Below are 54,778 nucleotides of genomic sequence, written 5' to 3'. Positions count from 1 at the left end.
TAGGCTGGCAGCCGTCGGTGACGTTCGAGGGACTGGTAAAATTAATGGTAGATGCGGATTTAGCGGCTTTGGGGATTAATCTTAATAACGGTGGTGATAGCGGACAGTTATTAAAAGATTTGGCTTATCTTCGCAATCGTTCCTTAATTGCCGTCGATTAACAAAGTCGGGTGGGTTAGGGAAGGGCAACCCACCCCCGTCTTGATCCATGGCCATTTTTACCTGACTTTTAGGAGTAAATCGGGTCTTTTTCCAGCAAACCTAGCAATTTTTGCATTTTAATCCAAGCCCTTCTCATTTGCCAGAATTTACTTTTTTCCATGGCGGCTATTTTACTCTCAGCTTTTTGTAATTCCTCGTCTCTTTCTCGATAATCTAATTGGGTTTTTTGCAAGTCTTGTTGCAATTCTTGTTCATGAATTTCTAATTGTTTAATTCGTTCTCTAGCCTGTTCCAACTGAGCGAATATATCAACTTTTAAGGTGACTAAAGCAGCAAAAATGGCTTGGATATTTTGGGAGTAAAGTTGGGGATGATTATAAAAAAGTTGGGTGTAGGAATAGATATAGTGTTCTGCGGTCATTGAGCGACTCATAGAATCAGCTTTTTGTCGATAGAAAAATAACACTTCTGGGATACGATAGACTTCTCGACCTAATTCGATCAGCGATAGCCAGAAATCGTGATCTTCCCAACCATAAATTAAATTGCTATTATATCCCCCCACAGTTTCCCAATCGGATTTCCGAAACAAACCGGAGCAAAATATCATATTATCTACTAATATATCGGGAAATTTATACTCAGGCAGCGGCCAAGTTCCTTGTCTATCCCCAAAATACTCCGCTTCGCAATAAACTATACCTAATTGCTGATTACTTTCTAGCAAAGTAACCGCTTTTTCTAGATAGGAATCGGCAATTTTATCATCGGCATCGAGAGGAAGAATATAAGTTCCTTGCGCTTGGGCAATTCCTAGATTTCTGGCTGCGGCAACCCCTTGATTTTCTGTGCGGATGATCCTAGTTTTTGGCTGTTGATAATTTTGTAAAACCTCGATGGTTTCTGGTTCTGTGGATCCATCATCAATGACAAGGATTTCAAGATTTTGGTATGTTTGCACTAAAACAGATGCGATCACATGATCAAGATAGCGACCTTGATTATAGCAAGGAATAATCACGGAAACTTGAGGAGCATGACTCATTGGGGGCAATTCTCTCCTACTCGAGCAAAAACTAGGTTATCAATAGCTTATCCCAAAAGTTCCCCTTTATCGTTTTTCTAAGTAAATAAAGTGTTGATATCCCCACTAGCAATTTCGGGATAGTAGGACATATTATGGATAAATTCTTAAATTATTGTGATTGCTGGACAAAATCACCCAATTGGGTGATCCCCGTGAGGGAAGCATCTCTTTTTAATAGAGGATAAGTTATTCAATAATCAGATTGTCATTATAAATGATCTTTAATCATGGAAGCTCATCAACAAAAACAACTCCGCACTTTCCTCTTGGAAAAATTAGCAATTTCCCCCCGTTCCCTCGATATGGCTGTGCGTCTCTGTGAAGCATCGGTGGGTTCTTTGCCGATGGTTTTATGGCAGTACGGTTTAATTGATTTGTCGCAATTGAATCAAGTTTTTGACTGGATGGAAACGGTATAATCGAGATCGATCTGGTCTAAAATACTAATTTATCGACTCGATCGCCTTTTTGCTTGTCATGATAGTAAGATAGGAAGGGACTTAATTAATCTGGCATAGGTTCTTGAGTTAGACATCGACTATATGTAACTCTTTGAGGGCTGGATAAAAGTTGAGATTTTCGTGACTGGGACGACTGAGTTTAATCAGGGCAAAACGTTGGAATGGTTGCAATTTTTGCCATTGTTCTAAACTAATTTCAATCTGGAATTCTCTAGCTTTTTCTCGGACTGTATCAGGAATCTGGCTATCATCTAGCCAAGGAGGATGGGGATCTATTGCTAGTTCTCCTGCGGGATTGCCAGTTTTTTCCGTGATTAATTTTTGTAGAAAATCTCGATAAATTGCAGCTTCTGCTGCCGTCGTACAAGCCATATTAACTAACACCATTCTTTCTGGTTGACTCAACTGCATCCAATGGGATAATTTTAATTTAACTCCACAGGTATCTAGTTTCATTCTCACGGCCATCGGTATGCAACGTAAGGATTCAACAAATTCGGCTTCAAAGTCAAAAAAGGTGTTCATATTATTTCATTGATTTACTGAGGATAAATCTATAATACAGTGCTGGGGTATAATTGTTAGAAAAAATGTTATTTTGATTGAAGAAAATTGGCTCGATATTGATGACTCGATATGAGAATTTCTTCTAGTTCCTGCCATTTTTCTCCTGCAATATAGTCAATAATTTGATCAAGATTTTGACGATAATTTTTCAAGGATATCAATAAAGCTTGACGATTGTATTTAGCCATCATTAAACCTAATTCGGGATTGCCAGCACCGACGCGACTGGTATCGCGAAAACCAGAACTAGCTAAATTTTCCGCTAATTGGCGAATATTCGGATCTTGTTCTTTCCCACAAGCTTGGATTAAACTGGTACTAATCATTACTGGCAGATGGGAAATCCATGCCACGGCTCGATCGTGTTCTTCGGGGGAGGAATAATAAATTTTACAGCCTAATTTTCGTACTATTTCGGTTAAGATTTCCACGGCACAGTTAGGAGTAGATTCAAGGGGAGTAATCAGATATGGGGTATTGACAAATAAACCCGATTGTGCAGCATTAATTCCCTGTTCTGTTTTCCCAGCCATGGGATGACTACCGACAAAATTCGGCCATAATTGACTACAATTGTCCACAATTGCCCCTTTAACTGATCCCACATCGGTGACAATCGTTTGGGTTTTTAAATAGGGAGTTAATTTTTCCAAAGTTGGCACAATTAAATGTATAGGAGTACAGATAAAGATTAAATCGGCAGTAGCTAATAATTCTAAACTGGTACTAGATTCATCTACCACTCCTTTTTGTACAGCGATATCACAGGTGGATTGTTGACGAGAAACTCCCAAAACCTTATAACCTTGTGAGCGGAAATCTAAGCTCAAGGAACCACCAATTAAACCCAGTCCAATAATCCCAATATTCATTATTTTTACTCAAAGATAATTTCGTCTTCCAGTCGCCAAGCTGGATCAACAATGCACAGGAAAATTAAGGGTTCCTCTCCACAATTATGAATATATTGTTTAGCTAGAGGAGGTATATAAATGGCAGCACCGACAGTCACTAATTGCACTTCCTCATCGATGTGCATTTCCCCTTGTCCTTGGAGAATATAATAAACTTCCGCAGTTTTTAAAGCGTGGGGAGTAGAAGTTTCCCCCACATCTACCCGCGCGTGGGCTAAACTATAACGTAGATTTAACGGCTGTTTATCGGGATGCAATAACTCACGCAATCGGGTATGATCACCGGCGATGAATTCCTGACATTCGAGCAGTTTTCTGATTAACATAGTAAAATTAAACCTCGAAGATTGTTTTTATTTTATCATTGAGTGAAAAGCTAAAGACTAATAGCCGTTATCATAGAAATATTCAGCATCGCCAGAATTAACGAATGACTTGGTTAGAACATAGTGTACAGGTAGAAGTGGACGCGCCGATCGATCTGGTTTGGGAACTCTGGTCAGATTTAGAACAAATGCCCCACTGGATGAAATGGATCGAATCGGTGAAAATTCTAGAGGAGGAGCCAGAGCTTTCCCGTTGGAAGTTAGCCAGTGGTGGTCTAGAATTTACTTGGTTGTCACGGATAATGAAAATTGTCCCCCACCAGATGATTCAATGGGAATCCGTGGACGGGTTGCCTAACCGCGGGGCGATCCGTTTTTATGACCGTCATGGTAGGAGTATTGTGCGACTGACAGCAGCCTATGCTATACCGGGTTGGTTAGGAAAATTGATGGATAATCTTTTCCTCGGTCGAGTGGTGGAATCAACCCTGCAAGCTGATCTAGAGCGTTTTCGCCTTTATGCGCTCAATATTGTCAATAATACGCCGCCAAGGTGAGCTAATCATCCGCAGTTAGGGAATTTATTTTTTGTCCGATGGCTCTAGTCAGTCACCGACTAGGTACAAGAACTTTAGTCCATTTTAATCGGCTGCATCTCATATTTGTGGCTCTCTCGTACTTGTAGTGATCAGCAGCAGTTATTAAAAGAGGGCGAATGCAATGCGCCCCTACCATAATATTATGGTAGGGGCGCATCGTGGTCATTGAGTTTATTGAGATGCACCCTTTTTAATGGACTTTTCGTCTTGGCTATGAAATTGCTGACAACCGACTCCCTAAAAGGAAAACTTCCTAAGAATATCCCAAGCAAATTCCGCTATCATGGTTGAGGTATTTCTACTCGATTTTATAGAGATAGGCTTCTGGGGTTTCCAGAAGGGAAGTCATCGGGCGATCAAGAGGGGGAGTTTTGACGAGGGTAAAAATTGGAAATAAATCGTTCATTTGCATAGCCATTTTAAATTTCGGCTGTATGTAATAACTACCCGATGGGCAGGCATTGGTGATCATTAGCTCTCTTTTGGTCATAAAGGTATCGATATAATCATACTGACCATGCTCTTTTCTTTTGCCTTTCTTAGCTGGATCGCAAAGGGTTGAACCGACCGGAATCTGATTGATAATTTCCACTGTATCGGCCACGGATAGGAGTCTTTCGGAACCGTATTTACTAGCAAGATAACGTTGATTAAAATACAGATTAGTTGCGATAGAATAGCCGATGATAATTGCTAGAACTAGAGCGAGGATCCTGTGGAAAGTCTTAGTCAAGTTTAGATAGGCCAGGCTGGCGATCGCCAGAAGTATAGAAGCAAACCAGAGTAAGATTTTACGATGGGAATAAAAATGCTCATCAGGATAATTAGAGGAAGCGTAGATAAAAATTATCCAAGTAATCGCAAAAAAGCCGATCATTGTTTTATTGCCTCGATATTTTTTGATGACTATGTATAGAGAAATGCCGAAAAAAAATAGCCGAAACTACGACATTGAAAATCGATATATTGTCATTCAAAAAAACACTTGATTGCCTAGATAAACCATTTGACAAGGGTGATTAAGGGAAAACCGACTTTTTAAGTATTCTTGGCTTTTCTTAATGAAAAAGAGATAAACATGACACCATCTGCTATTGATTTACCGACAAAATCAACGATAATCACCTGGGAAAAACTGCCAGATGATTTTATTCTACCTGACGAACCTGTGGACAACAACTTGCAACCTCTCTTAGCAGCAGCTTTACGCGAATCCCTAGAATTAGCAGGATTAATTCTAGAATCGATGCTAATTGCCTCTAATTTTGGCTTGTGTGCTACCGTTAAAACTCAAACTGTTGTCAAAGCGCCTGATTGGGTTTATATTCCCTCGGTAAAACCGATTCCTAGCGGAACAATTCGGCGCAGTTATACTCCCCACATTGAAGGAGAAATTCCTACCATCGTCCTAGAGTTTATCTCGGAAACCGAAGAGGGTGAATATTCCATCAACCCTCACTATCCCTATGGAAAATGGTATTTTTACGAGCAAATCTTACAAGTACCTGTCTATGGAATTTTTCAGCCAAAAACAGGAGAATTAGATGTTTATTGTTTAGTGGCAGGAAAGTATGAGCAGCAGTTGCCAGATGAGAATAATCGTTACTGGATAAAAGAACTTAATTTGTTTATCGGTATCTGGCAAGGAAGCAAAGCTGAATTTACTACTAATTGGTTGCGCTGGTGGGATAAGTCGGGAAATCTGTTATTATGGGGCAGTGAGTTAGTAGAGCAGGAAAAGCAACGAGCCGAACAAGAAAAGCAACGAGCCGAACAAGCTGAGTTAGAACTTGAGCGAGAACAAATTTCTCGCCAACGTTTGGTGCAAAAGTTAAAAGAGTTGGGAGTTAATCCTGAGAATCTATAGCCCATTTTAGATATTTGAATTAGTAAAATTACTTATGACAGCCATGCAACTACTTCAGTCAAACTCCTTACCAACTATTACTTGGGAAAAACTGCCAGATGATTTTATTCTACCTGACGAACCTGTGGACAACAACTTGCAACCTCTCTTAGCAGCAGCTTTACGCGAATCCCTAGAATTAGCAGGATTAATTCTAGAATCGATGCTAATTGCCTCTAATTTTGGCTTGTGTGCTACCGTTAAAACTCAAACTGTTGTCAAAGCGCCTGATTGGGTTTATATTCCCTCGGTAAAACCGATTCCTAGCGGAACAATTCGGCGCAGTTATACTCCCCACATTGAAGGAGAAATTCCTACCATCGTCCTAGAGTTTATCTCGGAAACCGAAGAGGGTGAATATTCCATCAACCCTCACTATCCCTATGGAAAATGGTATTTTTACGAGCAAATCTTACAAGTACCTGTCTATGGAATTTTTCAGCCAAAAACAGGAGAATTAGATGTTTATTGTTTAGTGGCAGGAAAGTATGAGCAGCAGTTGCCAGATGAGAATAATCGTTACTGGATAGCAGAGATTAACTTATTTTTGGGAGTCTGGCAGGGAAAAAAAGCTGAAGTGACAGCCTATTGGTTACGTTGGTGGGAGCTGTCGGGCAATCTGTTATTATGGGGGAGTGAACGAGTCACACAAACTGAATATCAACTCGAACAGGAGCGAATGTTACGACAAAAATTAGCTGAAAAATTAAGAGAATTAGGCGTTGAACCAGAAACCTTGTAGCATACTTGTCAAATGCTGATAAAATCATAGAATGTATCTTCTGGATCGGGGTATTTCTAGGATTAACGGAGGAGATGTTAGAGTAGGTAAATTTGCATTGTTGGCATTTTTTGGAACATTTTTATTTTTTTGGATGTTTTTTATGATTAGACAATATAATGGACTTGTTTGTTATCTCTTTTTTGAGTTACCCTTTTCTTATCCCATTGGATAAAGTGAATGTAAAAATCTATTGCTTTTGATTTTTGTGTCGATTTGTCTTTTTCTACGAAATGGATTGGCTAAAGATGCAACCTAACCTAACAAATGACTTAAATCACATTCTTGCCCACACTAAAGACCTCTGGGAAGAATTGCGGGGACAGCGGATATTTATTACCGGAGGTACAGGCTTTTTTGGCTGTTGGTTATTAGAAAGTTTTATCTGGGCTAATGATCAGCTAGACTTAAAAGCATCGACAAGGAAATCTATCCTCGATGGGATACTAGATATTATTCGGGATCACAAACCAATATTTTTCTGAGTTAGAAAATTATGAGACATAAAATTGTTGAACAAGATTTGAGGCAAATTATTGCAGCTGATTTACCTTGGCAAACTTTGGCAGGGAAAACAGTTTTTATTTCGGGAGCCAATGGATTTTTACCAGCTTACATCGTGGAAACCTTGCTCTATTTGAATGAACAAAAAAGACATTCTTCTATCAAAGTTATTGGCTTAGTCAGAAATAAGGAGAAAGCATTAAAACGATTGGAGTTTTACCAGAATATAACCGATTTAGAGTTAATTGAGCAGGATGTTTCTAGTCCGATTTGTTTAGACTTGAAAATAGATTTTATCATTCATGCTGCCAGTCAAGCCAGTCCGATCACCATCAGTCCAATAGACCCACCTTCAAGCTATCGCTAACTAACAGAAACCCGAAATTTGAGTTTTTATTAGAAAAAAAGTTAGCGATCACTCGTCAACCAAGGGTTTCAGAATCTGGATTCGGTCAGGGATTTCCGAAAGTTCCAGAAGAGCGATATGATCAAACATCAAGAGAATGGTTATCTGGCCAAACCCTTCGAGGTGGAAGACTTGACACGGGGAATTAATTGGGTATTAGAAGATACAGAAAGGTATAACCAATTGTGCATTCGAGCAAGGCAAAAAGTGGAGCAAGAATTTACTCTTGAGATTCAAGCATCTAAGTATTTAAAGCTGTATAACGAAATATTGTAATATAAGCAACCTCGAAAAATTGCCTCTCTTTTCAATAACAGAAGCCTAAAAGCGCATAAATTCCTCGATCATTCTCAATAACCTTGATTCCTTGAAGTGTCCTAACAGCGCAACGACCAGATTCCAGAACTCAGAACTTAATTCAAAAAATGGAGGTTATTAAACCGTGAAATCAATAGAAACCTTAGAAATTCCTGTAATTATTGCCCATTTTGGTGGTAAGCCAAATTATTTAAAATTTGCCTTGAAATCAGCGGCAAACTTTAATAATAAAGTTGTGCTTATAGGAGATGACACTAATAAAGATTTTTGGCAAAATCATTGGGATACCACTCTAGTAGAGTTTGATAAATATGAAAATTTTCAGAAATGCTACGTTGAGATGTCCGATTACTCGAAAAAATATGAGATTCCCGTTTGGAAACGTATGTTTGTGTTGGGAAAATGGATGAAAGAGAACGATCATAGACGAATATTTCTAGTAGATAGTGATGCCATGACCTTTGCAAATTATCCAGAGGAAGTTTATCCAATCTTACCTAATGATTGTATAGCTGCTTTAATGACATCTACTCCTAAAAATCAAGATAATTTTAGATGGGCATCTTCTCCTCATTTTTCATATTGAACCCTTGAGGCATTGGAGGATTTTACGGATTTTTGTATTGAAGCATACAGCAATAAAAACATACGAGATAAGCTAGAAGCTAAATGGCAATGGCATATTGATAATCATAAGCTAAGAGGAATTATAGACATGACTCTATTATATCTATGGTCTAAAGACAATCCCAAAGTGGCTAATCTTACTACAGTCATAAATAATAATATGACACTAGATCACAATATTAATTCATCAACTAATTACTTAGAGGATGAATACCAAATGCAATTTGGTTTAAAAAAACTTATATTCAAAAATGGAATTCCTTATGGATATAATAAAAATTTAAATAAAGAGATAAAATTTTTGTGCATTCATTGTCAGGGAAGGGCTAAAAGCGTGATGAGATTTCTGTATTAGAAACAATTAAGAGATTTTTATTATATTGGAAACCTTGTTCAAGCAACTAAAGCAAAAATGAAGCTCTTAATCAAAAAGATTATAAGTAATAAATGAAAATAATAAAATTTGGAAGGATGTTGCAAATGGATGGCATTTTCTTTAAACCAGATTAAAAATTTAATCTGGTAAAACATGAGTAAAGTTGTTTGTTGATATCCTTTCTCAAATAGTGCTACCCTATGTACATAATGTGTACACAACGAGAGAGACTATGGATAAGCATGACATTGAGAAAATTGGGGTGCGAGAATTTCGGAGCGAACTCCCTAAATACATATACGGTGAGACTCCCGTTGAGGTACTACGTCACGGTCATACTGTTGGGTTCTATTTCCCCGTTAAACAGAGGAGTAAAAGCGCCGATATCGCTGCCTTACAAGCGGTGGCCGCTCAATTTGAGTACCTGTTAAGTCAAAAAGGAATTTCCGAGGACGATATTGTTCGTGAGTTTCGTCAGATGTGTGAAGCGGACAGAGCGAATCAGAGAAAGGATTTAGGCGGGTGAGACTCAAATTCCTCGTTCTCGACGCTAATATCATCATAAGAAATAGACATCTCCAAAAATCTATGCTCCAGTCCTAGCAATGGTATTCCTACTTGGTAATGCGATTTCTTATCCCTTTAGCTAAACAGCAACATTGCTCCTATGAAATTAGCCCCCATCCCAACAAAACAGTACATCGAGCAACGAGACGAAGAATATTGGCTCGAAGGAACTCGTATCTCCCTTGATTCAGTTGTCTATTCTTTCTTAAACGGAGAATCGCCCGAAAGCATTGCCCAAAATTTCCCAATCCTTTCCCTCGAACAGGTTTATGGTGCGATCGCTTTCTATCTGGCCAATCGAGAGCTTGTCGATGCCTATCTGAAAAAGGGTGAAGCCGAGTTTCAGCGACTACAACAGTCTTGTAGAGAAAAGAGTCCTTTGCTGTACCAAAAATTGAAGGCGGCTCAAGCCAAGAAGTAGAAAGCAGCATGACAAAAATTCGCTTTCAAGCTGATGCCGATCTCAGACAGGCAATTGTGACTGGCGCAATCCGCGGACAACCAAATCTGGATTTTCAGTCAGCCAATGAAGCAGGGCTTGAAGGAATAAAAGATCCAGAAGTTTTAACCATTGCAGCACGGGATGGTAGGGTGCTGGTCACGCACGATCGCAAAACCATGCCGACTGAGTTTGGTCAATTCATCTTGTCGCAAACGAGTTCTGGTGTTCTAATTCTTTCTCAGAATCTTCCAATCGGCGAAGCGATCGATGCAATTATCTTAGTGTGGGAAGCATCTACGGCTGAGGAATGAATCAATCAGATTATGACTTTTCCATTTTAAGTGGCTACGCTATCTGGCCAAACCCTTGTAGGTGGAAGACTTGGCACAGGGAATTAATTGGGTATTAGAAGATACAGAAAGGTATAACCAATTGTGCATTCGGGCAAGGCAAAAAGTGGAGCAAGAATTTACTCTTGAGATTCAAGCATCTAAGTATTTAAAGCTGTATAATGAAACATTGTAATATAAGCAACCTCGAAAAATTGCCTCTCTTTTCAATAACAGAAACCTAAAAGCGCATATAGCGTTTCCTGTTCGCAAGAGGTATATTATCGATGTTAAAAAGCTTAATTAGCAAAGGTTTAACTGTGCCACACAGGTGTGAGAACCGCTATATATCACTACACTACCCCTGGTGGTCTCCTGACTTTTCAAACATCCTCTAAGAAAAACATGGGACAATTAAAATTATTTCTATTCGGGGAAGTTTCTTAACTAAAAAGACTTTTAGTCTTTAGATAATATTACGTCTAGATCTGCTGTTCACCGATTACTGACCTAGGAAATTAACTTTGCACGATTACTTAATTTCTACGGGTTCTAAATTATCAGCAGGAGTAAAACCAAAGAGACGGGAATAAAAATAAAATTCTGCATCTAATGCTCGTTTTATCGATTCAGCTTGACGAAATCCATGTTGTTCTCCAGCAAAGGGAACGTAAGCAACGGGTAAACCTTTCGCTTTTAAAGCTTCTACCATCATTTCCGCTTGATTGGGTGGAACCACTCGGTCTTCTAAACCTTGGAAAAAGATCACCGGACAGGATAACTGACTGGTAAAATGAATAGGCGATCGCTGATAGTAAATTTCCTTTTCTTCAGGATAGCGTCCCACCAATTTATCTAAATATCTCGACTCGAATTTATGGGTATCGGTGGCTAAAACCTCTAAATCACTAACTCCGTAATAACTAGCTCCTGCTTTAAAAGTATCATGAAAAGTTAAGGCCGCTAAAGTTGTATAACCACCGGCGCTGCCTCCAGAAATTGCCAATCTTTCCCCATCGACTAATCCCTGATTAACTAAATATTTTGCCCCGTTGATGCAGTCTTCCACATCGACAATTCCCCAATTTCCCAGCAAACGCTGACGATATTGACGACCATAACCCGTACTACCGCCATAATTAACATCTAGATAGCCAAAACCGCGACTGGTCCAGTATTGCACCCGCAGACTTAAACTAGAGGTCGCCGCGGCCGTCGGTCCACCGTGACTTTTGACTAAAAGGGGCGGTAATTCGCCATTGGGGGCGGTATAATCGGGGTTTTTGGGGGGATAATACCAAGCATAGGCCGTTAGTCCCTGACTGGTGGGAAAAGCGAGCATTTCTGGAATCGAGAAATAATCGCTAGAAATAGTTAAATTACTAGAAGATTTGAGAATTTCTCTCGTTCCTGTGGTTAAATCCATTGAGATAACTGCTGTTACTTCCCTGAAAGAACCGCCAATAAAAACTATTTTGTTCTCGCTAACTTGTAGGGAAGAAATGTTAGTATCATCAGTAATAATTTCTTGAAATTCTCGATTAACAGTATCGATACTTCCTAAATACCAACGACCATCTTTTGTATAGCTACAAATAATCTGTGATTCCCTGGCAAAGCCGTAGTTAGATAAACCAAAAACCCAATGAGGATAGGCAAATTCAGCCTCTATTGGTTCGAGAACTGGTTCGATTTGTTCATCGTGGTTAAAGCAATAAAAGTTCCAGAAATCATTGCGATCGCTGGTAAAATATAACTGTTCATCGGCGGACCAGCGCGGTTCACATACTGACTCATTTTCACCACCAGCAATGACCCGAATATTACTCAAATAAAGATTATTAATATCGGCCACCCAGAGAAAAGAACTATCCCAGGGCATATTAGGATGATTCCAACTAATCCAAGCTAATCGAGAACCGTCGGCACTTAAGCGAGGAGAGGTATAAAAATCGTCGCCTGATACTAAAGTTTTTATTTCTCCTGTATCCACATCGATGCTGACAATACTATTAACTGGTTCTCGATCTTTTTGGCTATGATCTTCACAAACACAGATTAAACGATTGCCAAATTTATCGAGAATTAAATCCGCATAACGACAGGAATTTTCTGGGGTCAGAGGTTGGGGTAAACTATCAGCAGTTTGGCGATAAATTCTTTGGTCAGCAAAATTACAAAAATAGATAATTCCGGCAACAATTAGATAGGAACCTCCCCCGTATTCATGGACACGAGTTCGCACATTAAAAGGCACTGGAGTGATGTCTGTAGTTGTGCCGTCGGGGTTTAATTTAACTAAAACATTTCGCCCCTTTTCCTGTGGTCTGCCTTCTAACCAATAAATATCTTCTCCATCTACAGTTACACCACCAAGACTAATCGATGCTGCCACAATTAGATCGGAGGTAATCGGTGATTTCCAGGAACCGTAAGCTGATATTTGATGAGACATTTTCGACTAAAGCAGTGATTCTAATGGTGAACTAACTTGATCAGAAACGCTGATAAATTAAGAAAATTCCGAGTAAACAGAACAAAGTAGGGATTAGGTGCATCCCTACCTGACTCTCTGTTTTCCTGCAATCGGAGCGGCGGGATTCGAACCCACGACCCCTACTACCCCAAAGTAGTGCGCTACCAAGCTGCGCTACGCCCCGATATTGAACCTTAACCATCATAGCGATAATCGCGGCATTTTGCAAGCTTTTTTTTTCTTCCTTTCTCCCCCATCCCCGGAATTAGCGGCCAGCTATCTAGCTAATTGGGGAATACGTCCTTTTAATCCCGTCATTAATTGCAGGGCAAACAATTTCAACGGGGGGAAACCGCGCATAATTGCCAATCCGAGACGACGGATGAGAACGATGGGCGCCCAATTATTGGAGAACAGGCGATCTAGAAAATCTGTGAAGCCTAAAATCGCTAAATTCTCCGATATACGCCATTTTTCGTAGGATTTTAGGGTAGAAAGCGCTCCTATATCCTCTTGCTTTTCCGCTGCTTCCTTTAATACCTGCGCTAAAGCGGCTGCGTCGCGAATGCCTAAATTTAAACCTTGACCACCGACGGGATGACAACAGTGGGCGGCATCACCAATTAAAGCCAGTCGGGGTTTAACATAGGTATCACTCTGCATTAACTGTACGGGAAAGAGAGCGCGGGGGCTAACTAATGCTATTTTTCCCAGTAATCCCCCCGTATATGCTTCTAATTTGTCGATAAATTCCGCTTCGGGCATTTCTTGCAGTTTTTTCGCTTCTTCATGGGGATTTGTCCAAACGATCTGACAGCGATTACCCTGGAGCGGTAAAATGCCCATCGGACCGGTGGGCCAAAATCTTTCAAAGGCGGTATCGTTGCGATCGAGTTGATGTTTAATGGTGAAAGCGACACAGGATTGCCAATATTTCCAACCTTTGGTTTTAATTTGCGCCCCTTGCCGGATAGCGGATTTGGCTCCATCAGCCCCGATAACTAATTTTGCGGTGATTTTTCGGGTTTGACCAGCTTCTTCCAAGGTGACAGTGGCTGTTTCTGCTCCGTACTCCACTTCTAACACTTTGGCAGGGGATAACCAATCAATGCGATCGCAATCTTGGCTGGCATTGTGCAGGGCGGTTAAAATCACTTGATGTTCGCCCACATAGCCCAAATAATCGGTTTTTAGCTCATCAACCACAAAGGGGACAAAAATCGGAAAATCGGCATCAGAAAGGCGAATATGACGAAATTTACCGATACTGGGCGATATTTTATCCCAGATACCCAAGCCTGTAAAAATCCGGCTGGACATCAAGGAGAGAGCATAAGCTTGACGACGGGAGGCGGCCACCTCTAGGGGACGTTCCTCGATCATAGCGATATTTAATCCTGTATTTTTTAAAGCCACCGCTAGGGTGGTTCCGACTATGCCGCCCCCGACAATGATTAAATCGTAGTTGTCCCGTCCTAACATATAAATATTTTTCTCAAAGATAATCAGTGACTACACTGATCTATTCTGACACGATTTTCGGGGTTGCTGTCGGGTTTGATTCTCTTCACCCCACCTAGCCATTGATCGACTTGAAAGGGTTTTGTCCGTGGTTGAGAGTTTCGGGTTATCGCCCTTCCAGAAGTCCAGGAAGAGCGATAATACTAAATCTGGTTATTAAAGACTGATTATTCGTGGTGATTCGGTAGTAGTGATGGCGGCTTAATCCTTTGCTTTGCTGTGCATTGTAGTCATGGATAAAATACCAAAGGGTTCCCCAACGTGATTCTCCATTTTTTTAGAGAAAGATAGACTATCTCTCACCAACCGAGAAATCCTTTGTCGAAAGGTATTATTTAATCTTTCAATATGATTAGTTTGACCAGTTTCTTTACCTACTGCCCGATAACGTTTACTAGGAATTCCTGTCTTATAGGACTCCCAAAAGTCTGTGTAAGCAACAGCGCATTGTCGGTAAACACCGGGTAAACTAGCCCCAAAGTTTTTTGGCTGATTGACGACTCCTATCTCCGCGCATAGCAACCAATAATTTCCCTTGTATTTCTATCAATTAACCGCCAAATATAAACCTTTATCGTCTGAGAAAAAACAAAAGACCACATCTCATCATATTCTATAACCAATTTACCTTTTAGTTTGTCCAAAACCGTTATTTGACGGGAGACAGCCGCCAGTTTATTGTTGACATAATTTTGTAACCATGACCAACTTACTCCTGTTACTCTAGCAATTCATCGCAAAAAAATTCGTTCGAGCAAGAGTTTATCAATTAATTGTTTGGTTTCGTCAGAGACGGTTTTATTAGTGGGATTGATCACAAACGGTTGACCACACTCTTTACATTGACGTTTGGGTTTTCCATTATGAATAGAACCATTCTTAATCATATAATGAGAACCACAATTAGGACAGGGGAATAGAGGTGAACTAGGGGGAGGATTTTGTTCGGTGCTAGACTGATATTTCAGTAAGCCAGACAGAAGCCAGAAAAAGATATTTATCAGAAAAGTCATGATCAAGCTAGAGGTTTAAAGGCTCTCTTGGATTTGGTGGGTAAAATGTATTCTAAGATACATTCCTCCTAGCGAGGGGTGGAAGGAACCACAAAGACACAGAGGACACAAAGATCGATCACTACTATATAAGTTAAACTGATCACACAAAGAATAAGAGAGCCATGACTGTTTACCAATCACTAAACAAACCCCACACCCCCGAACATTTGTCAAGACTCCTGGGGAAAAATCCGCGTTTGTTCACACAGCTTAATTAAGAGTTGTAACTTTTAATGAACAGGAAGGGAGTCTAGGGCTGAGAGCTTGCTATAGTGAATCCTAGCCGTTTTTTCACGGCTGGTCATTATCATCTCAGAGCCTTTACTCGTCTCAATCATCATCCCAGAGTAAAATCAATAATCCCTATGGTCAGCACGATCCAAAAACCAGAATTCGAGGAAATCCGTCCGGGTATAAAAGTTCCCGCTAAAGAAACGATCCTCACTCCCCGCTTCTACACCACTGATTTTGAAGCGATGGCGGAAATGTCGATCGCCGCTAACGAGGAAGAACTGAAAGCGATTTTAGAGGAATTCCGTACCGATTATAACCGGCATCACTTCGTTCGCAATCAAGAATTCGATCGCTCTTGGGAGCATATTGATGGCGAAACTCGCCGCTTATTCGTGGAATTTCTGGAAAGATCCTGCACGGCCGAATTTTCCGGCTTTCTTCTCTACAAAGAACTCGGCAGACGTTTAAAAAACAGAAATCCCGTCCTCGCGGAATGCTTTAACCTCATGTCCCGGGACGAAGCGCGTCACGCTGGGTTCCTTAATAAGGCTTTATCGGATTTTAACCTCTCCCTTGACTTGGGATTTTTAACCAAAAGCCGTAACTACACCTTCTTTAAACCGAAATTTATCTTCTACGCCACCTATCTTTCCGAAAAAATCGGTTATTGGCGCTATATCACCATTTATCGTCATCTCGAACAACATCCCGAAGATCGGGTTTATCCGATTTTTAACTTCTTCGAGAATTGGTGTCAAGACGAAAACCGTCACGGGGACTTCTTCGATGCGATCATGCGTGCGCAGCCTGATATTCTTAATGATTGGCGCGCTCGTCTCTGGTGTCGTTTCTTCCTGCTTTCGGTCTTCGCTACGATGTATCTCAATGATACTCAGCGTTCTGGTTTCTACGCCATTCTCGGTTTGGACGCTCGCGAGTACGATAAGTATGTAATCGAGAAGACCAATGAAACCGCCGGCCGCGTCTTCCCGATTGTTCTTGATGTGGATAGTCCTGAATTTTATGATCGCCTAGAAATTTGTGTTCGCAATAACGAGGGATTACGGGCGATCGATAGCGAAAACAGTGCCGCACCAGTTAAATTCCTGAAGAAATTGCCTATCTTCGCCTCTAACGCTTGGCAATTCCTCAAATTGTACCTGATGAAACCGATTCGGGTCGATAAATTAGCCGGTAGCGTCCGTTAAAAAGTTTGTTTTCTTGAGACATGGTGAGGGTGGGTTAAACCACCCTTTTTTTGTCGATAAAATTCTTAAGAAAATCCTCTGATATTTCTATCCTCGCTAGACTGGATCCTAGGGGTGTGAACTAGGTTTTTACTTTTTACTTTTCACTGTCAAAAATATGGCTATTTATAGTGAATTACCCACAGGACAACGTCTCTATCTCGATAATCAAGGGCTGCAGACGATTGTAACCCTCGCTAGTGGTGCAGTGGGACAACAACAGCAGTCTAGCAGTAGTTTTGCTACGGGAGTTTGGACAAAAGAACCCCAAATAGAGATAATTCCCCAAGGGGCAATTATTGAAATTATCACTGAAACCGGACCCCACAGAATCCAAATTCAAGGAAGCAGTATCGGTTTTTCCTCTCCTCATACCTCTGGAGTTTCTCAGTCCTCTCAATCGACAACCGCTACCAGTTTCTCCTCCTCACCGATGCAACCGATGCAACCAATGCAACCGATGCAACCGATGCAACCGATGAAAATGGGTAATATGTCGATGAATTTTGCCCCCATGGAAATGGAGATGGGAGATATGAAAATGAGTATGGGAGACGCAAAAACCGTCAGTAAAACGCGATTTTGTAGTCAATGCGGGGCAAAAGTAGCGGCAACCGATCGCTTTTGTAGTAGCTGTGGTCATCAGTTACAGTAATAAAACCTGTTTAGCTAAATCTATAACTCCTTTTCGGGCAAAATTTTGGGGAGCATCTCATTTATGCAGGTTAGTAGTTATACTTGTCACTAAAACTGTTTTCTAGCAAGGCTTTCAAAATAGCTTGACATAAAAACCTGATTTAAAGGTTACAAAGGTGAGATGCTCCCAAATTTTGTTTATATTAGCTAAATTTACCCGCTTCTAACCAGATTCGTCCACAGCGATCAAAAAGTTTATCGAATAGGAAATTGGCTGTGCCAAAGTAATAAAGCAACCGGTGTAAAGATCAGTTGCTCTGGAGAAGAACTGTATTTCAAGGGGGAATTGCTGAACTGCCCAATTTTGCTATACTGAAACCCATAACTCAAAATAGCGTTTGTTAAGTCGAGGTGTTAATGCAATGGAACCCATAGCTCTTATTTTGACAGCATTGGCGGCAGGTGCGACTGCGGCAGCGAAGGATACGGCTGGTACGGCGGTTAAGGATGCCTATAATGGGTTGAAACATTTGTTGAAGAAAAAATTTGAGGGTGATGCCTTGGCTCAGGCAGTAGTTGATGCGAAACCTGAAGATATTGACAAAGCAGAGGGACTACTAAAAACCAAAATCACTGAGTTTAGTGTTGAAAGAGACACCGAGATTTTGCGAGCAGCAGAGACATTAATTGATACTTTAAACTCTGAATCTGTTATTCAAGGTGGTTCTCCTTACGTAACTGTCGGTGGTAATTTTCAGGGGATACTTGGAAATGTTCACACAGAAAAAGGTGATACCCATATTACGTTTGGGTAAAAGTCAAATACAATAACCGAACTGACTCACAATCTGTACCTCGCAATAAACGTTTTTATTCATTGAAATATTTACTGTTAGCAATGCGACTATGAACGAAAACAACAATGTAAACATACAAGGTGATCATTATGGTGTTGCGGGAAATGTCAACGCTAAGATTGTAAATATTAACTTTAACGGAAGGAACTCATCTGAGCCACAATCGAGTTCAGGTTTAAATCAAATGGGTTTAGCCAGTAGCGAAGGTAGTGATCAAAGATACATAGAACGTCCACCTCTTGAGAAGTTTTGTCGTGAGCAAATTGACGAAGCTATATGCTTGCTTCGGATTACAGCCCCAACAAGAATGGGAAAAACTATGTTAGTCAATCGTACATTAGCTTTGGCTAGAGAAGGAAACTATAAAACTATCAAAATTGATTTCAAATATCCGAGTTCACCTAAAACCAAAGATAATTTTTTGTCACATCTGTGTTCGGAGCTTTCTGATATTTTAAACATCCATTGTTCTAGAAATAGTATTAACGAAGACTGTTTAACATTTCTATTAGAGCGGATGACAAACAATTTAATTCTAGCACTAGATAGCTTTGAAGTTTTATTTTTAACAGAAGGAGACTGTGTAGAGATTGGTTCTTTTTTAAGGTTCTGTCATGAGCAAGCAAAATCAAATGATAATGTAGGCAGAAATTGGAGAAAGCTACGAATAATGATAGCTTATTCAACAGCAAAGATTCCTGATTTTCCTGTCAATCAATCTCCTTTCAATGTGGGAACAATAGTAGATCACAACCTAGGGCTAAAGGGTTTTACAAGTGAACAAGCAAAAGAGTTACTATCAATTAAGTATCCTCAATTAATAGGACAATTAAGTGATACAGATTTAAAATCTCTCGTTGAATTTTTGAATGGACATCCTGAATTAATCCAGCAATCTCTTTTGCATTTAAACTATTGCCCAGAAACAATGAAAAGTTTCTTGGCAAAAGCTCCTACCGAGGAAGGTATTTTTCGTGACCATCTTAGCTTAATACTAACTACTTTAGAAAAACAAAGTCAAAGTCAAAGTTTAATAGAAGATTACAAGAGAGTATTGACTCAAGGCCCTATACAATTAGAGGACAATAGATCATCCTTTGTACTACGCAACTTAGGAATAATTAAGCCATTGGGTAATGACTATATTTCAAGCTGTGATCTATATCTTAAATACTTTTCCAACCAATTTGGTTTAAATCGACTCTTCTGGTTTTTGTTCTGGTTTTCGTGTGGAAACGAGGTCTATACTGATAGTTTCTTCCGCAAAATAGCCCTAAAAGTCTTGCTCAGTAAGGATTTATACGACTTCATAAGCAAAGCTATCACACAACAAGGAATCACTTAATATGACTAATCTTTATTCTTATAGTGGTGCTTTATTAGAGGAGTCTCCTACCTATGTTAAACGAGATGCAGATGATCAATTATTTGACGCATTGAAACATGGAAAATTTTGCTATGTTTTGGAATCTAGGCAAACAGGAAAATCGAGTTTACGTGTACAGATAATGAAACGACTGAAAAAAGATAATATTTACTACTTTAACTATGACATGAGTAAACTAGGGAAATCTGCGAAAAGTGCTGAGGAGTGGTATCAAGATCAAATTGCAAATTGTATTAAGAATTTTATACAAAATTATGAGATAGACCTACTAAATAAAGATACAAAATTGGATGAAGTGTCAAGCAAGTTAAAAGAATGGTGGGAAGCCCGTTCTGGCTCCAATCTTGGCAAATATGAGGATTTTCTTGAAGGATGTTTATTAAATAACATCAAGGGAAATATTGTTTTTTTTATTGATGAAATTGACTCTGCTATACATCTGCCTTTTTCTGTTGATGATTTTTTTGGATTTATTCGCGGCTGTCACGAAGACAGAACAAGCAAGAAACAGTACGAAAGATTAACTTTTTGTCTTATGGGAGTGGCATCACCCAATAGGTTGATTGAGGATGGAGATAGAACACCTTTTAATCTTGGAACTGCCATCACTCTAAGTCCGTTTCCAACTGATCTGGCCAATGGGAAGTCATTTGAAATGATGAAACCATTATTGAATGGTGGCTTAGAAGATATAAATATACTTCAGGAAATTCTTAATCAGACTGGAGGGCAACCTTTCCTAACTCAAAAGCTTTGCGACCTTATAGTGAAAGAACGTAAAAATAACTCATTTAATACGGTTGAAGAAGTTGTAAATTTAAAAGTTATTAATAATTGGTCTATTCAAGATGAACCCGCACATTTAAAAACAATCCAACAACGTTTTGATGAAAACAAATATAAACCACTCGCTTTCCGTTCACTCGATTTATACGAAAAAATCCTTGAAAATCAGTCTTTAAATGCAGATAATAGTCAAGAAGAAATTGAGTTAAAGCTTTCTGGATTAGTTTTACAACAAGAAAATATATTAAAACCTTATAATCCTATATACACAAGTGTATTTGACAGAAATTGGGTTAAAGCTGAAAAGCGTAAAATTCGATTATTTTCAAATGAACTTGATTTATGGAAACATGAAGATAAAAGAAAAAAACAATTGCATCTCCTTCATGGGAAAAAATGTGAAGATGCTAAACAATGGCGAAAGCAATTTGAGCAAAATGACGGACATCGTATTGACAAAGATGAAACTGATTTTATTGATCAGTCGAGTAATTTCTGGGAAGCTATACAAAAAGCTTTCCCTGGAATGTATAATTATAAATTAATAGTTGATTCTATGAATGATTGGACAAGTGGTTTTGATGATTTTAATAACAGAATTTTGCAACTTGCGGAAAAGGATAGTAGCTTGGGAATAGGAGACTCTTTCAGAAGATTGGTTGAGGAAAACCTAAATTATTTTAAAGAATATGATCTATTTCCCCAAGATCGAGACCAATTTTTAAATCAGGACGACAGTTTTGAGTTAATTTCTCTCTTTGAAAAAATTACTCAAAACGAGCCGATTCTCTTCGATGAAAAAAATCCACAACATCGTAAACTAAAAGATATGTGTTTTATAATTCTAGATAAGGAGCATAATTTAAGAATACTCAACAAGATTTATGAAAAAATTCTAGATCAAAACTGGATCAAGGAAGTCATGGCGGGACTCCGTCCCTATACAAAAGCTTTTCGAGATTGGCAACATTCGGATCGTCAAGAATCATCTTATTTATTACAAAATAATGATCTAAAACTGGCCCTAGAATGGCTAGGAAAAAAGCCCACACCTAAATTAGAGGAAGGAGAGATTGAATTTGTAATGACCAGTTTAGTGGCGGAAGTCTGGACAACAGCTTCACCTTCTGTTCAATCTGAAGCTGTTTTATTGATCAAAACTTCTCGACCATCATTACAAGGGAAAAATAACTACTCTGACTTTCTACTCCGAGAGATTTTACAATGGACAACCTCTCAAACTGCTGCCTTAAAAAAGCTTTTAGAATGGGTAAATGAGTCTGATATTCCTGTCGAAAATATCCGTAAATACCTAGAATTTCTTGTTAGATCGCAGATCAAAAACTGGAGTTATCAAGAACTATTTGACTTTGCTCTTGCTCCCCATAGCTCTTACCCTGAGAGAGAACAAAGAATTTTTATTACCTTCGACCAATACTGTCTTGGGGAAATAGACCAATCTCAAATCCAAGAACCCCTAAAAGAATGCGGAAAAATACTTGACAAATATCAAAATTTAAACGAAAATGATTTTCAGGAATTAGTATTTAACTTCCTCAAGACTAAAATTGCGAGAATCTCTCTTATGACACAACAACGACCCGAACAAGAAAAACTTGATGTTCTTCTGGACGAGACTGTTACCACCTCAAAAGGACACCTAAAATCAATCCTTATTTTTAATCTAGAGAATGGACTACCACTGTATCACAATAAACGACTCAAATCTGATGATCCAGAGCTTTATCGTGCTCTTTTTGCAGACGGTGGTGATGCAGTAGGAGAAGCAATTGAAGGATTTGAATCCCTCAGCAAGATTCAAGAAGCTTTAGATAATTTTGGCAAGGTAACTGCCTTTGGCAATCTCACATACTCAATTTTTAAATTGGCGGGGGGAACGATGATGGTTTATTTTGTCGAACTAACAACACCTTTTGCTATTTGCTTTATCGCTCCTGATGGAATTAATTTAGGACTGGTTGTAACACGCTCACAAGCAAAAATTAAGGAGATTAAAAATGAGCTAGAAGAATTAGGTTTTTAGTCTTTTTTTGGTTGCTGTTTTCATTTAGATATATTTACTATAAAGGAGTCAATTTTATGGTCATTCTCGCTGGCAAAATTGCAGGTGATAAAAGCGAATTCGGTCTTTTTACTCACAAAAAAGATGACTCTCAAAAAAAAGTGATGCTGGATGCCTTAATTGCCCATGAAACTTATACAACTAAGGATTATGCTCAAGGCTTGGAAAACATGATAGAGACATTTTTAGAGCAATATTATTATGGGCAATATAGTGATAATGAAGATATTTATGGTGCTTGTTTTGGTATAGCAGGACCTGTTGATCATGGCGAGGCTAGAGTTGATCGCAAGGAATTTAAAGCAACTTTTACAGAGCATGACTTCAGACAAAAACTTCCCTATAACAATGTTCCTGTCTCTTTTATCAATGATATGGAAGCAATTGGCTATGGTATTTTTTTGGGAAATGGAGAAGAGCAGCTAAAAGAACTTTATCCTGGTAAATCTCACCCAAATCCTGAAGATCGCCGAGTATTAATGCTAGTGAGTGGAGGTTTAGGTCAAGCATTATGGTATAGCCATGATGAAAAAAAAGGGTTAAAACCAATCTCCTCGGAAGGTGGTCATGCGGACTTCGGTGCTAGAATAGATAAAGATTGGGAACTTTTACAATTTCTGAAAGAACTGAAACAAGAGCAGGGGGATAATAGTCCCGTTAGTTATGAGTATGTTCTTTCTGCTCCTGGTTTAACCAGAATTTATCATTTTTTTCAAAGTCTTTCTGAATGGGAAAATCAGCCAAATATCAATGATGCTGATGCTATCATTCAAGCTGCCCAGGAAGGGAATCCATTATGTAAAGAAGTTTTGGATTTTTTTATCTCTATTTGGGGAGCGCAAGCAGGGAATTTGGCTCTTACCTATAAAGCCAGTGGCGGAGTTTATATTGGCGGTATTGATATTCCCATTGAAATCTTGAAAGAAGGCAAATTTATCAATGCCTTTATTGATAAAGAGGGAAATTTCAAAGCTTATAACGAAGGCATTTCCGTTAAAGTTTTTCAAGATCACAGCATTGTCATGTGGGGGGCAGCTCGACACGCTATTGAGGCGGGTTTTGTAACTAATGGTAGATTTGCAATTATGAGGGCAAATCAACAAAAAGGGCATTGAATACCCTCACAATCAAGACAACTTCTAGAATTGTCTATCCTATGCTTCTACATTTTTGTAGCAGCGTATTTTACTGCACCTCTTAATCCCTCTAGGGTATTTAAGACAATATGGACAGGAACTTTTTCTAGCAAAACAGGATTAACCCGTGCCTTATCTGTAAATGCCTTAATAAAACTGCCATTTTGCATCAATTCAATATTTTGGGCTGCAATTCCCCCCGCAATATATAAACCGCCAAACGGTAAAAAACTCACCGCCATATCCCCTGCGGCGGCCCCAAAAGCTTCCACAAAAATTGCCATTGTTTGCTGACAAAGAAAATGACCTGCTGCTGCTCCTTTAGCGATCGCCGCCCCAGGATCAGGTTGACTTAAAAAATCACCCGCATCTTCAGAAGCAAACTTGCGATCCTGCAAAAAACGAAAAATATCAACAATTCCTGGGCCAGAAACCACCCGTTCCACATCAACCTTGCCGTCGGCCCGAAGATATGCTAATAACTCCTGAGCTAACAAATTATCAGGAGCAAAACTTTCGTGGCCTCCTTCCGTTGGAAACACTCGATAGCTATCACCTTCAGGAACTGCAAACGCCTTTCCCAGACCCGTACCCGCCCCAATAATAGCGATCGGCGCATCAGGCAAAAATTCACCTTCCTGTAAAGTAACTAAAGATTTATTTTTTTCTAAGACAATATTGTAGCCAATTGCTACAAAATCATTAATAAGACTCACTTTAGCAATGTTCAATTCTTCTTGTAACCGGGCCGCATCTAATTCTGGCCAAGGTAAATTAGTGATTTTACATTTGTTGTTCAGAACAGGGCCAGCCAAGGCAAAACAAGCCTTATAAACATTAGACTCATCACCCAGGAATTGTCGCACTAAAGGAACTAAACCCTCATTGCCGCTCGGATAAATTTCTTCCCGGAGGGTTGATTCATTTTTTCCGTCCGTTTCTACCAAACACAACCTGGTGTTAGTGCCACCAATATCACCGGCTAAAACTAGCATGGATTTAACTCCTAACGAAACTGCTCAAGATTATAGCATATCGAATATATTACGATCGCTATTCTAATTATCAGAACACTTAAGTAGGGCTTACTGAATAATGGTAAAACCCTTTTAAAATAAGGCTTTTGACCTGTTAAAATCCGATGTTCATGCTGCGAAAATAGGATTGGGACTTTCAAAAACCTTGCATTATCCTTCTTGTAGTACATCAATTGGTACAAAAAACAAGGGCAACAAAGCCTGAAACGACCGGCTACTGACTCCTGACTCCTGACTCCTACCCCCAGGAAAAACTTTTTCAGCAAACCCTAAGTACCACAGCTAGTAGAATTACCTTACCTCAGAATTAGAACGGGGTAGTAGCTTTTCTGTCCGTTTACCCGCCTATAACGATCGATAATAGAAAAAATACTTTCTGCCGATCGGTCACTGTTAATGGCTTCTAATTGGGATATCTTGTTAATACAAGCGGCACGTCAGGGCAATCTGGCGCGGGTTCAAGCTTTACTGAGTCAGGGGGCAAATGTCAACGCCACCGATGGCCAAAATACGACGGCTTTAATCTATGCCGTGCAGGGGGGTCATCGGGAAATTGTGGCAATTTTGCGAGAATTTGGGGCAGATATCAACAAAAGTAAACAACCTCAAGGTTTAAGCCCTCTCATGTTAGCGGCTGCCCTCAATCACAGTGAAATCCTCGCTCAATTAATCGCCGCCGGTGCTAATGTCAATCAGGTTAATCAAGATGGTACACCAGCACTAATGATCGCCACTTATAAGGGTTATACAGCGATCGCAGAACAGTTATTAACCGCCGGCGCTCGGGTCAATATGCGCGATCGGGATGGAGATACGGCTTTATCTGTAGCAATTAGCCAAAATTACGATGCAATTGTCGGTTTACTGCTCGATAGTGGTGTAGATGAAGAAATCCGTCAAGAAGCTTGGTTAGAGGCTCTCAACGCTAATCGTCCAGAAATCCTCCAATTGTTTATTAACCGTGGTATGCCCCTCGATGCTCCCACTTTATCCGGGGAAACTCCCCTCATTTTGGCTGTAGAGAGGGGAAATCTCGGCAGCGTGCAAACTTTACTGCAAGCGGGAGCAAATCCGAATATCAGCACGGAGGAGGGAGAAACTGCCCTGATGCTCGCCGCTGCTGAGGGATATTTCGATATTGTCCGACTTTTACTCGCTCAGGGGGCCAGTGTTGACAATCAAAATCAGGCCGGAGAAACGGCCCTGCATTTAGCCACGATCGAAGGACATTTAGAGATCGTTCAGGCCCTACTACAAGCCGGTGCTTTTGTCAATCACCGCAACCATTTTGGGGATACACCCTTGCTCATCGCCACAGTGCAGGGATACGAAGCGATCGTTTTAGAATTGTTAAAACAGGGAGCGGAGCCTAACCTAACTCAGCAGGGAGAAACACCATTAACTTTGGCTCTACAGCGCCAATTTACGAAAATCTGCCGTTATCTCCTCGACTACGGGGCCAATGCCAACGCCGTTTATCCCGATGGCAAAACCGTCCTCATGAAAGCTTGTGAGGGCAATAATAGTCAATTGGTGCGCTGGTTAATCGATATCGGCGCTGATGTCAATAAACTCGATTTTAGCGGTGCTTCCCCGTTAATGTGGGCCAGTTATCACGGTTGTCTCGACACGGTTAAAGTTTTGTTAGACGGGGGAAAGGTGAACTTAAATCAGAAAAATCAAGGGGGAATGACTGCTTTAATGTTAGCTAAATTTAATCACCATCAGGCGATCGTTTCTTTATTACAACAAGCAGGAGCGATCGAGTAGAAGTGCAAGTTTAGCGATCAGCGATCGCTATTTCCTCTCAATTCTGCGTTACCATGACCACGGTGATATTATCAGAACCGCCGGCTTCTTTGGCCGCTGCCACTAAATTCTTGACAATTTCCTGACAATCAGCACCAGTTTGCAAATAATCGCTAATTTCCTGGTCGGACAGTTCTTCCGTCAAACCATCACTACAGAGAATTAAACTATCACCGGATTGCAGATCGAGGGGAGATACCGTCACTGGGGGCAAATCGCGACGACCAAGACATTGAAATAAAATATGTCGCCAAGGGTGGTTTTTCGCCTCTTCTTTGGACAGATCACCCATTTTGATCGCCCTAGCTATCCAAGTATGATCCTCCGTCACCTGTTCTAATTTTTGCTCACGAAAGCGATAGAGACGGGAATCACCAATATGGGTGTACCAAGAGCCATCATCTCGGACGATAGCCATGACTAGAGTTGTCCCCATGTCCTGTCTTTCGGGATTTTTCAGTTGATCTTCAATAATCTTCTCGTTAGCGACGGTAATTGCCTCCTGTAGCAATTCTCCAGCAGTCAGGGGCGAATTCCAGTGTTCTTCTAGATGAGCTTGGATAGTTTCAGTGGCGATTTGACTAGCTTCCTGGCCCCCCGCATGACCTCCCATACCATCAGCAACGATAAAAAAGCGCTGCTCGGGGTCAATATAATAACTATCCTGATTAACCGATCGCACTACACCTGGATCAGTCATTCCTCCAAAAGAAAGATTGTTCATGGAAATTTTTGGTGCTAACACAATATTTATTATCCCGCAATCAATTACATCATACGATCCTGACGTTCAATTTTTCGCCAAAGTCTCACAAGAGCTATCCCCGGCAGCAGGGAAATCGCCATCGGTATTAGAGTTAACCAACCAAAACCACTGACGAATAGAAGCGTCGCTGAGATCAGCAAAGCACTGATCAGTAAAGTGTAGTTAGTTCCCATTTGAATCATACCCAATCGCCGCAAAAGTCGATCGGATTCGCTGGAACGTACCCGGACACGGATATCACCCCGTTCTAATTTTTCGATCGTATCATCGATGCGTCGGGGTAAACTCAGGGCGGTGCTGCTCACTTGGGCTGCTTGTCGTCCTAACTCATCGAGGATATTACTGCCATTATTTCCTGTCATATCATTTACTAATTGCAGGGCAAAAGGTTGGGCCACTTCCATAAAGTTAAATTCGGGATCGAGTCCTTTGCCTACCCCTTCTAGGGTAGAAAATGCTCGCATGACGAAGGTAAAGGTAGCGGGAAAGCGAAAAGGCTGATCGTAGGCGATTTCATAGAGATCATCGCTGATAGAGGCCACGGATTGCTCCTCAAAGGGTTTATCCATGAAGTTATCGAGCATATACTGGATCGATCGCCGCACTGCTCCCATATCACCATTAGCAGTTAATGCTCCTAAATCCACCAGAGAAGTGACCACGCGATCGGCATCTTTTTGGGCAATTCCCAAGAGAGTCTGCATTAATTTTTCGCGCACGTTGGTTTTAATTTGTCCCATCATGCCGAAATCGTAGAAAATTAGGGAGCCATCACTATCAACGGCAATATTGCCAGGGTGAGGATCTGCGTGAAAAAAGCCGTTATTGAGTAGTTGAATTAGATAGGCTTTTGCCCCTAGTTTAGCCAACAATTTGCGATCGAGTCCGGCCGCTTCTAGGGCTTCATAATGACTGATTTTGATGCCGGGGAGGTATTCTAGGGTTAAAACCCGGGGAGCGGTGTAGCGCCAATAGACTTTCGGTACTTTCACCCAATCTTCCCCGCGAAAATTACGGCGAAAAGTGTCAGCGTTACGACCTTCATTGAGATAATCGGTTTCTTCCCAGAGGATTTTACAGCATTCTTCATAAATACCCGTCCAATCGCGACCTTTACCCCATTTGGGATGATTTTGGAAGTATTGGGCGATTTTTTTTAGGATGGTCAGATCGATACTAAATAATTTTTTTAATCCGGGCCGTTGGACTTTGACCACCACATCTTCCCCGCTCTTCAGTTGGGCCCGGTGAACTTGCCCTAAACTAGCGGCTGCCAGGGGAATAGGATCAAAGCTTTTAAAGAGTTGATTGAGGGGTTTACCGAGGGATACCTCGATAATTTTGCTGGCCTGTTCGTAGGTAAATGCGGGAACCTGATCCTGTAGTTTCGAGAGTTCTTCCACATATTCGAGGGGAAAAAGATCGGCCCGGGTGGAGAACAGTTGACCGACTTTAATAAAAGTCGGTCCCAATTCTAGCATGGTTTCCCGAATCCAAGCGGCTTGTTTTCTGCGTCTGCTGGCGAGTTTTTCCTCGCTATAGCTGCCGTTATAGCTCCATTTTTTACCGTTGAGCCAGAATTGATAAAGTACAGTCAGAACGAATCGCCAAATATCTAGACGACGACGATTGATGGAATAGTTTTCTTGATTCCAACGATAGCTATTTTTGGCGACTTGAAGGGCCGGCATTGCTGGGTTTAACTCTAGGGTAACGGGGACGGGTAGAAGGGCTGACACGCAATTTTTGGGGCTTTAAAGCGACTAAAAGAGGGTTTTTGGTTAATTTCGGTAGTTTTTTAGTTCCGAGCGCAATTGGGCGATTTCAGCCCGCATTTCGTCGATGTTTTCCTGCACATCGGCACTGGAGGAACTACTGGAGTCTGTACCAGTATATACTCCCTTTTCCATGGCTCGCTCGGCTCTCATTTGCACTTCTTCGACGAATTGCCGCAGGTTTTCCCGTTGTTCGGCATCAAATTTGCCTAATTCGCTTAAAGCGTTGGTAAACGCATCTTCTAGCTGTTCACTGACCACTTCAGCGATCGCTCGTCCGAGGAAAAAGGCGTGAATAACGGGGTTAGTCATAATCTTAAATGGATGTTTTCGCTTGCTGGGGTTTGTGAACGGGAAAGGCGATAATAAATTCCCTAACTACTAGGTTAGGCGACAGAACCAGAAAAGGCAAATCGTTTTTCTGAAAAGGGAGGTGAGACGGGGAGGTTAATCGACAAAATTAGGGGAAACAAAAGGCGCTAAGGGAGCAAAATCTGCTTCGATCGCGTCGAGAATTATCGCTGAAATCAACCCGATTAGCGAAATAATAGTGTCATCAACAATATCAGTCCCCGGAGAGTTAAGATGCTCAGAAAACGTTTATTAATCCCCTTAATACTATCCCTAGTCACTTTCGGTCTAGTGGTGGCCTGCAATTCCGGCACTCCCACCAGTCAAACTAACCCCAGTCCCGCAGAAAACGCCGCCACTGCTGCTATTCCCATCGGTGCAGCTTTAGCTCAAACCAGCAATCTCGCCCTATTGGGACAGGAACAGGTGATCGGTGTCAAGATGGCTGAAACATATTTTAATAAAAAGGGCGGAGTTAATGGAACACCGATTAAAGTTATTATCCAGGATGTGGCCGGGGATGAACAGGGCGCAATCAACGCCATTAATACCCTAATCACTCAAGATAAGGTGGTGGGTATTCTTGGTCCGTCCTTGTCTCAGCAAGCTTTTGCCGCTAGTCCGATCGCCGATCGAGCTAAAGTTCCCATTCTCGGCCCGTCTAACACGGCTAAAGGTATCCCCCAGATCGGTGAATATGTGGGTAGGGTGTCCGCTCCTGTGGCTGTGGTCGCTCCCAATGCAGTTAAAACCGCTTTAAAAATCGATCCCAAGATTAAAAAAGTGGCTGTCTTTTTTGCCCAAAATGATGCTTTTAGTAAATCGGAAACGGAAACTTTTCAAGAAACTCTAAAAAGTTTAAATCTTGATATTGTCACCGTGCAGAAATTCCAAACCACCGATACAGATTTTCAAAACCAAGCCACCGCCGCTATTAATATTAAACCGGATTTAGTGATTATTTCTGGTTTGGTTGCTGACGGGGGCAATTTGGTCAAACAGTTGCGACAATTAGGCTATCAGGGGTTAATTATTGGTGGCAATGGTTTAAATACTTCTAATATTTTCCCGGTTTGTCAAGCTCAATGTGATGGTATTCTCATCGCTCAAGCTTATAACCCAGAATTAGATCATCCTATTAATCGGGATTTTGTCGCCGCTTATACAGCAGAAAATAAAAAAGCACCGCCCCAATTTACCGCTCAAGCTTTTACGGGAATTCAAGTTTTTGTCGAGGCCCTAAAACGGGTAGATGATAAAAATAAACTCAGTACACTTTCCCTCGAACAAATTCGCCAACAATTAAATCAGGAAATTTTAGCGGGTAAGTATGTGACTGTCCTGGGAGATATTGCTTTTACTCCCGAAGGGGAAATCATTCAGGATAAATTCTCCGTGGCACAAATTAAAATGGATGCCGATGGTAAAAATGGTAAATTTACTTTTGTGAAAAATTAATCAGTAAAGGGTTCTTCTCATTTCTATCTCGTTGCAAGGAACTCCCTTGCAACGCATTTCCAGAGGTTCTAGCTTTTGTGTCATAATCAGACACGCTATAAACTAGGCGATGTTCTTTTGTAATGCGTCGTGACCATAATCCTGATAGTTCATGTTTTAATGCTTCTGATTTTCCTAGTCCAGAAAAAGGCTCTCTTTGAACATCTTTAATAAGGCTGACAATTTTAGCGTAAACTTTCTTGTCTGCGATCGCCTATTGGTTAAACTCATCAAAACTTCGGGTTAGAAAGGCGACTTTCCTCATAAGTTAGCAGCATCTACATAAATATAACTATCAGGATTTTTAAGAGATTCTATTGCCTCTTGGAGATGTTGACGGTTAGCTTCTGTGGAAAGCAGATAGTCCGTTTCATCCAACTGATAATTGCTGATTGTCGGTATTTCTGCAAATGTGGGATGCACCCAGGGAGAACAAAGCTGCCCATTGCCTATTGCCTATTGCCCATTGCCTATTGCCTATTGCCTTTTCTGACTGATGGCTGGGGGCTAAAAAGCTGATAAAATTTGACGGCTGAAAACTAATTAAGCCAGAAAGCTAGAGATTGATTCTAGATTGAGTAACAAAGTGAAATATTTTTTCTTAACGGCAGGTTGGACAATAGGACGGGTGTGGGAATTTGGGGGTTTGTGGGACCATGCGAGTAGTTGGCGACGACCACCGCAGATAGAGCGATTAAATATCGGTATTTTGGAAGGAGAACAGGTTTTATGGCTTTATAAGGTGGAAGAAGCCGTGATTATGGTGGAAGTTGCCCCCAAGAGTGCCGAAATTGCTGATACTGTCCCCACCATCGGGCAAGTGGTGCTAAAACGCTTGATTAGTGCCGAACAAGTCCTCGAAATCCTGCAAAATGCCGAAGAACTACTGAGGAAGTAATCAGTTATCAGTTATCAGTTATCAGTTATCAGTCATAATTCCCCATCTCCCCACACCCAACACCCTACACCCTACACCCCACACCCTACACCCCACACCCCACACCCCACACCCTACACCCTGATCTAGAATATTCTGGCGGAAGACCGATCGCCAACACTTGAAATATCTTCTAACAATAGTTACACTTCTTTAGAATAGATACACTTTTCAAGGGATAATGTAGGTTGGCTAACTCTTGCACTTAACAGTCGAGATTGTTGGGCTTATATTTTGACCCTGAATATAAAAAGCGTCTAAGTGGACACTAAATTGTCAATAGGAGGAGCGTAGTCAATGGGACTACCTTGGTATCGAGTACACACAGTCGTTCTCAACGACCCGGGCCGTTTAATTTCCGTTCACCTGATGCACACCGCACTGGTAGCGGGTTGGGCTGGCTCCATGGCCCTCTATGAGCTTGCTATTTTCGACCCCAGCGACCCCGTATTAAACCCGATGTGGCGGCAAGGAATGTTCGTGCTGCCCTTCATGGCCCGTTTAGGTGTCACTGGTTCTTGGGGTGGCTGGAGCGTCACTGGCGAAACTGGTGTTGACCCCGGTTTCTGGTCTTTTGAAGGCGTTGCCGCCGCTCATATCGTCTTATCCGGTCTGCTATTCCTAGCGGCGGTTTGGCACTGGGTTTTCTGGGATTTAGAATTATTCGTCGATCCCCGCACGGGCGAATCTGCGCTCGATTTGCCGAAAATGTTCGGTATTCACCTGTTCTTATCTGGTTTACTTTGCTTTGGTTTCGGTGCTTTCCATCAAACAGGCCTTTGGGGTCCCGGGATGTGGGTTTCCGATGCCTACGGTTTAACTGGTCATGTGCAGCCCGTAGCTCCGGAATGGGGACCTGCTGGTTTTAACCCCTTTAACCCCGGGGGTGTGGTAGCTCACCACATTGCTGCGGGTATCGTCGGGATTATCGCCGGTTTATTCCATTTAACCGTTCGTCCCCCCGAAAGACTCTATAAAGCCCTGAGAATGGGTAATATCGAAACGGTGCTTTCTAGCAGTATCGCCGCCGTTTTCTTTGCCGCTTTCGTCGTGGCTGGAACCATGTGGTACGGTAATGCTACCACGCCGATCGAACTCTTTGGCCCGACCCGTTACCAATGGGATAAGGGCTATTTCCAAGAAGAAATTGAGCGTCGTGTGGAGGCCAGCATCGCCAATGGAGCCACCATCGCCGAAGCTTACCAAGCAATCCCCGAAAAACTGGCTTTCTATGATTATGTCGGTAATAGCCCCGCTAAAGGTGGTTTATTCCGTACTGGTGCCATGGATAGCGGTGACGGTATCGCTAAATCTTGGTTAGGACACCCCGTGTTCAAAGATGGCGAAGGTCGCGTCCTCAGCGTGCGTCGGATGCCTAATTTCTTTGAAACCTTCCCCGTTGTCCTGACTGACTCGGAAGGTATCGTTCGCGCTGATATTCCTTTCCGTCGTGCGGAATCGAAACTGAGTATCGAACAAAGTGGTGTTACCGTTTCCTTCTACGGTGGCGCTCTCGATGGTCAGGTGTTCAGCGATCCTGCTGATGTGAAGAAATTTGCGCGTAGAGCGCAACTCGGTGAAGCTTTCGAGTTTGACACCGAAACCCTCAAGTCTGACGGGGTATTCCGCACTTCTCCAAGAGGTTGGTTTACTTTCGGTCATGCTGTCTTTGCTTTACTATTCTTCTTCGGTCACATCTGGCACGGTTCTCGTACCATCTACCGCGACGTATTCGCCGGGGTCGATCCAGATCTGGAAGAACAAGTGGAATTCGGTTTATTCCAAAAATTGGGTGATCTTAGCACTCGTAAACAAGAAGTTTAGTTTTAGCTAAATCATCCATATAACTAAAGGAGTCAAGTCTTTGACTCCTTTTTTTAATTAGGGTATGCTGAAAAAGTTTTTCGTGGGGGCAGGGTGTGGGGTGTGGGGAGAAGGGAGCAGGGAGTGGGGAGCAGGGAGAAACAATTGATAACTTGAGAGTTAATCACACTATTAAAAACGGATTTGGTATTAAAGTTCGATCGAGCTTTACTTTTCACCGAATACTGAAAAAACCGCTAGTTATTTCTATAACTAACGGCTTTTTGCTGGGGGAAATTACCCGTAATGGAATTACATAGAGGAACCTAAACCGGCGTAAGCTCCGTAGAAGAAAAGACCAAGCACAGCGATAACGCCTAGACCGGCGATGGTGGCGACTAACCACAAAGGAATACGACCTTCTGCGAACATGAATAACACCTCCTAATTGCGATGACAATAAATCGGGACTAATTAGTTAAAGAAATAGCTGGAAAATAAAATTCCCAAGACAGCAACTAGGAGTAAACCTAGATAAAGAGAAGTACGATTTAACTCGACGGCTTGCCGATTCGGATTAGGTGTTCTTTCCATAATTGTTCTCCTAGCGTTGAATAAACTGCATTGCCGCAATTGCACCGATAAAGAAGACAGTGGGGACTGCTAAGGTATGAACTGCCAACCAGCGAACGGTGAAAATGGGGTAAGAAATGGGTTGATTGGGATTACCACTAGCCATTGTTTTTATCCTTAATTAAAGTAAACTACTGATTAAACTGCTCGATTTGATTTTTGGCCTCAAAGCGATCATTAATGATCGGTAATTCTTGACGCTCTTGAGTGTAATACTCATCGGGACGGGGAGTGCCAAAAACATCGTAAGCTAAACCGGTACTCACGAATAACCAACCTGCGACAAAGAGCATGGGGATGGTGATGCTATGGATAATCCAGTAACGAATACTGGTAACGATATCGCCAAAAGGACGTTCGCCGGTACTACCTGACATGGATGGTTCTCCTCGGAATGATAGGACTTGAAAAATTCAATCTCTATAATAGAGACTTTGTTGACCCTGAGACAAGTTTTAGGCCGGCTCGCTGGGGGGATTATATTTCAGTAAAACCCCATTTTGTCCCAAGACAAAACCCTTGTCGGAATTGATAAAAACAATTCGATAGAGATTGGAGGGGACACTTTCCACCGCGCGATCTTTTTGCCAAGATTGGCCGTTGTCATGACTGACCAAGAGATTGCCGCTACCACCAGCGACCCAAATTTCTTCGGGGGTGCGGTAGTTGAGGTCCAAAAGTCCCCAACTGGTGGAAAACTCGGGGAATACCTTATCTTCCCATGTATCGAGATCATTGGGGCTAGTAAATTGTAGTTGACCACCCCGGGCCAGGGCCCACAATTCCCCTTTTTCACCATAACCGACTTTTTGTAAACGGCGGGAAGAAAGACGATTGTGGGGTTGCCATTCTGTTGACCCCGGTTCCCAAGTGGAATAAAAGTTCCCGCGTGCGGAAACGGCCACATATTTACCATCATGGGAACGAACAATTGTCCGGGCCACACCCACAGCACCTTCCACTAAAGCTTGCCAAGTTTTGCCTCCGTCTTTGGTGCGGTAGATAGCGCCTAAATCCGTGACCATTTCGGCGGTTTTGTCGTTCAGAGCGATAATTCCGTAGGGAGAACCGGGTAATTTTTCACTTAAGGAGATACGGGACCAGCTGCTGCCCCCGTCTTCGCTATGGAGAAGAATTGAGGGTTTACCGACAATCCAACCCTCTTGGTCGTGGAAACTGACGGCGCTAAAGCTAACTTTTTCGTCGCCAAGGTTGAGGACTTTTTGCTGCCAACTGTTCCCCCCATCGCTGGTTTCAAAGAGGGTAGATTTGGTTCCCACTAACCAACCGTGCTGCAGGTCGTCGGTAAAGGCGATATCGGCAAAAGTGGAGTCAGTGTCGAGGGTGAGGATTTGCCAAGGACTATTGCTCAGGGATGGCACACTACTACAGCTAAAGCAGAAAAAGGCTACAGCTAGAACTATTACAAATTGTTTCAGTTTTCTCATCAATGGTTCAGAGGTATTGGTCAAGGAATCGGGACGGATTAAGGTTTGTACCCGATGAGTTACAGGCTCATAAGAGCCGTTAGATTTAAAGATAATGAGTGCTTGAGTTAGTTTAAACCATACAAACTAATAAAGAAAACAAATCCTAGCGCTAAAGCCCCGAAAATCAAAATATTTTTTTGTGCGGGAGTGAGACGGTTGACTCCAAAACCATAGCTAAGATTTTCTTGGAATCCCGAAGGAGCATCTTTAGCTCCGATGTTGATAAATTGGGAACGACGCACACCACACACGGGACAGCGCCACGTTTCTGGCAATTCCTCGAAGGGGGTTCCAGCGGGAGTGTTGGTTTTACTATCTCCCTTGCTGGGGTCGTAAACGTAGCCGCAGGAGCGACATTCGTGGTTGGCAGGGGCCTGGTCGGCTAGGGTTAGTTCTGGTGGGCGATCGCTCATGACTAAGATTAAAGGAATTTTCAACACTCTGTTACAAATTATCCTTGAAAATTGACCTCTCTGACGGCCAACCCCTAACAGAATAGTCAGTTTTCAAGTCTGAAAAGGATTAGCGAGGCAGCATATCGGCTTAAAAAAAACCAAGATTAATCTATTAGGGCTTAAATGTCTATTAAAACTTTATTAAGTTGATATTTGGGCTATTTACCCTGATTTTGGTACTCAAATTTAGTCTGAGAAATTGAGAAATTTCAGGCAGGGAAGAAATTAGGGGTCTGATTTCTCATCTCTAACTGATTATTCTTGACCAAATTGACTAAATCCCCGGCTTAATTTCTTCTTAGAGGCGAGAGTGAAGCTAAATTACTTGTCCCTCTCCCTTATGGAGACTTTCCATTTAATTAATTTCTAAGTGCGAGTAGAGAGTCACTAATTCTACCCGTGTCACCAAAGGCATGGTATTCCGTCAACCCCGTTAAGCTTTTTTCACGAAAATAACGTCTTTTTCGACCTTGACTTGATAGGTGGTTAGATTGCCTTTTGGGGGTTTATTCGTGACGACTCCAGTGGCGGTAAATTTTCCCGTATGGCAGGGACAAGCTAAAATCTGTGCGCCAGTATTCCATTTCACCGTACAGCCTTCATGGGTACAAGTCGGGTTTACTGCACTGATCTTTTTCGTCTTTTTCTCCCAGATCAAGAGCAAGGAGCCGACCGGGGATTTTTTATCCAGAAAACTGCCTTTGGCTTCCAATTCTTTGAGGGTAATGCCCGTCACTTTCACAAAGCCATCCGCCGCTTGGGCCGGGGTCATCTCTTGGTCGGTAGTCGTCCCTAGGATTTCTGGGGCGCAGGCCATGGCTCCGCCAACACCAACGAGGGCAACAAATTCACGACGATTCATGGGATTAGGTTTTTTCCAACAGTAACGTTAACTTTCACTGTACTGTAGAAGCTCTTTCCATTCAATTAATTTCTAAGTGCGAGTAGAGAGGGCCTGTAAGCAAACGCCTGACCAGGATTAGGCTTCAGAAGCTAGTTGCGACCGATAATTAATTTTTGAGGGTTCAAAAATGGCAAAAATAAGGATTAAATGGCATAAAATATGTAAATAGACTATTTAGTTAATTATTATTCATTCTTAATTCTCCTGACTCCTGACGACCGACTCCTGACTCCTAACCCTAACAACAATTTTTGATTTTTACAAGACTCCTAATGAATCCCCTCGTCAATTATTTTCGCAACCTGCACGAAATCCACTCCTCCCAAGCAGCGGTAAAAGAAACCTCCTACTACGGCACTCTCGAAACTCTCCTCAACGAAATCGGTAAAACCCTAAAACCGCGAGTGCGCTGCATTATCAACCTCAGAAACCAGGGTGCGGGATTGCCGGACGGGGGACTTTTTAACGTCGATCAATTCCCCAAAAATCAAGAATTAGAACCTTTTACGGCGATTTTTCCCGAAAGAGGCGCGATCGAGATTAAGGGAACCAGAGAAGATATCAAAAAAATCGCCGCCAGCGAGCAAGTACAAAAATACTGGCAAAAATACGGTCAAGTATTAGTCAGCAATTATCGCGATTTTCTGCTCATCGGTCGCAATAGCCAAGGTCAACCGGTAGAATTAGAAGCCTATAGTTTAGCCCCGTCAGAAGCCGAGTTTTGGCTAAAAACCTCAAATCCATCCAAATTTGCCGCCGAACACGGTGATAGCCTCTTAGAATACCTAAAGAGAGTGCTTTTACAGGCGGCTCCTATCACCTCACCGGCCGATGTTGCTTGGTTTCTTGCTTCCTATGCGCGGGACGCAAAAGCACGCTTAGAACATCATTCCGATCTTCCCGCTCTGGCCAATATTCGTCAAGCTTTAGAAAATGCCCTAGGTATCAAATTTGAACGGGAACAGGGGAATAAATTTTTCCGTTCTACCCTCGTGCAAACCCTCTTTTATGGTTTATTTTCTGCTTGGGTATTATGGCACAAGCAAAACCTCAATCGCGAGGATAAAGAGGATAAGTTCGATTGGAAATCCGCAGCCCACCATCTCCATGTTCCCATGTTAGCGATCCTATTCGAGCAGATCGCCGCACCGAGTAAGTTAAAATCTTTGGGATTAGTAGAAGTTTTGAACTGGACCGGTGCAGCTTTAAATCGAGTGCGACGAGAGGAATTTTTTCGTCAATTCGATGAGGGACAAGCGGTACAGTATTTCTATGAACCATTTTTGCAAGCTTTTGATCCTGATTTACGCAAAGAATTGGGAGTTTGGTACACTCCTCCGGAAATTGTTCGCTATATGGTAGCGCGAGTCGATCGAGTTTTACGAGAAGAATTAAATATCGAGGACGGTTTAGCTAATCCCGATGTTTATGTTCTCGATCCTTGCTGTGGAACTGGTGCTTATTTAGTCGAGGTTTTGCGCTATATTACCGATACTTTACAGGAAAATGGGGCGGGTGCTTTAGCCATGGCTTTGGTGAAAAAAGCAGCCATAGAAAGAATTTTCGGTTTCGAGATTTTAACCGCTCCTTTTGTCGTCGCTCATCTACAATTAGGTTTATTCCTGCAAAGTTTGGGTGTACCTTTAATAGAAGATAGTGAACGGGTGGGGATTTATCTGACTAATGCTTTAACCGGTTGGCAACCTCCCGATGAGGAAAGTAAACAGAAAATTCAACAGCTACAATTGAGTTTTCCAGAGTTAAATAAGGAACGAGAAGCAGCCGATGAAGTTAAGCGCGGTAAACCGATTTTAGTTATTCTCGGTAATCCTCCCTACAATGCTTTTGCTGGAACAAGTCCCGCAGAAGAAGCAGGTTTAGTGGAAGTGTATAAACAGGGTTTAATCTCCGATTGGGGGATTAAAAAGTTTAATTTGGATGAGTTATATGTGCGCTTTTTTCGTTTAGCAGAAAGATGTATTTCAGAAAATACTGGTAAAGGGGTTGTTTGTTATATTTCTAATTTTTCCTATCTCGGTGATCCTTCTTTTGTGGTGATGCGTCAAAGATTTTTACAAGAATTTGATCGTCTTTGGTTTGATTGTCTCAATGGGGATAGTCGCGAAACGGGAAAGTTAACCCCTGAAGGTAATCCAGATCCTAGTGTTTTTTCTACTCAATACAATAAGGAAGGGATTCGAGTCGGGACAACTATCGGACTAATGGTAAGAAAGGAAGTAAGGAATAAAAATGTTGATGTCTATTTTCGCCATTTCTGGGGAGTTGCTAAACGAGAACAGTTATTAGATAGTTTAAATAATCAAGATTTTGATGCTTTGTATCAAGTCTCTAACCCAGAACAATCTAATCGTTATTCTTTCCGTCCCTCCGATGTTTCTTCTCACTATTTAGCATGGCCAAAGTTAACAGATTTATCTGATGAAGCTCCAATTACAGGTTATAAAGAGAATCGAGGCTATAGTTTTATTGATAGTGATAAAACTATTCTTTCGGAAAGGATAAGTAAATACTTTGATCAAAATGTTTCATGGGAAGAATTAGCATCACTTAATACAGGTTTAACTAAAGATGCAGCTCGATTTGATGCCAAAAAAGCCAGAGATAAAGTCTTAAAGTTACGCAAAAAATTTAATACTCAAATGCTGTTACCTTATCTGCTCAGACCCTATGAGGTTAAGTGGTGTTATTATACTCAAATTAGACCGCTTTGGAATGAGTCTAGACCTTCGCTATTTATTCATCAATTTCAAGGTAATTCCTTTTTAGTCAGTCGTCCTGCTGGTGTTGCCTCTCCCGAAGGAATACCATTTTATTTTACTAACTGTTTAGGAGACTTTGACTTTATTAGAGGTCATGCTTATCACTTTCCTATACGATTACGTCAAAATTCAGAGAAGGTGAATACAGAAGATAATACTCAAGGAAAATTATTCGATTCCAGTAACTTTAATAGTCTTTCAATAAAAGCCAATCTCTCGGAAAAATCTCGTCAATACTTAAATGAACTGGGTATTAATAATATCGATGAAAATATCGAGAATGCCTCCTTAATTTGGCTGCACTCGTTAGCGATTGGTTACTCTCCCTTGTATCTTCGGGAAAATGCCGACGGTATTCGTCAAGACTTCCCAAGGATTCCCCTTCCTAATAGCCAAGAATTATTAATTAAATCTGCCCAACTAGGACAAGCGATCGCATCTCTTTTAGACACAGAAAACCCCGTTATAGGAGTCACCAAAAAACCGACCCCTGCACTGCAAAAAATCGCCTTGATTTCCTGCACTGATGGGGGAAATTTAAACCCGGATAAGGGGGATTTAATTATTAACGTCGGTTGGGGACATGGGGGTAAAAATGGTGTGACAATGCCGGGTAAAGGAAAAGCGATCGCCAGACAATATACAACCGCAGAAATGAGCGTAATTAGCCCAGAAATGCGAAAATTATTAGGAACGACCACCTATGATATTTATCTCAATGATCGAGCCTATTGGCAAAATATACCGGCCCGGGTTTGGGAATATACTATCGGGGGTTATCAAGTCATTAAAAAATGGCTAAGTTATCGCGAGGAAAAATTATTAGGACGGGGATTAACTATCGCAGAAGTGCAGGAAGTCAGCGAGATGACGAGAAGAATTACTGCGATTATTCTCCTAGAATCAGATCTAGATGATAACTACCAAAATATCAAAACAGCCGTGTATTCTTTTTAATTAAATGATTGAAACCTGTCATTTCCTAGAGTTAAGTAGGTAGTCGTTAAAAATTATCAGATTCCCCCCTTATCAAGGGGGGCAGGGGGGATCAAACCCCCCTTATTAAGGGGGGAGTAAGGGGGGATCAAACCCCCCTTATCAAGGGGAGCAGGGGGGATCAAACCCCCCTTATTAAGGGGGGAGTAAGGGGGGATCAAACCCCCCTTATTAAGGGGGGAGTAAGGGGGGATCAAACCCCCCTTATCAAGGGGGGCAGGGGGGATCAAACCCCCCTTATCAAGGGGGGCAGGGGGGATCAAACCCCCCTTATCAAGGGGGGCAGGGGGGATCAAAACTAAAATCGATTGGTATTAGGTGAACTGGACTCAGAGCAGTTATCAAAAGTTGAAGATGTTTGGCTTTTTTGACTTGGGCTACTCTAGAACTATGAATTTCTGAAAATGCGATCGCTTAAGTTAAAATAGAGAGGTTCAGTTTCAGGGACGAAAAAGGTAAAATAGATTAAAAGCTTACAATCTTCTAACTCGCTGCTATGCCAGTCACTCGCCAAGCTCTTAAGCAAGACCTTGACCAACTAACTAATGATCAACTTCAGCAAGTTGCTGACTTCATTGCCTTTCTCAAGTTCCAAGATAAACGCCGCCGGATCATTCTTGATCCTAGTCAACTTGTTTCCCTTGCGACTGATTTCGCCGAGGAAGACCGTATCTTTGCCGAAGCTGGAATGGATGATTATGCAGTGATGCTTGCTCAGGAAGATCATCAATGACTGAACAGCTTAAACGTGGGGAAGTTTGGTTAGCAAACCTCAATCCTGCTCAAGGTTTTGAGCAGGCAGGTATTCGTCCTATCATTATTTTTCAAAATGATATTGTTTCTCAATTTTTCACAACAACCATTGCTATTCCCCTAACGACAAACCAACGCCGTGCTTCATTACCAATCTGTATGTTGATTAGACAGGGAGATGGCGGGTTATCGCAGGATTCAGTCGCACTTTGTTTTCAAATTAGAGTGTTAGATAAGACCCGTTTAATTCAGCGGTTAGGACTACTTAGGACTGAAACAATAGCTCAACTAGAAGATGTTGTGTTGATAACATTAGGATACCAACTATAAGGATAGTACGATCACCGCTCTTGTCGGGTGCAAAAACCCGCAGGTAACGCATCAATAATATCTTTGAGGCTCATCCCAATAATTTTCTCTAGCTTGGGGAATTTCTATGAAGAGCCGGTAGGCGTTAGGCTGTATTTGTTTTGACATCAACGCCCCGTATTGTTCTCGGTAAAACCCCACACCCCACACCCCACACCCCACACCCCACGAAAAACTTTTTGGGCAAACCCTAATTATTGCCCCCCCAATAGCCATCATTGCTCCTTGCGAGCGGCGAATCATTAATAATTTCTTTAGTAAACGGCAAAACCGATAAAAATTTTCTATCAAAAAACTGGCAAAAATTGGCAGGACGAAAAATGCTGATCAGCTTGGAACATCTGAGATAGAGCATCGTCAATCTGGACATTCAAAATGTCACCAACTTGCCGTGATCCCGGTGCTAATGGTCAGAGATAGACTTGCATAATTTCAAAATCTAAGTTAATCTCACCTAAAAGTCACCTTTAGGTATTTTGACTAAAAAGTAAAGTTGCTTAACTTCTACTCTAGCCTCAAGGCTAATGCTGAAAGCTAGACCCATCGGCTTAATCCACTGGCTCTAGCTAACTCTTTACACCACAGGAGGTCTGTTTGAAAGAGACTTTTATCCACAACCCCATGACATCTGCTACCCCAGAACAGAATTGCACCGCTGAGTCTAACCGAGTCCGTTACTCAGTTGCTCTACTGGGATTAGCACTCTCTCTGGGAGTACCTAGCATTCTCAACTCCACCTCAGAATCAGCCCAGGCCGCCAATTCTGTACCCTTAGAATGGGAAGTGATTGACCTGGCCCAAAAAGCCAAAGCTGCGGGTAAAGAACTAAAAGAACCGCAAATAATCCAATCCCAAGCACTCGCCACCGTCAAATTCATCGCCACATCAGTGGTTGAGCATCAGGTGAAACCGGGAGAATCCCTGTGGAGTTTAGCCGACAGCTATCAAACCACCCCCACAGCGATCGCTGCCCGCAATAATCTCTCCCCCCAATCCGATTTGATTATCGGACAAACCTTAAAAATTCCCACTCCTGAGCAGTTGCCCCCGGCAGCCCCGGCAGCAACTCCTGAGCAGTTGGATAGTTCCTCTGCTAGTCTCCGTCAAACCCGTCAACGTCTCCAAGAAAGTTTGGCCGCCTTGCGAACCGAGGAAAACCCCCATCAGTCCAATTCCGGGGAAACGGTAATCGTCACCGAAACTACCGCTCTCGTTCCCGATAATTCGCCAACTAGCGTCGAGATTCCCGTTATTGCTCCCGAAGAATCCCCCCGACCAACCAGTCAGGTGATCCCGATTCCCGTTCCCACCCCTGAAAGCGATCGCCCGATAGCCACAATTCCCCTTAATCCTCCCTTAACCAGCAGACCGGAAATTCCTAGCGTTGCCCTACGAAATCCGGCTCCTGTGACTGAAATTCCTGCCATTCCCAATCCTCGGGTCATAGTTCCCCCAGAAAACCAAGTTTATCGGGTTCGGCCAGGGGATACCTTAAACACGATCGCTCGCGCTCTCGGCATCACCCCCGCCGAATTAGCTAGGGAAAACGGCATTGACAACCCCAACCGGATTAAAGTTAATCAAACCCTAGTGGTTCCTGATCGCTCTGCCAACGCTAGAGTTAATCAAAATCTTACCCCTTTGGACGGCGATCGCACTAGGTTGTCTTTTAACCCCAGCAATCGGCAAAATTTGCCAGCCGCCACCGCCACCACGGGGACGGAAGAATTTCCCGAAAATATCACCGGCAGCTATCGGGAAAGATTGCGCCAAGAGGTGGCTAATCTGCGGGAAACTAACCTTTCGGAAACCCAGAAAAGTATCGCTATTCCCGTCGATAATCCCGCAGAAACCCCCGATGATCGGCAAATAACCCCTAATCCCCAATGGACAGCCCTTCGTTCTCGTTCTAACCAAAGCACCCCCCCCCAGATTATCGGTTCGGCTCCTACCAATGTGGAAGAATATAATGACCGCCTCCGAATTCCCGTCGGCGAAACCGTAGAACCTTCCCTTCCTCCCCTCACTAATCCCGATGAGCATTTACCTAACCCCGCCCCGATTTTTACCGGCTTTATTTGGCCCACTAGAGGTGTATTAACCTCCGGTTTCGGTTGGCGCTGGGGCAGACCTCATCGCGGCATCGATATCGCCGGTCCAGTGGGGACCCCGATTGTGGCGGCGGCAGCCGGTGAAGTAATCGCCTCCGGTTGGAATTCGGGCGGCTATGGCAATCTGGTGAAACTTCGTCACCCCGATGGTAGCACCACTCTCTATGCCCATAACAGCCGTCTGCTGGTGCGTCGCGGCCAAACTGTTCAGCAAGGCGAACCGATCGCCCAGATGGGCAGCAGTGGCTTTAGCACCGGCCCCCACCTACATTTCGAGGTTCACCCCTCCGGCCGGGGAGCAGTTAATCCCATGGCTTTCCTGCCAGGCAGACGTTAAAGATGCCCCCAAAGGGAAGAAAAAATCTTCCCTTTTTTGCTCTTGTGCAATTGGGTGATTATGTGTTATGATTGGTAACTGTGTAAACAACGGCTTAGTAGCTCAGTTGGTCAGAGCAGGGGACTCATAAGCCCAAGGTCGGCAGTTCAAATCTGCCCTGAGCCATTTTAGGAAAACCTAAGTGTAGAATTTTAGAAATACAGAATCTTGCTTGAAGATTATCTCGTTCCCCAGTTCTACCTGATCACTGCCCCCACCAAAGCCTTTTTTTTGATTTATGGAAATTCGCACCCATAAGTATGGGAAAGGGCTTGACTTAGGCGGCGGTTTGCGTTATGCTTTTTTTATAATGGGAATCTGTGCCAATTTAGATAATTGTCAATGTTTCCATTATGAATAAAATCTTTTAGAAATATTATCTCAAAATCTCCCCAGAAAAGCAAGCAAAATTTTGCCAATAATTGTTAAGTTTTGTTAAAAAGAAATGGAGAGATCAGCCTTTATTTTTTCCCTTGCAGTAAGCCAAAACGAATTAAACCCGACTCGTAACCGCGCCGCATTAACCCTAAAGATAAAGCCCCTTGGATAGTAGTGTAACCGCTGGCTAACAAACCTGCGATCGCATCTGGGTTTAGGGCCGAGTCAATCACCACATCCCAAAAGGCCGCCACCGATAGTGACCAATCATCGGTTTTTAGGTCTTGAAAGCCAATGTCACTGGCAATATCGGCGTATTCTGGCAAAGAAATCACATAGGGCAGACAATAAACCTGATAAATCTCGTTTAATAGTTTAATCTCTCCTTCCGTTAAATTACCGGCCAGAGAAGTGGTGGGACGATGACACCAAGTAGCCATCAAAAAAGTCCCCCCGGGCTGCAAAACCCGATAACATTCCCGCAGAAATTGCCTTTTATCGGGCATATGTTCGCCACTTTCCAAAGACCAGACCAGATCAAAATTATTCTCAGGAAAGGGGGTTTTTAGGGCATCAGCCACGCAAAAACTCACTTGTTCTTCTAAATTGAACTCTTGCGCTCTTTGGCTGGCTCTAGCGGCTTGTACCGGGGATAAGGTAATCCCCACTCCTTGGCTGTGAAATTTTTCGGCCAGATAAAGACTACTGCCACCAATACCACAACCGACATCGAGAATCTGATTAGCGCCGGTGACACCACCCCAAGTTAATAATTCTTCTATTAAATCAATTTGTGCCTGACGGCGATCGAGTTTAATCTTGCCGCCGCGACCGTAGTAACCATGGTGCATATGTTCGCCCCAAATCCTTTCCCATAGTCCACTAGAGGAGTCATAAAAATCGGCTATTCGTTGATAAAGTTCCATGGTGATTTCCTAAGTGAGTGGGTGGTGTCTTTTTCTCCAAGTTGTTGATTCATATAGTCCACAATACCTAGCTCATCAATGATAGCGGCGATGATGCCTAAATGGTCGAGATTTTTAACGGTTAGTTGAGTCATTGTCAGGTGAGTGACTGGTTGATTTGATTGTAGCTATTCCGTCGCTATTTCTGAGTTTATTTTTTACCTCCTCTTAACCAGTACGGAATATGGGTTACAAAGGTGAGATGCTCTCCTCTAATACCATTTTTCTTTATTTGCGTCACAACGAATGCAAGCTTGGCAAGCATTCGAGCGTGGATGTCTGTCATGGATTTAGAAATTTGGTATAAGTCCTAAAAATAATCTCCCGACTCCTGAATTCTGATAACTGATTCAAGGCTAAGGGTCAACAATGCTAGGATAAAGGCTTGAGTAGAGAACGATCAAGCGAAAGCCATGTCATCGACAGAAGTAAAAACCCCGCCCCCAGACAGTACCGAATTTCTCGACGAATTGCCAGGAGAAGTGGAAATGTCCTTATTTGACCACTTGGAGGAGTTGCGGCGCCGGATTTTTTATAGTTTAATTGCCGTGGCTGTGGGTGCGGTGGGATGTTTTATCTTCGTTAAACCCCTAGTACAAGTGCTGGAAGTCCCCGCCCAAGGGGTAAAATTTTTGCAGTTGGCCCCGGGAGAATTTTTTTTCGTCTCCCTAAAAGTAGCTGGATATAGCGGCATACTGGTGGCTAGTCCGGTCATTCTCTTACAAATTATCCTCTTTGTGCTGCCGGGGTTAACCCGTCGCGAACGGCGTTTAATTGTCCCGGTAGTGTTAGGATCGAGTGTTTTATTTTTTGCTGGTTTATTTTTTGCCTATATTGCCCTGATTCCCGCCGCTTTAAACTTTTTTGTCAGTTATGGGGCGGAAGTGGTCGAACAAGCTTGGTCGATCGAGCGCTATTTTGAATTTGTCTTACTTTTACTGTTTAGTACCGGCATCGCCTTTCAAATTCCCGTTATTCAATTGATTTTGAGCTTTTTAGGCATTATTTCCTCACAAACGATGTTATCGGGGTGGCGTTTCGTGGTTTTGGGGGCGGTGATTTTAGGCGCGATTTTAACCCCTTCCACAGATCCTCTCACCCAATCCCTGTTAGCAGGGGCGGTCTTGGGTCTATACTTTGGGGGCATTGGGGTGGTGAAATTAACGGGACGTTAGCAGTTTTTTGATAAAATTTGACGGCTGAAAACCAATTAAGCCAGAAAGCTAGAGATTGATTCTAGATTGAGTAACAAAGTGAAATATTTTTTCTTAACGGCAGGTTGGACAATAGGACGGGTGTGGGAATTTGGTGGTTTGTGGGACAATGCGAGTAGTTGGCGACGACCACCACAGACAGAGCGATTAAATATCGGTATTTTAGAGGGAGAACAGGTTTTATGGCTTTATAAGGTGGAAGAAGCTGTGATTATGGTGGAAGTTGCCCCCAAGAGTGCAGAAATTGCCGATGCTGTCTCCACTATCGGGCAAGTGGTGCTAAAACGCTTGATTAGTGCCGAACAAGTCCTCGAAATCCTGCAAAATGCCGAAGAACTGCTGAGGAAGTAATTAGGGTTTGCTGAATAATGGTAAAACCCTTTTTAGATAAGGCTTTTGACCTGTTAAAATCCGATGTTCATGCTGCGAAAATAGGATTGGAACCTTCAAAAACCTTGCATTATCCTTCTTGCAGTACATAAACTGGTACAAGAAAAGGGGGCAACAAAGCCTGAAACTCCTGCCTCACAGCCTCGGATCATTCTGCCTGACCCTATTCTAGGCCTTTTTTAGAAAAAATTAATTAATAATTATTCTCAATTATTTGAGAAGATTACTCTAGCTGCGATCCAAGATTCATGCTGAAAAGCCTTGATTTTCAAAGGCTAAACCGGCTAAAAATACTAATGTATTAAAGTATACCGAGCAACTGTAACAATTCTTAACTTGACTTTATTGAGAATTATTCTAGACTAAGACTTAAAGCTTATTGCATATTATTATCAATAAGCTTGGTTCTATTTTCGTTAAAAGATGCCATGCAGACCTACGACAATCCTCAGATCAAGTACGACTGGTGGGCAGGAAATGCCCGTTTTGCCGATAAATCAGGCTTATTTATCGTTGCCCACGTTGCCCAAGCTGCTTTAATCGCTTTTTGGGCAGGAGCCTTCACCTTATTTGAAATTTCCCAGTATCGCCCCGATATAGCCATGGCAGAACAGGGCTTAATTTTACTGCCGCACCTGGCCACTTTAGGCTTTGGAGTCGGAGAAAAGGGGCAAATCATCGATATCTATCCCTTTTTCGTGATTGGCTCAATTCATCTGATTTCTTCGGCAGTTTTGGGAGCAGGAGCCTTATTTCACCTGTTAAGAGTCCCAGAAACCCTGAAAGATTCCTCTGGTCCGGGGAAAAAATTCCATTTCGATTGGAGTGAACCCCGACAATTAGGAGTTATTCTCGGTCATCACCTGCTCTTTTTAGGTATAGCTGCATTATTATTAGCGGCCAAAGCTATGTACTGGGGGGGATTATACGACGCAACTATCGGCGCTGTCCGAGTCGTTAGTGAACCAACCCTCGATCCTTGGGTTATCTATGGCTATCAAACCCACTTCGCTACTGTGGACAATCTCGAAGATTTAGTCGGTGGTCATATCTACGTCGGTTTAATGTTAATTGGGGGCGGTATCTGGCATATTATCGTTCCCCCGCTCAAATGGGCGAGAAATGTGCTGATTTTCTCTGGAGAAGCCATTTTATCCTATTCTTTGGGCGGAATTGCCCTAGCTGGTTTCGTGGCCGCCTATTTCTGTGGGGTAAATACCCTCGCTTATCCAGTCGAATTTTACGGGCCAATTTTAGAAGTGAAGTTAGGAATTGCTCCCTACTTTGCCGACACGGTGAAATTGCCCTTTGGAGTACATACGGCGCGCTGTTGGTTAGCTAATGCCCACTTTTTCCTCGCTTTCTTCTTTTTACAAGGTCATCTCTGGCACGCTTTACGCGCGATGGGTTTTGACTTTAAACGAGTAGAAAAAGCCTTAAATGCGATAGAAGCCTAGTTTTTTCAAGGAAGATTAGGATAAATTATCGATTTTCCTAATTTTCCCCGCTGATCAATCTTTCTAACTGTCCCTTATGCCTTACTGTACCTGTTGTAACACCAAATTGCTGCATCACATTGGACGCTCTCGCTCTTATTGGTACTGTAGTTCTTGCCGGCAGGAAATGCCAGTTTCAGAGAGAGAAAACTGTAATCAGGGGCTTTATTCCCTATCAAGGAGAATTAAGAGTTAAACTCACTTATTTCGCAACAAGGACAAATTTTATGGCAAAAATTGGCTTATTTTTTGGCACGCAAACCGGCAAAACCGAAACGGTAGCGGAAATGATTCAGAAAGAATTTGGAGGTGAGGCAATTGTAGAATTACACGATATCTCCTCCGCTTCTACCGAGGATTTTGCCCCCTACGATGCCCTGATTATCGGTTGTCCCACCTGGAATATCGGCGAATTACAAAGCGATTGGGCGGGTTTTTACGATGAATTGGATGACATTGATTTCGTCTCCAAAAAGGTCGCTTATTTCGGGATGGGGGATCAAATCGGTTATGCGGATAACTTTCAAGATGCTCTGGGGATACTGGAAGAAAAAATCGCCTCCCTGGGGGGTAAAACTGTCGGTTACTGGCCGACAGAAGGTTACGATTTTAACGAGTCGAAAGCCCTAAAAAATGGCAAATTTGTCGGTTTAGCCCTCGATGAAGACAACCAATCCGATTTAACTGAACAACGGATCAAAACTTGGGTCGCGGGACTTAAGGGCGAATTTGGCGTTTAGTTAGCTATCAATCAGTTATCAGTTATCAGTTATCAGTTACCAGTTATCAGTTATCAGTTACCAGTGAATAGTATTAAGTGGCTAGTTCGCAGCTTTCTTTTCACCGACTACTGATGGATCTTCGTTACTTGATATGGTTCGATAGGGGGGCATAAATCGACTAAATCCTTATCTGGCAAGGGATTTAATTGATTAGTTCGCTCTAGATCGAAAATAATTGACAAAAATCGCTAAATGCCTTTCTATATATGGGTTCCATCCCTTATAACCCCCGTCCATTGCATAACACAAACCGAAGAGCCTTACTGTTTACTGATCGCTAAAAAATCCCCTATATCCTTGATTATTATGTCTCGATTACCTGATGCAGTTTGGATTAATGTTAACCCCAGTTTTCGCCGTTTTGATCGCCCGGTGTTGGATTGTTTAGCCCGGGAAGTTGCGATCGCTGATTGGCAATACTGTCAATCTCTTGATCAGCCAGCTTCTCTTGATATCGCCTTAGTATTAATACAAGATTACCTGAAACAATGCGATCGACCGCTGCATTTAGTCGGCCACGGCACGGGGGGATTAGTAGGATTACTGTATGCGCGTCGTTATCCGGAAAGGGTAAAATCCTTAACTTTGCTCTCTGTGGGAGTCTATCCGGCGATCGATTGGCAAGCTCATTATTATGTGCTATCAAAATTACTGCCTTGTTCTCGTCAAACTCTGCTCAATCAATCGGTTCACAATCTTTTTGGTCATCAATCCTGCGCTTTAACCCAAGAATATCGCTATCTCTTGGAAGAGGATTTATTATTGTCCCTTTCTCCCCATAATCTCTATCAGAATGCCCATTTCCCCCCGGGGACAGTTCCCGTACCCCTGTTAGTCTGTGGGGGAGATATCGATACGGTAATTGATCAGCATTTATTGCAGGGATGGCAACCATGGTTAAAGTCAGGCGATCGCATTTGGAGTTGTCACAAAGGGCGTTATTTTTTCCACTATTCCCACCCCTACAGCGTCAGTCAAGAGATTTTTAGTTTCTGGCGATCTCTAGTTCCACAGGAATTTCTTTCTGAGCAAACTGTAATTATTCCTTAATTGACAAAAATCGAGATTTATGTTAAGGCTAATACCGCTCTTTTGTCCGATCGCAATCTGGATAACGCTGCTGTTCTTTTTTACTGCCCTTTTTCTTGCTGTTGCCCAAGGGCGCCGGCAGTTGCAAAAGCTGCATCGAATTCCCTGTAGTCGCTGTGTTTTTTGTACTGGAGATTATCGCTTGAAATGTTCGGTGCATCCAATGCGTGCCTTTTCGGAAGAGGCGATCGATTGTCGGGATTTTGAGCGAGAAATTCAGGAAAATCAGAAAATGGGTTTCTTGAAGAAACCTGTTTTCTCAGTTTCTTTTCTCGTCATCATAACCTGGATTCTGGCTGTTAAGTTGAGAATATCATCGGTAATACCTGCTTTTTAAAGTAGGGAGACTTCCAGTTTGAGCGGTAAGCTATCAGCGTTGAGCTTGCCGCTAGAGGATTTGAGCGCATTTTTCTCTCAGACATCAGCCCTCCTCTGCTAAGATGATAATCATTATCATTTTAGCTGGCAATGGTCAATCAGATTAAGTCCCCCCGAGCAGAAAGCTCCGTTATCGAGGAAGATTCGCAAAAAATCGTAAAAATACGCCATACTTGCGCCCATATCTTAGCGATGGCTGTACAAACTCTCTTTCCTGAAACCAAAGTCGCTATTGGTCCCTGGACAGAAACGGGATTCTACTACGATTTCGATCGCCCAACACCCTTTACCCCCGAAGATTTGGAGAAAATAGCGGCAGAAATGGGGCGAATTATCGGGAAAAACCTGCCAATTATCCGAGAAGTGCTGGAAAGAAGCGAAATTACCGCAGAAATCGAGCGCCTTAATCAACCCTACAAAAAGTTAATTTTAGAGAGAATTCCCCCAGATGAAACCATTACCCGTTATTTTATCGGTAGTCCGGACGCAGGACGGAGCGATCGAGAACCCTCGTTAATTGATGGCGCTGTTTCTCCCCCGGAAGAATTTTGGTGGGATCTGTGCGCGGGACCCCATCTCAACTCGACGGGGGAAATTAACCCAGATGCTTTCGCCTTGGAGAGTGTAGCGGGTGCTTATTGGCAAGGAGATGAAAAACAGCCGCAATTACAGCGAATTTACGGCACAGCTTGGCAAACCCCCGCAGAATTACAAAATTATCTCCAACAAAAAGAAGAAGCGCAGCGACGAGATCATCGCAAATTGGGACAAAAATTAAAATTATTTAGCATCCAAGAAGATGCCGGTGGCGGTTTAGTTTTTTGGCATCCCCGGGGTGCAACAATGCGTTATTTAATCGAAGATTATTGGCGCCAAGCTCATTTAGAAGCGGGTTATCAATTTCTTTATACTCCCCATCTAGCTAATTTAGATCTGTGGAAAACTTCTGGACATTGGGACTTTTATCGCGACAATATGTTTGAGGCGATCGAGTTAGAACAGCAAAGCTATCAAATTAAGCCGATGAATTGTCCTTTTCATGTTTTAACCTATCAAAATGACCTGCATTCCTATCGAGAATTTCCCCTCAGATGGGCAGAATTAGGCACAGTTTATCGTTACGAGCGATCGGGGGTTTTACACGGATTAATGCGGGTAAGAGGTTTTACTCAAGATGATGCTCATATTTTCTGTTTGCCCGAACAAATTGCCGCAGAGATTCTAGGAGTTTTGAATTTAACCGAGAAAATTCTCTCCGATTTTGGCTTTACTAATTATGAGGTAAATTTATCGACTCGTCCCAGTAAATCCGTGGGTAGCGATAGTGTTTGGGAATTGGCAACCGCAGCTTTAATTGAGGCCTTAAATGCTAAAAAGTGGGATTATATTGAGGATCAGGGAGGTGGGGCTTTTTATGGTCCCAAAATTGATATAAAAATTCAAGATGCGATCGGTAGAATGTGGCAATGTTCCACGATTCAGGTCGATTTTAACTTGCCAGAACGCTTTGATATGCAATATGTCGCTAGGGATGGTACTCGGGAAAGACCGATTATGATTCATCGAGCTATTTTTGGCTCTTTGGAAAGATTTTTTGGTATTTTAATCGAGAATTATGCGGGAGATTTTCCTCTCTGGTTAGCACCTATTCAAGTCCGTTTATTACCCGTTAGTGATGAACAGCAGCATTATGCTTTAGAGGTAGCAGTGCAGTTAAAACAAGCTGGTTATCGAGTGGAAATCGATAAAAGTGGTGAGCGTTTAGGCAAACAAATTCGTACAGGAGAACTAGAAAAAATCCCTGTCTTAGCTGTGATTGGAAAACGAGAAGTTAGCAGTAAAACTCTAAGTGTTCGCACTCGACAAGGGGGTGATTTAGGTTCGATGACGCTGGCAGATTTATTAGAAAAAATGCAAACGGCGATCCTATCTAAAACTAATCTCTGAAACTTTTGTATAAACCGGCAAATAGGGGAGATCGATCCCCTCCAGACGAATTTAACAGGGTTGAGAAAAGCCTATTTTCTGCCAATTAATTAACTTACAAGTGGGTTAGCTGCCATGAGTTCTTTGATAATTCCTCTCTCCGATTCTCTCCCTTGCTTGCCTAAATCGGGAATGCCTGTGACGATCATTACTGGTTTTTTAGGGAGTGGAAAAACTACCTTACTAAATCATATTCTTGACAATAAAGAAGGGTTAAAAGTTGCCGTATTAGTCAATGAGTTTGGGGATATTAATATTGATTCTCAATTGCTTGTTTCCATCGATGAAGATATGGTAGAATTGAGTAATGGCTGTATTTGTTGTACGATTAATGATAGTTTAATTGAGACAGTCTATCAGGTCTTAGAAAAAGAAATACCCGTGGACTATCTAATCATTGAAACCACAGGATTAGCCGATCCTTTGCCAATTATCCTCACTTTCCTGGCCACGGAATTAAAATATCTGACTCGCTTAGATTCTATTATTACCCTCGTGGATTCTGAAACCTTTACTGCCGATCATTTTGATAGTAATATTGCCCTTAGTCAAATTCGTTATGGTGACGTGGTAATTCTCAATAAAATAGATCGAGTCAGTCCCAAGAAATTAGATGATTTAGAAAAGTTTATTCGTCGAGAAAAAGAGGGTATAAGACTCCTAAAAAGTAGTTATGGTCAGGTTCCTTTGGGTTTATTGTTAGATCTAGGTTTAACTAAAGAAGAATTGTATAAAGTCCAGTTGAGAGACTTTCAAAAAAATCGCCCAATCTCCATTGATAATCAATCTCCTGAAGACTTTAATTTTGTCTCCTTTGTTAGCGATAAACCATTTAATCTAGATAAATTTGAACCTTTTCTCACGGAAAAAATTCCAGTAAATGTTTTTCGAGCTAAAGGTATTCTCTGGTTTCAACAAAGCGATTTAAAACATATTTTTCAATTGAGCGGTCTTCGTTACGATCTGCAAGCGGTAGAATGGGATACATCTCCTCAGAATCAGTTAGTTTTTATCGGCAGAAATTTAAATAAAGAGGAAATCTTGACACAACTAAACGAATGCTTGGCTAGTTCTCAAAAAATTAAAAAGCACAAACTAAGTAGGTAGGTGTTAAAAGTTTTCAGACACCCCCCTTATTAAGCTATCCATTAGTCAGATTTTTCTTAACAAAAAGAGAAGAAACTTAAAAAAAGGGGAAACGATTGATAGGTATAGTTTTGAAAGAAGGAATTAAGGTGGAGGTAAGCAAAAAAATGGAGAAATGGGCAGCCCAAGAATTACAGTATGCAGACCTAGGGGACACCAGAAGAAAGAAAAGGTTAATCAGTATCGTAGAAAACTTGGCCAGCCAACCTAGTACAAGTGTGCCACAAGCTTCGGGAAATCTAGCCGCAGCGAGTGCCACCTACGACTTTTGGAATTCCCCCTATTTTCACCCCTCAGATATAATTGCCGCCCAAGCCAAAAG

Annotated in this window: 60 protein-coding genes, 2 tRNA genes and 2 pseudogenes; 37 read left to right on the top strand and 27 right to left on the bottom strand. The window is 42.1% G+C overall.

Annotated elements, in window-relative coordinates; all coding sequences use genetic code 11:
- Nucleotides 1-161: pseudogene (locus tag H6G40_RS23275) on the top strand (GDP-mannose 4,6-dehydratase); the annotation flags it as partial.
- A gap of 68 nt (nucleotides 162-229) precedes the next feature.
- Here the strand turns inward: H6G40_RS23275 and H6G40_RS11460 are convergent.
- Entirely contained in the window at nucleotides 230-1,207 is a 978-nt protein-coding gene (locus H6G40_RS11460) for a glycosyltransferase (protein ID WP_002735303.1), read from the bottom strand.
- Between the two features lie 269 nt (nucleotides 1,208-1,476).
- Between H6G40_RS11460 and H6G40_RS11455 the strand changes: the two genes are divergently transcribed.
- The gene (locus H6G40_RS11455; RefSeq protein WP_002738067.1) at nucleotides 1,477-1,668 is read left to right on the top strand and encodes a DUF2949 domain-containing protein; all 192 of its coding nucleotides are present in this window, start codon (nucleotides 1,477-1,479) and stop codon (nucleotides 1,666-1,668) included.
- Nucleotides 1,669-1,776: 108 nt separating this feature from the next.
- Here the strand turns inward: H6G40_RS11455 and H6G40_RS11450 are convergent, their stop codons facing one another.
- The 3 genes from H6G40_RS11450 to H6G40_RS11440 all read right to left on the bottom strand — a co-directional run bounded on the left by H6G40_RS11450 (nucleotide 1,777) and on the right by H6G40_RS11440 (nucleotide 3,517).
- Nucleotides 1,777-2,235, bottom strand: coding sequence for a nitrate reductase associated protein (locus H6G40_RS11450; protein WP_002737975.1), 459 nt, complete (start codon nucleotides 2,233-2,235; stop codon nucleotides 1,777-1,779).
- 68 nt (nucleotides 2,236-2,303) lie between these two features.
- Complete coding sequence (locus H6G40_RS11445; RefSeq protein WP_069474465.1) at nucleotides 2,304-3,149, bottom strand: prephenate/arogenate dehydrogenase; 846 nt, start codon at nucleotides 3,147-3,149, stop codon at nucleotides 2,304-2,306.
- Between the two features lie 5 nt (nucleotides 3,150-3,154).
- Entirely contained in the window at nucleotides 3,155-3,517 is a 363-nt protein-coding gene (locus tag H6G40_RS11440) for a cupin domain-containing protein (RefSeq protein ID WP_002774317.1), read from the bottom strand.
- Nucleotides 3,518-3,621: 104 nt separating this feature from the next.
- Between H6G40_RS11440 and H6G40_RS11435 the strand changes: the two genes are divergently transcribed.
- Nucleotides 3,622-4,074, top strand: a complete 453-nt coding sequence (locus H6G40_RS11435; protein ID WP_002774315.1) for an SRPBCC family protein — start codon at nucleotides 3,622-3,624, stop codon at nucleotides 4,072-4,074.
- Between the two features lie 340 nt (nucleotides 4,075-4,414).
- On the opposite strand, the gene H6G40_RS11430 is transcribed toward H6G40_RS11435, so the two are convergent.
- Nucleotides 4,415-4,993 (bottom strand): hypothetical protein, encoded by a 579-nt coding sequence (locus H6G40_RS11430; RefSeq protein WP_081330843.1) that lies wholly within the window; start codon nucleotides 4,991-4,993, stop codon nucleotides 4,415-4,417.
- 201 nt (nucleotides 4,994-5,194) lie between these two features.
- Here H6G40_RS11430 and H6G40_RS11425 point away from each other — a divergent pair, with 201 nt between their 5' ends.
- The 10 genes from H6G40_RS11425 (at nucleotide 5,195) to H6G40_RS11380 (ending at nucleotide 10,354) form a co-directional block, all read left to right on the top strand.
- The gene (locus H6G40_RS11425) at nucleotides 5,195-5,983 is read left to right on the top strand and encodes a Uma2 family endonuclease (RefSeq protein WP_069474464.1); all 789 of its coding nucleotides are present in this window, start codon (nucleotides 5,195-5,197) and stop codon (nucleotides 5,981-5,983) included.
- A gap of 34 nt (nucleotides 5,984-6,017) precedes the next feature.
- Nucleotides 6,018-6,764, top strand: coding sequence for a Uma2 family endonuclease (locus tag H6G40_RS11420; RefSeq protein ID WP_069474463.1), 747 nt, complete (start codon nucleotides 6,018-6,020; stop codon nucleotides 6,762-6,764).
- Nucleotides 6,765-7,051: 287 nt separating this feature from the next.
- Nucleotides 7,052-7,288 carry a hypothetical protein gene (locus H6G40_RS11415; protein WP_002736310.1) on the top strand — a complete coding sequence of 79 codons (237 nt, stop codon included), beginning with the start codon at nucleotides 7,052-7,054 and terminating at the stop codon, nucleotides 7,286-7,288.
- Between the two features lie 11 nt (nucleotides 7,289-7,299).
- Nucleotides 7,300-7,674: an NAD-dependent epimerase/dehydratase family protein gene (locus H6G40_RS11410; protein ID WP_002738061.1), complete on the top strand. Its 375-nt coding sequence runs from the start codon at nucleotides 7,300-7,302 to the stop codon at nucleotides 7,672-7,674.
- A gap of 117 nt (nucleotides 7,675-7,791) precedes the next feature.
- Nucleotides 7,792-7,989, top strand: a complete 198-nt coding sequence (locus H6G40_RS11405; protein WP_002736812.1) for a hypothetical protein — start codon at nucleotides 7,792-7,794, stop codon at nucleotides 7,987-7,989.
- 166 nt (nucleotides 7,990-8,155) lie between these two features.
- Nucleotides 8,156-8,617 carry a hypothetical protein gene (locus H6G40_RS11400; protein ID WP_002736014.1) on the top strand — a complete coding sequence of 154 codons (462 nt, stop codon included), beginning with the start codon at nucleotides 8,156-8,158 and terminating at the stop codon, nucleotides 8,615-8,617.
- Between the two features lie 12 nt (nucleotides 8,618-8,629).
- Nucleotides 8,630-9,013, top strand: a complete 384-nt coding sequence (locus tag H6G40_RS11395; RefSeq protein ID WP_238142469.1) for a hypothetical protein — start codon at nucleotides 8,630-8,632, stop codon at nucleotides 9,011-9,013.
- A gap of 253 nt (nucleotides 9,014-9,266) precedes the next feature.
- Nucleotides 9,267-9,560: a hypothetical protein gene (locus H6G40_RS11390; protein WP_103113357.1), complete on the top strand. Its 294-nt coding sequence runs from the start codon at nucleotides 9,267-9,269 to the stop codon at nucleotides 9,558-9,560.
- 141 nt (nucleotides 9,561-9,701) lie between these two features.
- Nucleotides 9,702-10,022 carry a DUF433 domain-containing protein gene (locus H6G40_RS11385; protein ID WP_002738186.1) on the top strand — a complete coding sequence of 107 codons (321 nt, stop codon included), beginning with the start codon at nucleotides 9,702-9,704 and terminating at the stop codon, nucleotides 10,020-10,022.
- Nucleotides 10,023-10,030: 8 nt separating this feature from the next.
- On the top strand, nucleotides 10,031-10,354 hold the full coding sequence (locus H6G40_RS11380) for a DUF5615 family PIN-like protein (protein WP_190537697.1): 324 nt from the start codon (nucleotides 10,031-10,033) through the stop codon (nucleotides 10,352-10,354).
- Nucleotides 10,355-10,904: 550 nt separating this feature from the next.
- Here H6G40_RS11380 and H6G40_RS11375 read toward each other — a convergent pair.
- The 5 genes and pseudogenes from H6G40_RS11375 to H6G40_RS24145 form a co-directional block, all read right to left on the bottom strand.
- Nucleotides 10,905-12,827, bottom strand: coding sequence for a S9 family peptidase (locus tag H6G40_RS11375; protein WP_069474462.1), 1,923 nt, complete (start codon nucleotides 12,825-12,827; stop codon nucleotides 10,905-10,907).
- 131 nt (nucleotides 12,828-12,958) lie between these two features.
- Nucleotides 12,959-13,032 (bottom strand) — tRNA-Pro (locus H6G40_RS11370).
- Between the two features lie 92 nt (nucleotides 13,033-13,124).
- Nucleotides 13,125-14,330, bottom strand: a complete 1,206-nt coding sequence (locus H6G40_RS11365) for an FAD-dependent hydroxylase (RefSeq protein ID WP_069474461.1) — start codon at nucleotides 14,328-14,330, stop codon at nucleotides 13,125-13,127.
- Nucleotides 14,331-14,589: 259 nt separating this feature from the next.
- Nucleotides 14,590-15,256, bottom strand: a pseudogene (locus tag H6G40_RS11360) (IS1 family transposase); the annotation flags it as partial.
- Between the two features lie 141 nt (nucleotides 15,257-15,397).
- Nucleotides 15,398-15,598 carry a hypothetical protein gene (locus tag H6G40_RS24145; protein WP_141705434.1) on the bottom strand — a complete coding sequence of 67 codons (201 nt, stop codon included), beginning with the start codon at nucleotides 15,596-15,598 and terminating at the stop codon, nucleotides 15,398-15,400.
- A 191-nt stretch (nucleotides 15,599-15,789) separates the two neighbouring features.
- On the opposite strand from H6G40_RS24145, the gene acsF reads away from it, so the two are divergent.
- The 6 genes from acsF to H6G40_RS11330 all read left to right on the top strand — a co-directional run bounded on the left by acsF (nucleotide 15,790) and on the right by H6G40_RS11330 (nucleotide 23,769).
- Nucleotides 15,790-16,866, top strand: coding sequence for a magnesium-protoporphyrin IX monomethyl ester (oxidative) cyclase (acsF, locus tag H6G40_RS11355; RefSeq protein ID WP_002752007.1), 1,077 nt, complete (start codon nucleotides 15,790-15,792; stop codon nucleotides 16,864-16,866).
- 157 nt (nucleotides 16,867-17,023) lie between these two features.
- Complete coding sequence (locus tag H6G40_RS11350; RefSeq protein ID WP_002737334.1) at nucleotides 17,024-17,560, top strand: zinc ribbon domain-containing protein; 537 nt, start codon at nucleotides 17,024-17,026, stop codon at nucleotides 17,558-17,560.
- A gap of 403 nt (nucleotides 17,561-17,963) precedes the next feature.
- Nucleotides 17,964-18,356: a hypothetical protein gene (locus tag H6G40_RS11345; RefSeq protein ID WP_190537695.1), complete on the top strand. Its 393-nt coding sequence runs from the start codon at nucleotides 17,964-17,966 to the stop codon at nucleotides 18,354-18,356.
- 91 nt (nucleotides 18,357-18,447) lie between these two features.
- On the top strand, nucleotides 18,448-19,743 hold the full coding sequence (locus H6G40_RS11340) for an AAA-like domain-containing protein (protein ID WP_190537693.1): 1,296 nt from the start codon (nucleotides 18,448-18,450) through the stop codon (nucleotides 19,741-19,743).
- Between the two features lies 1 nt (nucleotide 19,744).
- A complete protein-coding gene (locus H6G40_RS11335; protein WP_190537691.1) occupies nucleotides 19,745-22,615 on the top strand; it encodes an AAA-like domain-containing protein in 2,871 nt (956 codons plus the stop codon).
- 56 nt (nucleotides 22,616-22,671) lie between these two features.
- Nucleotides 22,672-23,769 carry a glucokinase gene (locus H6G40_RS11330; protein ID WP_190537690.1) on the top strand — a complete coding sequence of 366 codons (1,098 nt, stop codon included), beginning with the start codon at nucleotides 22,672-22,674 and terminating at the stop codon, nucleotides 23,767-23,769.
- A 47-nt stretch (nucleotides 23,770-23,816) separates the two neighbouring features.
- Here the strand turns inward: H6G40_RS11330 and glk are convergent, their stop codons facing one another.
- Nucleotides 23,817-24,785: a glucokinase gene (gene glk / locus H6G40_RS11325; RefSeq protein ID WP_190537687.1), complete on the bottom strand. Its 969-nt coding sequence runs from the start codon at nucleotides 24,783-24,785 to the stop codon at nucleotides 23,817-23,819.
- A gap of 438 nt (nucleotides 24,786-25,223) precedes the next feature.
- Between glk and H6G40_RS11320 the strand changes: the two genes are divergently transcribed.
- Nucleotides 25,224-26,597, top strand: coding sequence for an ankyrin repeat domain-containing protein (locus H6G40_RS11320; RefSeq protein WP_069474459.1), 1,374 nt, complete (start codon nucleotides 25,224-25,226; stop codon nucleotides 26,595-26,597).
- A gap of 37 nt (nucleotides 26,598-26,634) precedes the next feature.
- Here the strand turns inward: H6G40_RS11320 and H6G40_RS11315 are convergent, their stop codons facing one another.
- The 3 genes from H6G40_RS11315 to H6G40_RS11305 form a co-directional block, all read right to left on the bottom strand.
- A complete protein-coding gene (locus H6G40_RS11315) occupies nucleotides 26,635-27,360 on the bottom strand; it encodes a Stp1/IreP family PP2C-type Ser/Thr phosphatase (RefSeq protein ID WP_002774658.1) in 726 nt (241 codons plus the stop codon).
- A gap of 44 nt (nucleotides 27,361-27,404) precedes the next feature.
- A complete protein-coding gene (locus H6G40_RS11310; RefSeq protein WP_042790838.1) occupies nucleotides 27,405-29,093 on the bottom strand; it encodes an ABC1 kinase family protein in 1,689 nt (562 codons plus the stop codon).
- Between the two features lie 90 nt (nucleotides 29,094-29,183).
- The gene (locus tag H6G40_RS11305) at nucleotides 29,184-29,489 is read right to left on the bottom strand and encodes a DUF6825 family protein (protein WP_123230795.1); all 306 of its coding nucleotides are present in this window, start codon (nucleotides 29,487-29,489) and stop codon (nucleotides 29,184-29,186) included.
- 273 nt (nucleotides 29,490-29,762) lie between these two features.
- On the opposite strand from H6G40_RS11305, the gene H6G40_RS11300 reads away from it, so the two are divergent.
- Nucleotides 29,763-30,986: an ABC transporter substrate-binding protein gene (locus H6G40_RS11300; RefSeq protein ID WP_002736048.1), complete on the top strand. Its 1,224-nt coding sequence runs from the start codon at nucleotides 29,763-29,765 to the stop codon at nucleotides 30,984-30,986.
- On the opposite strand, the gene H6G40_RS23700 is transcribed toward H6G40_RS11300, so the two are convergent.
- Nucleotides 30,967-31,236 (bottom strand): Txe/YoeB family addiction module toxin, encoded by a 270-nt coding sequence (locus H6G40_RS23700; RefSeq protein WP_071590317.1) that lies wholly within the window; start codon nucleotides 31,234-31,236, stop codon nucleotides 30,967-30,969. The genes H6G40_RS11300 and H6G40_RS23700 overlap by 20 nt on opposite strands.
- A 50-nt stretch (nucleotides 31,237-31,286) precedes the next feature.
- Nucleotides 31,287-31,448 (bottom strand): hypothetical protein, encoded by a 162-nt coding sequence (locus H6G40_RS11290; protein ID WP_002774666.1) that lies wholly within the window; start codon nucleotides 31,446-31,448, stop codon nucleotides 31,287-31,289.
- Nucleotides 31,449-31,611: 163 nt separating this feature from the next.
- On the opposite strand from H6G40_RS11290, the gene H6G40_RS11285 reads away from it, so the two are divergent.
- Entirely contained in the window at nucleotides 31,612-31,923 is a 312-nt protein-coding gene (locus H6G40_RS11285; RefSeq protein WP_002749272.1) for a hypothetical protein, read from the top strand.
- A 336-nt stretch (nucleotides 31,924-32,259) separates the two neighbouring features.
- Nucleotides 32,260-33,786: a photosystem II chlorophyll-binding protein CP47 gene (gene psbB, locus H6G40_RS11280; protein ID WP_002749271.1), complete on the top strand. Its 1,527-nt coding sequence runs from the start codon at nucleotides 32,260-32,262 to the stop codon at nucleotides 33,784-33,786.
- Between the two features lie 291 nt (nucleotides 33,787-34,077).
- Here psbB and H6G40_RS11275 read toward each other — a convergent pair whose 3' ends face one another.
- From H6G40_RS11275 to H6G40_RS11245, 7 genes are all read right to left on the bottom strand, one after another.
- The gene (locus H6G40_RS11275; protein ID WP_002736108.1) at nucleotides 34,078-34,197 is read right to left on the bottom strand and encodes a photosystem II reaction center protein J; all 120 of its coding nucleotides are present in this window, start codon (nucleotides 34,195-34,197) and stop codon (nucleotides 34,078-34,080) included.
- A 42-nt stretch (nucleotides 34,198-34,239) separates the two neighbouring features.
- Nucleotides 34,240-34,359 (bottom strand): photosystem II reaction center protein PsbL, encoded by a 120-nt coding sequence (locus H6G40_RS11270; protein ID WP_002735805.1) that lies wholly within the window; start codon nucleotides 34,357-34,359, stop codon nucleotides 34,240-34,242.
- Nucleotides 34,360-34,369: 10 nt separating this feature from the next.
- Entirely contained in the window at nucleotides 34,370-34,504 is a 135-nt protein-coding gene (psbF, locus tag H6G40_RS11265) for a cytochrome b559 subunit beta (RefSeq protein WP_002736175.1), read from the bottom strand.
- A gap of 25 nt (nucleotides 34,505-34,529) precedes the next feature.
- The gene (gene psbE / locus H6G40_RS11260) at nucleotides 34,530-34,775 is read right to left on the bottom strand and encodes a cytochrome b559 subunit alpha (RefSeq protein ID WP_002737435.1); all 246 of its coding nucleotides are present in this window, start codon (nucleotides 34,773-34,775) and stop codon (nucleotides 34,530-34,532) included.
- 78 nt (nucleotides 34,776-34,853) lie between these two features.
- Complete coding sequence (locus H6G40_RS11255) at nucleotides 34,854-35,846, bottom strand: photosynthesis system II assembly factor Ycf48 (RefSeq protein WP_002736815.1); 993 nt, start codon at nucleotides 35,844-35,846, stop codon at nucleotides 34,854-34,856.
- A 107-nt stretch (nucleotides 35,847-35,953) separates the two neighbouring features.
- Nucleotides 35,954-36,301: a rubredoxin gene (locus tag H6G40_RS11250; protein ID WP_002736293.1), complete on the bottom strand. Its 348-nt coding sequence runs from the start codon at nucleotides 36,299-36,301 to the stop codon at nucleotides 35,954-35,956.
- 475 nt (nucleotides 36,302-36,776) lie between these two features.
- Nucleotides 36,777-37,205: a QcrA and Rieske domain-containing protein gene (locus tag H6G40_RS11245; protein ID WP_190537685.1), complete on the bottom strand. Its 429-nt coding sequence runs from the start codon at nucleotides 37,203-37,205 to the stop codon at nucleotides 36,777-36,779.
- A gap of 314 nt (nucleotides 37,206-37,519) precedes the next feature.
- Between H6G40_RS11245 and H6G40_RS11240 the strand changes: the two genes are divergently transcribed.
- The 3 genes from H6G40_RS11240 (at nucleotide 37,520) to H6G40_RS11230 (ending at nucleotide 42,106) form a co-directional block, all read left to right on the top strand.
- Nucleotides 37,520-40,984: a type ISP restriction/modification enzyme gene (locus H6G40_RS11240; RefSeq protein ID WP_190537683.1), complete on the top strand. Its 3,465-nt coding sequence runs from the start codon at nucleotides 37,520-37,522 to the stop codon at nucleotides 40,982-40,984.
- A gap of 535 nt (nucleotides 40,985-41,519) precedes the next feature.
- On the top strand, nucleotides 41,520-41,756 hold the full coding sequence (locus tag H6G40_RS11235) for a hypothetical protein (RefSeq protein WP_002737182.1): 237 nt from the start codon (nucleotides 41,520-41,522) through the stop codon (nucleotides 41,754-41,756).
- A complete protein-coding gene (locus H6G40_RS11230; protein ID WP_069474453.1) occupies nucleotides 41,753-42,106 on the top strand; it encodes a type II toxin-antitoxin system PemK/MazF family toxin in 354 nt (117 codons plus the stop codon). The genes H6G40_RS11235 and H6G40_RS11230 overlap by 4 nt, the downstream gene beginning before the upstream one ends.
- Nucleotides 42,107-42,157: 51 nt before the next feature.
- Here H6G40_RS11230 and H6G40_RS11225 read toward each other — a convergent pair whose 3' ends face one another.
- The gene (locus H6G40_RS11225) at nucleotides 42,158-42,388 is read right to left on the bottom strand and encodes a hypothetical protein (protein WP_069474452.1); all 231 of its coding nucleotides are present in this window, start codon (nucleotides 42,386-42,388) and stop codon (nucleotides 42,158-42,160) included.
- Between the two features lie 378 nt (nucleotides 42,389-42,766).
- Here H6G40_RS11225 and H6G40_RS11220 point away from each other — a divergent pair, with 378 nt between their 5' ends.
- Together H6G40_RS11220 and H6G40_RS11215 are read left to right on the top strand one after the other, a co-directional pair.
- The gene (locus H6G40_RS11220; protein ID WP_042790840.1) at nucleotides 42,767-44,593 is read left to right on the top strand and encodes a peptidoglycan DD-metalloendopeptidase family protein; all 1,827 of its coding nucleotides are present in this window, start codon (nucleotides 42,767-42,769) and stop codon (nucleotides 44,591-44,593) included.
- Between the two features lie 91 nt (nucleotides 44,594-44,684).
- Nucleotides 44,685-44,758: transfer RNA gene (locus H6G40_RS11215), tRNA-Met, on the top strand.
- Between the two features lie 335 nt (nucleotides 44,759-45,093).
- On the opposite strand, the gene H6G40_RS11210 is transcribed toward H6G40_RS11215, so the two are convergent.
- The 3 genes from H6G40_RS11210 to H6G40_RS23690 are packed head-to-tail and all read right to left on the bottom strand — an operon-like array spanning nucleotide 45,094 to nucleotide 46,261.
- A complete protein-coding gene (locus tag H6G40_RS11210; RefSeq protein ID WP_069474451.1) occupies nucleotides 45,094-45,936 on the bottom strand; it encodes a methyltransferase domain-containing protein in 843 nt (280 codons plus the stop codon).
- Nucleotides 45,915-46,070: a DUF4277 domain-containing protein gene (locus tag H6G40_RS23695; protein ID WP_002735546.1), complete on the bottom strand. Its 156-nt coding sequence runs from the start codon at nucleotides 46,068-46,070 to the stop codon at nucleotides 45,915-45,917. The genes H6G40_RS11210 and H6G40_RS23695 overlap by 22 nt, the downstream gene beginning before the upstream one ends.
- A 56-nt stretch (nucleotides 46,071-46,126) precedes the next feature.
- Nucleotides 46,127-46,261, bottom strand: coding sequence for a hypothetical protein (locus H6G40_RS23690; protein WP_256094024.1), 135 nt, complete (start codon nucleotides 46,259-46,261; stop codon nucleotides 46,127-46,129).
- A 127-nt stretch (nucleotides 46,262-46,388) separates the two neighbouring features.
- Here H6G40_RS23690 and tatC point away from each other — a divergent pair, with 127 nt between their 5' ends.
- The 9 genes from tatC to H6G40_RS11160 all read left to right on the top strand — a co-directional run.
- Entirely contained in the window at nucleotides 46,389-47,150 is a 762-nt protein-coding gene (gene tatC, locus H6G40_RS11200; RefSeq protein ID WP_002737652.1) for a twin-arginine translocase subunit TatC, read from the top strand.
- A gap of 78 nt (nucleotides 47,151-47,228) precedes the next feature.
- Nucleotides 47,229-47,540, top strand: a complete 312-nt coding sequence (locus H6G40_RS11195) for a hypothetical protein (RefSeq protein ID WP_042790841.1) — start codon at nucleotides 47,229-47,231, stop codon at nucleotides 47,538-47,540.
- A gap of 467 nt (nucleotides 47,541-48,007) precedes the next feature.
- Nucleotides 48,008-49,036 (top strand): chlorophyll a/b binding light-harvesting protein, encoded by a 1,029-nt coding sequence (locus tag H6G40_RS11190; RefSeq protein WP_002738253.1) that lies wholly within the window; start codon nucleotides 48,008-48,010, stop codon nucleotides 49,034-49,036.
- Nucleotides 49,037-49,302: 266 nt separating this feature from the next.
- On the top strand, nucleotides 49,303-49,815 hold the full coding sequence (fldA, locus tag H6G40_RS11185; RefSeq protein ID WP_002735314.1) for a flavodoxin FldA: 513 nt from the start codon (nucleotides 49,303-49,305) through the stop codon (nucleotides 49,813-49,815).
- Nucleotides 49,816-50,163: 348 nt separating this feature from the next.
- Nucleotides 50,164-50,907, top strand: a complete 744-nt coding sequence (locus H6G40_RS11180) for an alpha/beta hydrolase (protein ID WP_190537681.1) — start codon at nucleotides 50,164-50,166, stop codon at nucleotides 50,905-50,907.
- 19 nt (nucleotides 50,908-50,926) lie between these two features.
- Nucleotides 50,927-51,283 carry a hypothetical protein gene (locus tag H6G40_RS11175; RefSeq protein WP_069474448.1) on the top strand — a complete coding sequence of 119 codons (357 nt, stop codon included), beginning with the start codon at nucleotides 50,927-50,929 and terminating at the stop codon, nucleotides 51,281-51,283.
- 131 nt (nucleotides 51,284-51,414) lie between these two features.
- Nucleotides 51,415-53,271, top strand: coding sequence for a threonine--tRNA ligase (thrS, locus tag H6G40_RS11170; RefSeq protein ID WP_190537679.1), 1,857 nt, complete (start codon nucleotides 51,415-51,417; stop codon nucleotides 53,269-53,271).
- A gap of 114 nt (nucleotides 53,272-53,385) precedes the next feature.
- Entirely contained in the window at nucleotides 53,386-54,417 is a 1,032-nt protein-coding gene (locus tag H6G40_RS11165; RefSeq protein WP_069474446.1) for a CobW family GTP-binding protein, read from the top strand.
- Between the two features lie 146 nt (nucleotides 54,418-54,563).
- Nucleotides 54,564-54,778, top strand: a 215-nt coding sequence (locus H6G40_RS11160) for an IS4/Tn5 family transposase DNA-binding protein (protein ID WP_190537532.1), incomplete at its 3' end; no start/stop codon positions are given.

The sequence above is a fragment of the Microcystis viridis FACHB-1342 genome (assembly GCF_014698335.1).
Classification (GTDB): Bacteria; Cyanobacteriota; Cyanobacteriia; order Cyanobacteriales; family Microcystaceae; genus Microcystis; species Microcystis ichthyoblabe_A.
This window is presented reverse-complemented; position numbering and strand designations above follow the sequence as displayed.

Coding starts and splice junctions, on each gene's coding strand:
- H6G40_RS11225 (WP_069474452.1), bottom strand. CDS start 42,388: ATGATTCGCCGCTCGCAAGGAGCAATGATGGCTATTGGGGGGGCAATA.
- tatC (WP_002737652.1), top strand. CDS start 46,389: ATGTCATCGACAGAAGTAAAAACCCCGCCCCCAGACAGTACCGAATTT.
- H6G40_RS23695 (WP_002735546.1), bottom strand. CDS start 46,070: ATGACTCAACTAACCGTTAAAAATCTCGACCATTTAGGCATCATCGCC.
- H6G40_RS11415 (WP_002736310.1), top strand. CDS start 7,052: ATGCAACCTAACCTAACAAATGACTTAAATCACATTCTTGCCCACACT.
- H6G40_RS11235 (WP_002737182.1), top strand. CDS start 41,520: ATGCCAGTCACTCGCCAAGCTCTTAAGCAAGACCTTGACCAACTAACT.
- H6G40_RS11420 (WP_069474463.1), top strand. CDS start 6,018: ATGACAGCCATGCAACTACTTCAGTCAAACTCCTTACCAACTATTACT.
- H6G40_RS11180 (WP_190537681.1), top strand. CDS start 50,164: ATGTCTCGATTACCTGATGCAGTTTGGATTAATGTTAACCCCAGTTTT.
- H6G40_RS11335 (WP_190537691.1), top strand. CDS start 19,745: ATGACTAATCTTTATTCTTATAGTGGTGCTTTATTAGAGGAGTCTCCT.
- acsF (WP_002752007.1), top strand. CDS start 15,790: ATGGTCAGCACGATCCAAAAACCAGAATTCGAGGAAATCCGTCCGGGT.
- psbE (WP_002737435.1), bottom strand. CDS start 34,775: ATGTCAGGTAGTACCGGCGAACGTCCTTTTGGCGATATCGTTACCAGT.
- H6G40_RS11210 (WP_069474451.1), bottom strand. CDS start 45,936: ATGGAACTTTATCAACGAATAGCCGATTTTTATGACTCCTCTAGTGGA.
- H6G40_RS11320 (WP_069474459.1), top strand. CDS start 25,224: ATGGCTTCTAATTGGGATATCTTGTTAATACAAGCGGCACGTCAGGGC.
- H6G40_RS11300 (WP_002736048.1), top strand. CDS start 29,763: ATGCTCAGAAAACGTTTATTAATCCCCTTAATACTATCCCTAGTCACT.
- H6G40_RS11310 (WP_042790838.1), bottom strand. CDS start 29,093: ATGCCGGCCCTTCAAGTCGCCAAAAATAGCTATCGTTGGAATCAAGAA.
- H6G40_RS11345 (WP_190537695.1), top strand. CDS start 17,964: ATGGAACCCATAGCTCTTATTTTGACAGCATTGGCGGCAGGTGCGACT.
- H6G40_RS11240 (WP_190537683.1), top strand. CDS start 37,520: ATGAATCCCCTCGTCAATTATTTTCGCAACCTGCACGAAATCCACTCC.
- H6G40_RS11460 (WP_002735303.1), bottom strand. CDS start 1,207: ATGAGTCATGCTCCTCAAGTTTCCGTGATTATTCCTTGCTATAATCAA.
- H6G40_RS11190 (WP_002738253.1), top strand. CDS start 48,008: ATGCAGACCTACGACAATCCTCAGATCAAGTACGACTGGTGGGCAGGA.
- H6G40_RS11330 (WP_190537690.1), top strand. CDS start 22,672: ATGGTCATTCTCGCTGGCAAAATTGCAGGTGATAAAAGCGAATTCGGT.
- H6G40_RS11220 (WP_042790840.1), top strand. CDS start 42,767: ATGACATCTGCTACCCCAGAACAGAATTGCACCGCTGAGTCTAACCGA.
- psbF (WP_002736175.1), bottom strand. CDS start 34,504: ATGGCTAGTGGTAATCCCAATCAACCCATTTCTTACCCCATTTTCACC.
- H6G40_RS11435 (WP_002774315.1), top strand. CDS start 3,622: ATGACTTGGTTAGAACATAGTGTACAGGTAGAAGTGGACGCGCCGATC.
- H6G40_RS11445 (WP_069474465.1), bottom strand. CDS start 3,149: ATGAATATTGGGATTATTGGACTGGGTTTAATTGGTGGTTCCTTGAGC.
- H6G40_RS11275 (WP_002736108.1), bottom strand. CDS start 34,197: ATGTTCGCAGAAGGTCGTATTCCTTTGTGGTTAGTCGCCACCATCGCC.
- H6G40_RS11425 (WP_069474464.1), top strand. CDS start 5,195: ATGACACCATCTGCTATTGATTTACCGACAAAATCAACGATAATCACC.
- H6G40_RS11270 (WP_002735805.1), bottom strand. CDS start 34,359: ATGGAAAGAACACCTAATCCGAATCGGCAAGCCGTCGAGTTAAATCGT.
- H6G40_RS11380 (WP_190537697.1), top strand. CDS start 10,031: ATGACAAAAATTCGCTTTCAAGCTGATGCCGATCTCAGACAGGCAATT.
- H6G40_RS11315 (WP_002774658.1), bottom strand. CDS start 27,360: ATGAACAATCTTTCTTTTGGAGGAATGACTGATCCAGGTGTAGTGCGA.
- H6G40_RS11365 (WP_069474461.1), bottom strand. CDS start 14,330: ATGTTAGGACGGGACAACTACGATTTAATCATTGTCGGGGGCGGCATA.
- H6G40_RS11430 (WP_081330843.1), bottom strand. CDS start 4,993: ATGATCGGCTTTTTTGCGATTACTTGGATAATTTTTATCTACGCTTCC.
- H6G40_RS11165 (WP_069474446.1), top strand. CDS start 53,386: ATGAGTTCTTTGATAATTCCTCTCTCCGATTCTCTCCCTTGCTTGCCT.
- H6G40_RS11455 (WP_002738067.1), top strand. CDS start 1,477: ATGGAAGCTCATCAACAAAAACAACTCCGCACTTTCCTCTTGGAAAAA.
- H6G40_RS11390 (WP_103113357.1), top strand. CDS start 9,267: ATGGATAAGCATGACATTGAGAAAATTGGGGTGCGAGAATTTCGGAGC.
- H6G40_RS11250 (WP_002736293.1), bottom strand. CDS start 36,301: ATGAGCGATCGCCCACCAGAACTAACCCTAGCCGACCAGGCCCCTGCC.
- thrS (WP_190537679.1), top strand. CDS start 51,415: ATGGTCAATCAGATTAAGTCCCCCCGAGCAGAAAGCTCCGTTATCGAG.
- H6G40_RS11350 (WP_002737334.1), top strand. CDS start 17,024: ATGGCTATTTATAGTGAATTACCCACAGGACAACGTCTCTATCTCGAT.
- H6G40_RS11175 (WP_069474448.1), top strand. CDS start 50,927: ATGTTAAGGCTAATACCGCTCTTTTGTCCGATCGCAATCTGGATAACG.
- H6G40_RS11255 (WP_002736815.1), bottom strand. CDS start 35,846: ATGAGAAAACTGAAACAATTTGTAATAGTTCTAGCTGTAGCCTTTTTC.
- H6G40_RS11305 (WP_123230795.1), bottom strand. CDS start 29,489: ATGACTAACCCCGTTATTCACGCCTTTTTCCTCGGACGAGCGATCGCT.
- H6G40_RS11440 (WP_002774317.1), bottom strand. CDS start 3,517: ATGTTAATCAGAAAACTGCTCGAATGTCAGGAATTCATCGCCGGTGAT.
- H6G40_RS11340 (WP_190537693.1), top strand. CDS start 18,448: ATGAACGAAAACAACAATGTAAACATACAAGGTGATCATTATGGTGTT.
- glk (WP_190537687.1), bottom strand. CDS start 24,785: ATGCTAGTTTTAGCCGGTGATATTGGTGGCACTAACACCAGGTTGTGT.
- H6G40_RS11375 (WP_069474462.1), bottom strand. CDS start 12,827: ATGTCTCATCAAATATCAGCTTACGGTTCCTGGAAATCACCGATTACC.
- H6G40_RS11450 (WP_002737975.1), bottom strand. CDS start 2,235: ATGAACACCTTTTTTGACTTTGAAGCCGAATTTGTTGAATCCTTACGT.
- H6G40_RS11410 (WP_002738061.1), top strand. CDS start 7,300: ATGAGACATAAAATTGTTGAACAAGATTTGAGGCAAATTATTGCAGCT.
- fldA (WP_002735314.1), top strand. CDS start 49,303: ATGGCAAAAATTGGCTTATTTTTTGGCACGCAAACCGGCAAAACCGAA.
- H6G40_RS11230 (WP_069474453.1), top strand. CDS start 41,753: ATGACTGAACAGCTTAAACGTGGGGAAGTTTGGTTAGCAAACCTCAAT.
- psbB (WP_002749271.1), top strand. CDS start 32,260: ATGGGACTACCTTGGTATCGAGTACACACAGTCGTTCTCAACGACCCG.
- H6G40_RS11245 (WP_190537685.1), bottom strand. CDS start 37,205: ATGAATCGTCGTGAATTTGTTGCCCTCGTTGGTGTTGGCGGAGCCATG.
- H6G40_RS11405 (WP_002736812.1), top strand. CDS start 7,792: ATGATCAAACATCAAGAGAATGGTTATCTGGCCAAACCCTTCGAGGTG.
- H6G40_RS23690 (WP_256094024.1), bottom strand. CDS start 46,261: ATGACAGACATCCACGCTCGAATGCTTGCCAAGCTTGCATTCGTTGTG.
- H6G40_RS11385 (WP_002738186.1), top strand. CDS start 9,702: ATGAAATTAGCCCCCATCCCAACAAAACAGTACATCGAGCAACGAGAC.